Below are 57,671 nucleotides of genomic sequence, written 5' to 3' on the forward strand. Positions count from 1 at the left end.
ACAGATTTCTGACTTTGCCCGGTAACGATAGAGGTATCCAGTCACCGCTGAGCAGTATAAGACGAAGACTGCTTTGATGGTTACCCTCGTTGGTGATGTTTACTGCTCTTTCTATATCAGAACTTTGGATATTTAAATTAGCCAGCGGAGCGGTCTGTGCACCCAGGACTGCTACGGAACGTTCCGATAATAGGGTTGGGTCAGCAGCCATTGGGTTTTCGCCATAGGATACCGATACGCTTGGATTTTGTCTGATATAATTTCTGCTGCTCCATTCTTCCATAGAAGCCATATCATCGTCTGGCTTCAATCCTGCTTCCACCGTGTGAAGCCAGATCTGATTTTCATTTAAATTGAATAACGGTTTTATTTTCTCAAAAGGCATATCTCCGATCGAACACATCCCAATGCCCAACATCTCTCCAACACTATTTAGTGTGGATACCATAATTCCGGTATCAATAAGGGAGTATAAATAACCTTGCGCGCCATATTTCGGCATGGTTGCTTCCGCGTTGTAAATGAAGAAAACAGTAAACGCTGAAGACTGATAAATGGACCTGTTCGTGTAATAGTGCATTTCATCAGTGAATGACTGATTCCCATGAACGAGGCGTACCGTGTAATCCACTGGACTAAAGTAGTACAAGCCCGCCTCCATTCCCGCAACTCTTCCTTCCTTCACATACACAAACACATCTATCGGATATAGCCCTCCCGCAGAAGGATAGTAATACCGAATTTCCTGTCCTTGATCATACTGACCCAGTACTCCCATCAGATCGGAGAACTGTGTCATGGTGACAGGCTGATCCTCCTTAAAGGAACGATGAGAACGTCGCTTGGAGATGAAATCAGGATATTCAACACCACGCTCCAGTGAGACCTCAAGTGTGGTGTTCTCACCGAAATTACGATGCAACTGTATTTTTTTAAATTCCTCGTATGCCTGTGCATCGTATGCCACCTTTTCGTCATACGGATTGCGGAATAACTGCGTCTGCTTCTTGAAAATTTCCGCTGGCTCCATAAGTCCGCTGACCAAAGCACGTTTGCGAATGAGCAGTTCCATGAGCGAATTCACTTCACTAGCAGGTACATTCGGGAAGAAAGAAGCAATCTCGGATTGCCGAATCCCCTTTTGTGCCAGGAAATACAGTTCAGGGAACATACCTGTTGCATATTCAGGGCATTTGAACTCATCCACGTAGATATGCTTTCCATCCATTCGCCACAGCGTGGAGAATGACCAATGGTACACCGATTCTACTGACTCTTTCTCCACAGCCAGTTGGGTTGACGCCTGAATCTCTTCATCACTTGCCCAACGGTAGCTTCGTCCAGCATCGGATTCCAGTCGATCCATGAACATATCCATAATCGCTGGAACCGAATTCCAGATTGTAACCTGATGGCGATCAACGGCCTCTTTCATCATTCGGATATCTCTTTGGTCAGATACAATTACGAGAGCTGCACCCGAGGAAAGTGCACCGAACACGTCATATACGGATAAATCGAAACACATGGAAGATACGCCAAGCATGCGATCCTTCTCATGAACACCGAACTTTCTGTTCATATCCTGAATCGTATTCGTTACAGCCCCATGAGTAATGGCAACACCCTTTGGTCTCCCCGTACTTCCTGAGGTATAGATTACATATGCAATATCATCAGGTGTTCCAGATGGCTCACCTTCGAGTAGAGGATAACCTGAAGCCGAGACCTGATCATAGGCATCCACGTCCAATACAATTTGGCAATCACTATTCTTAAGCATGTAAGCTTGCCGATCTTCAGGATAATCCGGATCAAGTGGTACATATGCCGCACCAGTGCGAAGTATAGCCATTACATTTACAATGGTCTCCATACGGCGCCTTGCTACAACGCCAACTCGATCCCCTCGCCCGATCTCCTGTTCAAGTAAATATCCTGCCAGTTGACCAGATCTTCGGTCCAGCTCCGAATACGTCATCCGCTCATCCTCAAACAACAATGCATCCTGATCTGGATAATGTTTGGCCATACGATCAAACAAATGTTGCAATGTTGTTGGCATGATATTTTCTTCTGATTGGTTATACCTTTCCAAAATGCTGCGATCGACTGAAGGAATGTCAGGCCCCGTAATCGTTTCTCCTACAATTAGGCCATCCAGCAGTGCATTATATTGCGCAAACATCGTTTCGACCACCTGTTGGTCAAACAAGTCATCCACGTAATCCCAGGTTAGCGTTAGCTGCCCTCCCGCATCCGAAGCCTGATGATCCAGATATACCTGCGATGTTTGGCTGACCCCAGTTCGAACCTTTCCAATCAGTCCCTGAGTTGCTTCAGATGTCTCACGTTCATTAAAGATCATACTTGTGAAGACAATTGGCATTACGGTCTTGTTCCCCATTTGATGATGCTTGGAGAGATCACGTATGAATTCGATGCCTTCATAATGCCTGTGCTCCAGCGCCTCCAGTATACTGTTCTGAACATGGCGCACATGACCCATAAAATCGTTCCCCGAAGTCATATCCACATCAATTAAAATCATGGAAGTAAAGTCCCCAATGATATCCTGTATGCTTGGGTGGAATGGATAACGATTGAAAACTGTCAGGTTCAGTGCAATCTTCTGTTGATTGCTCCAGTACGATAAGATCTGGGCATAGGCTGCACAGAGAAGCGCTGAAGGTGTTAGCCCGTGTCCATTAGCAATCTTTTTCAATATCTCCCAACGCTCTGCTTCAAACACTTCATTAAGTCGCTTGAATTTTGGCTCGCTGATCTGTGCAGGATCTGTCTTCAATGGGAGTGCAGGTGCTGCTGGGAACTCCTCTATTCGGGCAAGCCAGTATTGTTTGTCAGCCAGGTACGTATTCGATTTACGGAATTCATTGTAAGCAAGAATATAATCGCGGAATGTAAATGGATTAGGCTCCGGATCAATCTCGGGATGATGATAGAATTTCAGTAGATCATTATTGAAGATCTGTATGCTTGCCCCATCAGCAATGAGCAGATCATATCCAAACAACAGCAGATGTGTATTTTCAGATATTTTTTTCGCACGTATCTCAAATAATGGCCATTGCTCCAATTCAAAAATATGATGAGACATGCGTTCTCTTTCGGCTATGATCACCCGTTCCATCTCGTCAGGACTCAAACCACTGATATCTTCAATATCCATCCGGTATGCCGGTACATGTGGCAGGATTCGTTGCTCTCCGGTAGGCAGGATAATTGCCCGTAACATAGGATGGTGTTCAATCAGCTTGATTAGTGCTTCATTGAAGCGCGTCATCTCCAGTTGAGTTTCGAATTCGAGGTACCCGTGTGTCGAAGTGCCTCCCATTTCAAAAGCCTGACTTCTTCCTGCAACATAAGCCATCTGTACCTCGGTCAGCGGGAATGGTCGGCCTTCAGGATCAGGGCATGGATCATGCTGCGGATAATGAATTGTTCCCACTGACTCTTCATTTTCCACAGAGCTCTCAAGCAAAGCCGCCAGTTCATAAATATCTCTCAGGGCCATAAATTCCTTGAAGCTGAGACGTTGATTGAATTCCTGCCCAATCCGATTCACCAGCTGCACCATTAGAATTGAATTGATCCCCATCTGGAAAAAGCTGTCGTGAGTTCCTATTCCATTTATACCGAATACCGATTCACAGAGTTCAATCAGCTTTTGCTCCGTTGGGCTTTCTGTTCCTGCAAGTGCACTGGACTGTTGTCCAAAGGTTGGTTCCGGTAACGCTTTCCGATCAATCTTTCCATTGGGTGTAAGTGGAAATTCAGGCAACTGGATTAAATGCTGAGGAACCATGTAATCCGGAAGTGCTTTTGCCAAAAGACGCTTCATCTCCAATTCGTCATAGCTGCGCTCCGCTGAGTAATAGGCTACCAGTACCTTTGTCCCTTGCATGTCCACTTTATCTATAACGACAGCCTGCTTCACGCTAGGAACTGTAGATAATCGGCTTTCAATTTCTCCAAGTTCAACCCGATAACCCCTGATTTTCACTTGGGAATCCCGTCTGCCAAGGAATTCAATGTACCCTTCTCTTCGCAAGACTCCAAAATCACCTGTACGGTATAAACGTCCCAATTCCGGATGATTAAAAAATGCATTGTCGGTCCTCACCGGATCATTAAAGTATCCTTGAGCCAATCCTGCTCCACCGATACAGAGCTCACCAATGACATTGACTGGGCTCAGGCAACCCGTGTAGTCAAGCGTATAGAATGTCTGATTCGCAAGTGGTCTTCCATAAGGAATGCTCTTCCAATCAGACTTGACAGTATCAATGGGATAATAGATAGACCAAATGGATGCCTCTGTCGCACCTCCCAAGCTGATAACCTGTGCCGAAGGAAAACGCCCATGTACTTGCTCTGGCAATTTCTTTGGTATCCAGTCCCCACTGAGCAGGATGAGTCTTAATTGTTCATTGGTTTGATCGGTTACGTAATCTGCCATCAGTTGCATAATGGCTGGAACTGAATTCCAGATGGTTACTTTATGCTGTTGTATTGCGTCGTACATGTCATGAATATCACGCTGGTCAGCAATGATCACAAGTGCTGCACCCGTCGCAAGTGCACCGAAAATATCATAGACTGACAGATCAAAGCACATTGAAGAGATACCAAGCATCCGATCTTGATCCGTCACTTCAAACTTCATATTGATATCCCGAATGGTATTCATTGCCGGGCCATGGGCAGTAGCTACCCCTTTTGGAGTTCCCGTGCTGCCAGACGTATAAATAATGTAGGCAAGATCGTCAGGTGCTGCGTTATTTTCCAGTGGCTCTACCGGCAATTCAGCCAGTCCCTCAAACGTATAAAGTTCGGGTAATAACAGCATTTTGCAGTTACTATTTTGTAAAATGTATTGCTGACGATCTTCAGGATAATCGGGGTCAACAGGCACGTATACCGCTCCTGCTTTGAGAATGCCCATGGTATTCACAATTGTCTCCATACCACGTTTGGCTAACAACCCCACCCGGTCTCCCCGTGTTATTCCTTGTTGCGTCAAGTAATGAGCGAGCTGATTGGAACGTTCATCCAGCTGTTGATAAGTCAATTGCTGATTACCGTAAATCAATGCTGTCTGATAAGGAGTCTTGGTCGCCTGCTCCATGAAAGACCCATGCAGTGTAGATATAGGAAATGTTTGTGCTGTTGCATTAAATGCATTCCAGATGGCCTTATCCTGTTCAGGCAAACCTGGTAAAAACTCGATATTCTCTTGCTCACATAGATGAGTAATTATCGCTGTATAATCATCGAACATGGCGGAAAGTGTATCGTAATGAAAAAGATCCTGAATATAGTCCCAGTTAATGGTCAGTCTCCCGTCAGTCTCCATTACCTGATTATCAAGGTAGACTTGGGAGGTCTGACTGATACCCATTTTCAGATCTCCGATATGCTGCCAGCTTCCGATGGCATCCACAAATAATGTGCTGGTATATACAATCGGCATAATGGCGGAAGTACCCGCTTCTCGATGACGGGCCAGTTCTCGAATGAACTCCACGCCGTCATAATGTCGATGTTCCAACATATTGAGCATGCCACTCTGCACGTCTCTTGCTTGTTCCCAAAAAGGCTTGTTTTTTTGTTCGTTAATTTCGAGCAACATGATGGATGTAAAATCACCGATAATTTGATCGGTTTCTTCATGAAATGGAAAGCGGTTGAACGCCGCCAGATTGATGGCAAGTCGATCCTGATTGCTCCAACGTGCCAAAACTCGAGCAAAGGCAGTACATAGAAGCGCGGAAGGTGTTACATTTTTTTGCTGTGCCTTATGCTTTAATTGCTCCCACGGATCTTGTTCTAATATCCAGCTTAGCCGTGAAAATTGCGGTTTCTTGATATGTCTTGGCTCCTGCTTCAGCGGAAGTGCTGGAGCGGAAGGGAATGTGTCCAACTGATCCATCCAGTACTTCTTGTCACGTGCGTACATCTCACCCTTTTTCAGTTCTCCGTATGCCATCATATAATCCTTGAACGAAAACTTGAGTACAGGAAGTTCCTTTTCCGGCTCACGGCAATAATGCACCAGGTCCTCTCCAAGGATCTGGATACTCGCACTATCACAGATCAGCAGATCATAACCAAATAACAGGTAATGCCGTGTATCATCTATTTTAAAAGCTTTGAATTCAAACAGCGGCCATTGGCTCGGCTCAAACACATGATGGGACATTCGATCCCGTTCCGCCTCAATGTGTTTCCACTTTTCCTGCTCATTCAGATTGCACACGTCAACGATTTCCAGTTGATAGTCTGGTACCTGTGGCAATATTCGTTGCATGCCCTCAGGCAATATGACCGCTCGCAGCATTGGATGGCGCTGAATCACTTTTTGCAATGCAGTCTGGAAATGCGTCATGTTCAATTTGGTTTCCAATTCCAGATAATAGTGAGTGGATGTTCCCCCCATTTCAAACCGCTCGTCTCGACCTAACAGATAAGCCATCTGTACTTCTGTCAAAGGGAAGTCCTCATACAGGGTCGCCGGTTCCGGCTCTTGCTGGGGATACTCGGATATCGCTCCAGTTTCCTTGAGTGCACCAATCAGATGAATTGCAAGCTTCGCCAGATTATTACCTTCAAAGAAGGTGTGGTAGTTTAGGTGAACATGGTAGCGTACCCGTATTTCAGTAATAATGCGCATCATTGATATTGAATCAACGCCGAGTTCAAACAAGTTGTCATATACATCTAACCCGGTAAACCCGAGAACATGTCCAACCAGTTGGGCAAGTTCCTTCTCCTTAGTTGTATATATACCGTTATCTCGTCCGTGCAGTTCAACCTTTTGTTCATATTCAGTTCTCGTCAGCTGGTTGTTATGATAATTCAAATGATTACGTTCCTGTTGAATTCGAGCTGTCATGGCTTCCGAAAATTGGATAACCCTTGACGACTCTAACAACGGTAGAAGTTCACTCGCATAATTGGGCTCACCGATCAACACTCGGCGTATACGACGGCTCAATACCATGTCAAAAGCACTGATCGCTTGATGAGTCGCTAACGTCTTGAATGCTGTATCCACATTCAGACCAAATCTGGCAGCCATCCCGGTTTCCTTCCAGGCAGGCCAGTTAATGGTTAGCGTTCGGCCCGACCCATTTGCACGGTAAGACGCAAAGCTATCCAGAAAACAGTTTGCAGCAACATAATCGCTCTGCCCCGGTTCTCCTAACATGGATATGCCAGAAGAAAACATAACGAAGAAATCGAGTGGTTCCTGCGCTGTTACTTGATTCAGAACCCAGGTTCCCTGAACCTTCGGTCTCAGAACCTCTTGGAATGCAGTCTCTTCCTTACGGATAATCAAGCCATCATTGGCAACACCAGCGCTATTAATTACCCCATAGATTTGCCCATATTTTGTTCTCAACCTCTGCACAACCTGAGTCATCTGCTCCAGATCGGAGATGTCTGCACTGATTAATTCAACACTTGATCCTCCGGCTTCAAGCTCCATAATGGTTTTCATTCGTTCAATCATTTCCATGGATATTATCTTTGGATCTTCTTCTTGAATAAGCTTGTCCCACACAGTGCGATCAGGCATCGCCGTACGACTGATTAGTGCCAGACGAATGCAGCGTTCATCAGCCAGATGCTTCGCGAACTGCAAGCCAATTCCGCCTGTTCCACCAGCAATAAGATATAAACCGTTCTCACGAATAGTTACTTCCTCATGACTGGCTTCCAGAATGTTAGCAATATCCAATTCTTCAACGTATGACTGATTATGGCGATACGCCACTTGAAAACGGTTATGGGAGCTATTCAATTCTGCATAGATCGTATCCGCATCGGTATCTGAATCCACATCAATGAATCGGCAGGATATTTCCGGATACTCCTGTTCAATGACTTTTGCGAATCCGTTAAGCGTTGCATTTTCCGGTCGTACCTGACTTTCATACCCCGTAACTGCATTCGCTAGGGAGGATATGAATTGAAGCTGAAGTCCCTCTGTCATATGATGATGTAGAATCGCACGGGTCAAGTAGAATGCACTCTGAATTCCACGGTCCTGGCTTAACTTCAATTGTTCCTCGCTTTGTAAATAATCATCTGAATCATTCTCTGCCAGAGTAAACCCGTGAATAATGCGGGTTAGCCCCTGACCCTTCATATCATCCAATAACTGAATGTAATCACTTTCATAACCACGAATCACATAGTGCGAATCATCATACTTCTCGTAACGATCCCCCCAGGCTACCTGAATGACTCGTGCTTCGAGCTCACGCTCCAATCGGACCGTCAAGGCAGCACTGACTTGATCGTTTCCGCGGAAGAGAAGTACGGCGCCTTTCATTTTTGAGACGACAGAATCTCGAGATACGGGCGTGTATCGTTGCCATACAGCTTGATAAAACATGCCCTCTGCCTGTACCTTTTCCGATCTTCTGTTACGTTTTGGAATGTCGATCCAACATCTGTGCGTCTGAAATGCGTAAGATGGCAAACTGACCTTGAATACATTCTGATTCGCATAAAGCGCTTCCCAGTCAGTATCGCCCCCAGAGACATAGTATGAAGCAGCCTGATGTAACGCATTGATGTCTTGCTGCCCACTGTTCATGAATTCTCCAAGAGCTTGTCCCAGCGATACGCTCATCTCATGCCTGGATGAGAGCGACATTCTGAATTCCTGATCCGCTGCCTCCTCATCTTGAACCAGCTTGTGAAAACCGGTATAGATGTGCGAACCATGTGAAGTACCAAATAGCTGTTTTGAACGCTCCAACTGAGTAAGTTTCTGATGCAAATCGATGTTGCTGTTCATTATGATTGCTACCCGATATGGAAACTTTCCTCTTCCCGTGTTGGCGGTATAACACATATCTTGTAATGTTGGCAGTTCATTTTTTTCAAGAAAATAGATATACTTACTGATCATCTGACGTAGCGATTCCTCAGACTTGGCGGACAACGTCAGAATGGATGGACCTGTTACAGAAGTGTTCGCTTGATGCGCTGCAGTTGCCCGATCAGGTGCTTCCTCAAGTACGAGATGACAGTTGGTTCCCCCAATGCCAAAAGAGCTGATACCACACCGTCTTGGAGTTGTGCCATCCGTGTTCCACTCTCGTAGTGTAGTATTTACGTAAACGGGTGATCCACTGAAGTCAATCGCTCTATTTGGCTTTTCAAAGTTCAAGGTTGGAGGGAGTTTTTTATTTTTCAACGCCAGAATTGCCTTAATTAAGCCAGCAGTTCCAGCTGCTTCGTACAGATGACCGATATTGGTTTTAACCGAACCGATCGCACAAAATTGTTTCTTGGAAGTATATTTCTTAAACGCGTTCTGAATTCCCTTAATCTCAATGGGATCTCCCAATTCTGTCCCCGTACCATGCGGTTCGAAGTACGAGATCGTTTCGGGATCAATGTTACCGTCCTCCCACGCTTTTACAATCAACTCAGCCTGAGTGGATGGGTTTGGTACAGTCAATCCGCCAGAACTTCCATCCTGATTGACGGCCAAACCTTTAATTACCGCATAGATCTGATCACCATCACGCATTGCAGCGTCTAGTGGTTTCAGCAATAAAGCAGTGACTCCTTCGCCCATTCCCGCCCCATTTGCAGAATCATCAAATGTTTTGGTCCGGTAGTCTGGAGATTCCATCCCGATTTTCTCATTCTGATTCTCGCGTGTCATAAGATGAAGTTTCACACCGCCCGCAATTGCCATATCACATTCCTTGTTCCGGATGGCCTGACATGCCATGGCAACAGCTACGAGTGAAGAGGAACACGCTGTATCAACAACAATACTGGGTCCCTTCAGATTCAGAAGATACGAGATTCGATTGGATAATATGGAAGCCAAATTTCCCACGATGGACAGTGCACTTGTCTGCATCGTTTCGGTAATATATCGCATATACATATCTTTGATATTGTTGGAAAAGCCTACATAGACACCTGTATTGGTGCCCGATAATTTGTCGTTACCGTATCCTGCATCCTCCATGGCATCCCATGCCGTCTCCATAAACAAACGCTGATTAACATCCGTTAAACTGGCTTCTTTGGGAGGCAAACGAAAGAATTCATGGTCGAATTGGTCAATATTGTCCAGGTACGCCGCTTCGTAATATTGAATATCTCCCTTAGGAATATCCATATAAGAGAGAATAGCGTCCATATCCGATTTTCGTGTCTTGGGAATGGGACGTATGCAATCTACACCACTCTGGATATTATCCCAGTAGTCATCCAGTGTTTCCATATTGGGCAACTTGGCTGAAATACCGATGATGGCGATATCCTTGACGGGTTTCTTTTCCCCTTCTTTTAGCATTTTCACGATCTGAGCCGCCGTTGTTTTGTTCATCTTCTGGTCCTTGACACTCTCTACCAGGAGCTTCAGAATTTTCTCCACGCTTCACGTCCCCCTACATCTTTTGAAGGTTGATGATTGCTTCATCCAAATCCATTGCTCCACGTTCGATCTCATCGAACAGATTCTCAAGATCTGTATCCCGTTCCTCTTCGAAAGTTTCCTTTTGAGGAGACTGGTGAGGCTTCTGCTTTTCTGTGGTGCTCATATAAGTAGTTAGTCTGGAGATACTTGGATATTCAAACAGATCGGTCAGTATGAGTTTTCCAGGGTAAGTTTTGTCCAATTTCAAGAAAATCTGCTTAATCATAATAGAGTCTGCACCGAGTTCGAAAAAGCTGTCATGTACATTCATCTCTTTAATGCCTAAATATGGTCCAACTATATTCGCAATAGTCCGGTCCATCTCCACGGAAGATTCCAATTTAAGTTCATACTCTTCCGTTGGGATCTGAACAGAAGAAGCGGATTCCTTCTTCATTGATATTTGCTTTGCTCTCTCCGGCATTCTCATCAATTTTTGTAACCTTTGTCCAATGTTGGCATCAAGATGAAAGTGGTAGTTATTCAAAATGTTTAAATAGGGTGAATCCCAGTTCATTTCCCCCACCAGCAAACGGTCGGTCTGTTTTCCCATTATTTCGAACAATCGATCCAATGCCCAATCTTTAGGCATCGCTTTGAATAAGGTGTCAAAATCAAACCCGGCTCTGGAAGCCATGCCTACCTCTTTCCAGGTCGTCCAATTCAGCGTTATCGTACGCATCCCTTTGCGGTTCCGCATCGGGGCATAGGCATCCTGATATGCATTCGCGGCGGCATAAGCAGCCTGTCCAGTAGAACCAAATAACGTAGCGACGGACGAGAACATGACTAGAAAATCCGGCTGATCTTCGGCTGTTAGCTGATCCAGCAGAGGAGTCCCCTTCACTTTCGGAGCCAGCATTGCTGTAAACTCTTCCTCGGTCATCTGGTCAGCATGTTGTGTACTCCCAACGCCTGCTGCATGGATGATGCCACGTATACATCCAAAACGACTTCTTAATTGTTCAATGGCTTGACTTAACTGATCTGCATCGGCAACATCAGCTCCGAGATACATCAACTGTCCGGCCCGTTTCTCCATATCAAGCAACCGAAGAAGCTTACTTTTTAGATCTGGTGAAGTATTTTTCGCATTTAGAATGATGTCCCAATTGTGACGTTTGGGCAGTGCCGTTCTTGCAATCAAAGCCAGATTCATACGTCCAAATGATAACAAGCGTTCAGCAATCTCCATCCCCAGACCACCAAGTCCACCTGTAATAATGTATACGCCGTTTTCTTTCCAGTTCATATCAACATCAGGCATGGAACCCACATCAGCAGGTGCGAATTCAGCTTGGTATGCTTGTCCATTTCTAATCGCCAAAGACTTCTTCTCCAACGGCCCCAAAATGTAACGCATATACTGAGAGGTATCCCAATCTTGGTCAACATCTATACAGAAGCATTCGAGATTCTGAATCTCACGCTGTACCGTATGTCCGAAAGCCAGCATCGCCGAATTCTCCGGATACAGAACTTTCTCGTCACCTGTCACATCATTAGCAAAGCTTGTCACCAAAATCATCTCAACCTGCTCTGCAAAGACGTGTGAGCATGCCTTGGTAAGTCTCCATACAGACATAAGACCTTTATCCAGCCTGTTTTCCTTATTTTCTAAATGGTCAAGTGATGCTAAATGCACGATCCGATAGGGACCTCCAAAGGACACTTCCAGCAAAAGTTTGATATAATCACTCTCGTTATTTCGAATTACATATGTCTGTGCATCCTGTTGAAGGTAAGATGTTCCCAATATCACTTCGATAACTGCTACTCCAGCTTCACGAATTTGGTTCACCAACTGGGTTGCATGTAGCTGTGTATCATTTCGTATTAATAAAACACGTTCAACATTATGGATGCTGGATGAGTTAATCTTGCCGATCTCGCTCCAAGGCTTCCATGACAATGAATAATACATCGCTTCTTCCTCAGTCTGTACCGAATTATCGGGGTTAGTATCAATCCAGCACTTACTCTCCTCAAATGAATATGTGGGCAAGCTCAACTTGTTATAGGTCACATCTGGATAGATTCTTGACCAATTGATCTGAGCACCGCCTTGATAATGTGTGCACAACTCCTCTAGCACGGTTGCTCTATCACATCCTTCGATATGCCAGTTCGAGATAAGTTCTTCTGTAGTGAATAACTGATTTCTTTTCCTAAATGTATCTTGTTCATATTTACCGGTCTTGGGTTCTGTAAGAAAGTCGTTTAAATGCTGCAGCAATTGATCCAACGAACTGACCACCCACACCGCTCGGTGTGCATGATGCTGTCTTCCAGTAGCTGCTGTGCAGCATACATCCCTCACATCGGCCTTCGGGTTCTCATTGATCCACTTCACATATGATTGCACCTGACGGGAGAGATTTCCGGATGATACACTTGAGATCAAAAAGGGATAATGGTCATCGCGCCCCAATTCCACTGATATGTTCGGAGCTTCTTCCAGTACAACATGGCAATTGGTGCCGCTTAACCCAAATGAACTGACTCCACATCTTCGAGGAGTGGCCGCCTCCCACTCCCTTGAAATGACATTGACATAGACTGGTGATGTATCAAATTCAAATTTTGGGTTTGGCTTATTAAAATGAAGTGTAGAGGGAATACGTTTGGATCTGAGTGCCATAATCGCCTTCAGCAGACCCGCTAATCCTGCACTGTCGTACAAATGGCCCACATTGGACTTAACCGATCCTATGGCACAGAATTGTTTTTTGTCCGTAAATCTGCGAAAAGCCGATTTGATTCCTTCCAGTTCAATCGGGTCCCCAATGAGCGTACCTGTCCCATGTGCTTCCAGATAAGAAAGACTCTCTGGATGAATTCCAGCATCACGCCAAGCATGAGTCAGTACTTTTTCATGAGCTACCGCATTGGGCGTTGTGATCCCTGCCGAATACCCATTCTGATTCACAGCTGTGCCTTTTATGACTGCATACACATGATCATGATCCCGCAATGCCTGTTCCACAGGTTTTAGTACAACACTTACTACACCCTCACCCATTCCTGATCCATCCGCATCTTCATCAAAGGTTCTTGTTGTTCCATCACTGGATTCAATACCGATTTTGTAATACTCTTTATCCAGTGGAATCATATTCAGCCTGATCCCTCCAGCGATAGCCATATCACAACTTCCTTCACGTAATGCACGTACTGCCATATCCAGAGCAACCAGCGAAGAGGAGCATGCTGTGTCTACAACCATAGCCGGCCCCGTCAGATTAAGTAGATACGCAATTCTTGCAGGAATGATGGACGAAAGATTACCTACGGTGGCGATTGGTAACATGTCTGGACTTAATTCCTCGACCATCTGTTTGTACTTGTAACCTTCTTGATCTCCGATTACACCCACGTACACCCCAGTTGAACTTCCAGCCAAACGGTCACCACCATAACCTGCATCCTCAACCGCACGCCATACCGTTTGCAAAAACAATCGTTGGACCGGACTCATCAGCTTGGCTTCCTGTGCACTCATACGGAAGAAGGAATAATCAAATTCATCGATTTCGTCCAGATAAGCTCCGTTCAAATAACGTACATGCTCCAATGAACCTTGCTTGTGAAGCAAGTATTGATCCAACTGGCCCTTTCGATGATTGGGCAATTCCCGTATGCAATCAATTCCATAATCAAGCATCTTCCAAAATTCATCCAGCGACTCTCCGGTCGGCAACTTCGCACCGATACCTATAACAGCTATATCATGTCTATTATCCGTTGTTATATCCATTTCAGTAGTAGTGTCCTGGTCATCTTCTTCTTCCCATTGCTCTCTGTCGAACAATTGATCAAGCATGGCCGTCCCCCTATGAAATTTCATTTCAATTCCGGTTGTACCAATAGTTGAAGTCCTCTCACATAATTGGCAATAAGACGTTTCACACGGCTCTGTTTTAATTTACGTCCATTAAAACGACAATTGCACTGCAGAATATCACCTTCGTCAGACACTAGGATAATCAGATCGTAATAGTTCAGTACATCGTCCGATGCCTTGAACAGATGCTGTTCACCATATAAAGGAATAATTGCCCACTCCGTGCTGCTTGTTCTGATCTGGCTCATCTGCTCGACGGGAAACGCTCGATTCGAAGGCATGGTTATGATCTGTTGATGAACATTTTGAAAGAGCTCTTTCATTGTCTTGTATTGATCGAAATTCAATCGTACAGGTGTGATCATTCTCGCTGTACCATAGGATACGTGCATATCAATAGAGGGTTGTTCTGACAACGTATGTAACAAGTAAGCATACATAGCTGATGCCAACACATGAATACTGATCGCTTCGGATTGTGCAACCATTCGCATATCCTGTACCAATGAAGCTGGGAGAGTGAATTGATACGACAAAGCTTCGTAACCTCGATCCGTATGGAAAAAGCCCCGATTCATCCGTACAGGCTCCATTTCCACTCTGTCTTGTCTGATCAGATTCGCCCATGAGACAATAGAGGTATGTGAATACAAGCTGGAAATTGCCATTTTGTCTGGAAATGCATCATCGATTGCCTGATGAATCTGCGTTACTTTTAGCGAATCGAATCCAGCTTCAGCCAGGTTGTCCGTTACTCCGACATTCCTAAGTCCCGCTACGGACTCAACAATCTCAATCAGCTTTTGTTCGATATAATCACGAGCTGGTTGTACTTCTTTGATCTCCTGGATATGGCTTAACATGCTCTGAATGGATTGTTCGATTTCACTAAATTCTCCTGTTTCGTACCGCTCCTGAAGCCTGTAACGTTGAAATTTTCCACTCGTCGTTTTAGGAATTTGCTTAATGGGCAGCACGGACTTGAGTTCAATCCCCATCCGCTGCTGAATATGTGCTTTGGCTTCTCCAACTCTTGCAATAAAAGATGGCAAGTCCTTTTTATACAGCACAAACATTACAACGCTTTCCGATCCTGTAAGTGGATTGGAGACACCACATACAGCGACTTTCCCCAGATCAAACTGCTCCAGTTCCTCCGTCACACGTTCAATATCATGCGGATATACGTTTTGACCATTGATAAAGATAATGTCCTTGGTTCTGCCCGTAATGACTATTGCGCCATCATTCATAAATCCAATATCTCCAGTACGAATCCATCCATCGGCTGTACTTGCTTTTTCCGTAGCTGCTGCATTGTTGTAATAACCGCTTGTTACACTCAATCCTTTAATTTGAATACTGCCCAGCACCAATTCCTCGACCGGCTTATCATAATCATCACATATTCGTACATCACAGTATTGAACCGGCTTGCCTACTTCCACAAAAGAAACAGCATGTTCTGAGCCCGGTTCTACTTCTATGAATGGTTTCCCGGTCTCCAAATATCTTCTGTCCAGTACATAACAAGTCAAATCACCGACGTTACCAAAGGAAACACCAACGGTTGCTTCGGCCAAGCCGTACGCCGTCAGCATTGTATTGGAAGCCAGTCCATAAGGACTCATCGCCTCCAGAAAATTGAAACAAAGTGCCGGAGATATCGGCTCAGCACCGTTCATAATAAAACGTACCGAAGACAAATCGGTTGATGCAAAGGTTAGTGGATTATATGAATCCAGAAAATATTTATAAGCAAAATTTGGAGCATATAGTTGGGTGACACGGTGTTCAGAAGTTTTGGTTAACCATAATGTAGGGTGACGGATGAATAAGGAAGTCGGCATAATAAACTGTTGCAGACCTTGGAAGGTACTTGTAAGGTGAAACGCAATCAGACCCATATCATGGGTCAGGGGTAACCAACTCAAAGAACGGTCATTAGAGGAGATTTGGGTTGCTATATTCATAGCTTGTATATTTATCATGACATTGCGGTGTGTAATTACTACACCCTTGGTTTGTCCTGTAGAACCTGAAGAAAATTGGATAAACGCTATGTCATCCGGCTGGATGCTAGCTTCAATTCCCTCAACAATAGGTTCTTCTCGTACGTTCGAGTTGCCCTGTACTATAAAGATTCGGGCATGCATTTCGCGGACAACCTCTTCCAATCCATTCTTCCGGGCAAACTTGTCCAAGCTTTCCGTGAGATCCTGATCAGCAGCAATAAACGGATGATTCAACGTTTTCCACACATTGTAAAGCTTCATTCTTTGCTCCTGATTTCCGCCTACGGTAATCGGAACCGGTATGATTTTTCCAAGCGTGCAAGCCCAAAAGGTGACAATAAACTCTTCTTCCGAGTTCAGTTGGAAGATCAATTCATTACCCGGCTGCATCCCAAATGCTTGAAGTTCTCCTAATCGGATTTTGGCTGATTGCAGAAGGGATTGGTACGATACAACCTTTTCTTCTTTGCTGCCATTCAGAAAAGTAATACCTCTGTCTGTGACTGAACCAAGGGAGTTAAATAATTGAGCCAAGTTATCCATGCTCATAACTGGAACACACTCCTTGTCAACTAGATTACGTAAGGTTGCAGCTTTTCATTTATAATTCTCGTTGTTTCCTGAATATTATCCTGGATATAGAAGTGTCCTCCATCCAATTTGACAATGTCACATTGTGAACCAGCGTACTTTTTCCATCCGATCAGATCGCTAGATTTCACTCGGGTATCGCTTCTGCCAGTTAACACGGTAATATCACTCTGAACCTTGAAAGGCTTGGGCTGAAAACGATAGAGTTCGACAATCCTGAAATCGGCTCTAAGTACAGGTGCAAATAACGAAAAGAGCTCTTTATTAGTAAAGACCTCATCCGACGTTCCACCCATGTTCTGAATCGTCTCTCTGAACTCTTCGTCTGGCAATGCGTGAATATTCTCATCCTTGAAAATATGTGGTGCACGATTGCCTGAAAGCATCATATGTTCAGGCAATTGTTTCGTTGACTGTGCAAGTCGGTAATATAGTTCGAGCGCCATCCAGCTTCCCATGCTATGTCCGAAAATAGCATAAGGCCCATGAATTAGTGAGGAAACCGTGGGGTAGATATCTTCAATCGCTTCTTCAAAGCTTTCATAGAATGGTTCCCCCACCCGAGCGCCTCTTCCTTTTAATTCGATCGGTATTACGTCAATAAAAGGGCTTAAAGATGATTTCCAGCGATGAAAAATCATGGCTGATCCACCTGCATGAGGCAAACAAAAAAGTTGAATTTTCTTCATTAGCCCTATCATTCCTCGTATTCTTATTTTTATCGTAATTTATCATTTTACGTAAAAAAATACAATATTTTCTGTGTTATTGAATACATTATGTAGATTGAATAGATAGGGGCAAATTTCCCTTGTTGCTTCTGAATTGATTGCGATGTTCGGTCGGGCTTTTGCCCACTTTTTTCTTGTACATTGCACTAAATTGTGTACTAGAACTGTACCCTAACTTCGTTGTAATTTCAGAGATTGGAAGATCCGTCTTGGTTACGTACTCCTGTGCCTTATCCACCCGAATCTGCTGTAGGTACTTCAGTGGCGAAACATTGAAAACCTTAGAAAACAGATTACACAGATACACTGGATTATAACCAACCATATCTGCCAGAAATTGCAGAGTAATTGGCTGCTCATAATTGTTTTGGATATACTTGCATATCATGATCAAGTTCCGTTTGACCGAGTCCTCCCGATCCGTTTCCGGTCGCATCATATTAGCGAGATTCGTCTGATAGTAACTGGAGTATACTTCAAGAAAATCTCTTTCAGCTATTTCGATGTCCTCTCTACTCTCTACCGTTCGGTTCAACAGACTTACAGCAAGATCATAGTGTTTACTACCATTCTCACTTAATATGTGACAGCTTGGCAGTCGCTCAAGCAGATCCGATCCAAAAATAATACCTCTCATTTTCAGAACAGGTTTATCGTAATTTTGCAGTCTTATTTTATTTGCCAGCAGCACAGCCCCTGCCTTAACTTGCACCGTTTTGCTAAACACACTGATTTCCAATGCATCCATAACCTCAAATATGGCAATCTGTCTTCTGAGAGACAAGTCAAATAGATGTTTTTTTTCACGGACGACCATATCATAAGAAACAACAGAACGTAGTTGGAAATCCATTATCGTTAACCTCCTGATTGTTTTTCGGACGGTTTTGACAAGTACGGTGCTATACATTCATTCCTAATCTTGATCTAAGTTGTGTTGAATTTTTTAAGCTGATTACGAATGTAATCCAATAAATCTTTTTTTTCCTCAGGTGGTATCCACTCCGTTAGTCTGGCTGCAGCAATGGGAAGAACCCATCGATGTATCTCGCGAATGCCCATGCCCGAGAGAGACAAGTAATACTCGATATACGCTTTACTCATCCTGCTTTTGATGATCTTCAGCAGAACTTTCATCATCAATGGAGCGCCTTTGGGCAAATTTCCGTATTTTAATAACACTAGCGTCCTTGCCACATCTGCTGCTGGACAGCCCGATGCGCCTGTCATCCAGTCTATGATCCAGGATTCTTTGCCTGTAATCACATTATTGGGATGGAAATCTCCATGACATAGAGATCTGCCTTCCGGCAAACTATGTACATAGTCCATAATCTGTTGCTTCTCAATGTCCGATAGATCACTTGCGTTTGATATATTCTTCTCTAATACAGTCTTATGCTTTTGTTGAATCCGTTCACCCGATTGCTGGTGTATTTGATGATGAAGTGCTGCCATCTGCCTTGCTCTGCGCTCAATGGACCATGGTTTAATAATCATCTCTTCCAAAAGTGTCCTTCCACTGGCCAACTCAAATATGATTCCTTTACGATTATTGATCGTCACCATATCGATTGTTTGTGGGCATTTAACTCCAAGTTCCAAAACGATTCGAGTATTATCAAACTCATGCTGAATCGCTTCCGCAGAGAAATCTTCTCTGAAAAGTTTCAAAATTGAAGTTTCACCATGTCTGAATATTTCCGCTGTCTGTCCCTGCCCAATCCGTTTCAATCCTAATCAACTCCGTATCTTTCCTAAATCAATTATGGTAAAACATCAAAGAACCTAATGATCAAGCCCTTTTTTCATAGCATAATGAATGATCCTGCCTAATGCAAAAAAAGGGCTCTTCCTTAGGTCCTGCAATGCAAAATCTAAACGTTTCGATTCGCGCTATCCTTAACTTTTTCTGCTTTATTTGAACGTCTTATTTCACGGCGGTGTGTTACAACCTCCTGTGTTGCGATTAAAATCTCATGCATCTGAGTCGTGCCTTCGATAATCTCATTGATTCGGGCATCCCGATAATATCTCTCTACGGGATAGTCTCGATGGCAACCATTGGCACCATGAATCTGCACCGCATCACTGGCAACTTTATTCACCATGGTTGAAGCAAAATATTTGGCAGTCCAAGTTTCCATAATGCTCTCTGGATCACCCACATCTCTTAAATATCCTGCTCTGTAACACAGCATCCGTGCCGCTTTCATATTCACTGACATTTCAGTGATCATTTTTTGTATCATTTGATTCTCGCGTATAGCTCTTCCGAATTGGATTCTGGAATTGGCATAATGTACCGATGCATCCAGACATGCCTTGGCTAAACCGACACAGCCACAAGCGATCGTGTATCTTCCATAATCCAGACAAGGTAAAGCAACATGTGATAACCCTGTACCGACTTGACCCAGGAGGTTTTCCTTCGGAATACGACAAGAATCCATTTTCAGTTCAGCAATCATCGATGCTCTCGCTCCAAGTAACCCGCTCATAGGTTCAACGCTGAACCCAATGGAATCTCTCTCCACAATAAACGCTGTCGGCTTGTTCTCACATTGGGCAATAATCAAAAATACGTCTGCAAGCTGCCCCATGGTGATCCATTTTTTATGACCGTTAAGTATGTATTCGTCTCCGTCTAACACGGCCGTTGTTTCAATGCTTTTGGCATCGCTTCCAACACTCGGTTCTGTCAATCCGAATGAACCCAAAGTTGTTCCCGTAGCTAATGCAGGCAACCAGTACTGTCTTTGTTGCTCCGTTCCCCAACGCAAGATCGCTAAACCCACCATCCCCTGAACGGTTAACAAACTTCTGACAGAGGAGCACCCACGTCCAACCTCTTCGTTAAGAATCCCGATAGTGATATTGTCCAGTTCCATCCCACCATATTCTTTTGGCAACATGGAGCCCAGATAACCAGCCTCTGTTATTTTCGCAAGGAGTTCCGGGTGAATTCGTTCTTCGCTGTCATTTAAACTAGCATATGGAATAATCTCGCTGTCTACAAAATCCTTGAATTGTTCCTGCCACATCAATTGCTCCGCATTCAGTTCAACTTTCATCACATATCACTCCTGATTTTGAGGTTATAAGTCCAATAAACGGAATTCGATGCTGTGATTGTCTGATATGAGCTTGTGTCGTCATTTTCCCTTTATGACTCATTGGGAATCTCATAATTGATGCACTTACGCAAACTGTCTTTCAGATGTTGCAATGTTGTGAAGTTCTCCAATTCAAGATACTCATCGTCCATCTCAATATTGAATTCGTTCTCCAAGGCAATGATCAGTTTGATAAATGAAATGGAGTTTAATCCAAGAACTCTTAAATCCTCATCTAACGCACTTACATCCAGCTTTTGTTCAGAAAACATTTCCACGACCTGATAGAAGTGAATATCAAACTGATCATAAGCCACAGGATATTCTTGCAAAAAAGATTCCTCCTCGATGTGAGACATGTAATCTTTGAAAATCCATTTTTGTGACACCATTTCTGTGATCAGAATCTGTTCGAACGTTTGCCTAAGAGTATAGGAATCGGAACAAAAAAAGTCCTACATTTTGTAAATATTCCATATATTCTCTGACTTCGATACTATCATAATCTTCCTGAGTCAAGCAATCACTATTGCCATGTATTCACAAATATTTAATAGGTTTCCACCTTCGAGATGATATCCCTATCTTGCGACAAGGATTCATTCTCTCAAAGGTGCTTTGACATAAATACATCGACCTCATCTTCACTGTCCAATATAAATCCAAATCGTTCATACAATCGCCGAGCAGGGCTTCCCTGCAAAACATTTAACATAACACGTTTCCCCTGAACTTCATCCTGTTCCAGCAGCATGTTCAGTACATGAGTCCCTATTCTCTGGCCTTGATAATCGGGATGTATGTAGAAATGTTCCAATAGATATACCTCAGACTTGGGCTTCAACGCTACACAACCTACCATTGAACCCTCCACTTCAATAATCTGTGTCTGGGCAGGATTGAATGTATTCCGGAAACGTTCACGCACCTTCACATCATCGTACCTTCCCAGTCTCGTTAGATCATCGTATAATACCAAGGCTCGCAAATCAGCGAGTTGCTCTTGGTCTGCCTGTACAGCTTGACGCATTGTTATTGGGTTCATTTGTTGAATTCCTTTCCAGTGGAGACACGTTAGTTTTTGAATGTCATATCGCACTATAGAACACTAAAAATCATACCTTTGGCAGCTCACTTGAGCAATATCGGATTTTAGAATGCACTATATTTTTCAAACCTATTGAACTCCTCAAAAAAAAATAAAAAAGCCCAAAAAGGATGGTGCAGTCTTGCTTATACCAATAAGCGAACCCGCAGCCATCCCTTCTGGGATGTAGATTATTTTAGAAAACTATGAAACATGTGAAGCTTGTGCTGCATGTTGTAATGCTTCCAGACCCAATGCTAGCGCACCACATAGGCCTGCATGCTGGCCCAATCCGGGCTGCACAATATATTGGTCGATATGTTGCGTGATTGGGGCTGCATTTACATAACCATTGAGATTCCGCACTACCTGCTCCCGAATCATAGGAAACAGATGATCTTGCTGCATCACACCACCGCCCAGGATGATCTTCTGCGGCGAATGAAGCAAGATGGCCGTAGTAATCGACTCTGCAATGTAAAAGGATTCGATCTCCCACGCCGGATGATCCGCCGGCAGTTCACTGCCAGGGATCTGCCAACGGGCTTCAATGGCTGGACCTGCTGCCATACCCTCCAGACAATCGCCATGATACGGGCATAATCCGGCAAAGCGGTCGTCTGGATGGCGTCTTGTGCGAATATGTCCACCCTCGGGATGTAACAATCCGTGTACTCTTTTGCCCCCTGCCACAAGTCCGACACCAACTCCTGTGCCAATCGTGTAATATACACAGTTATCCAGCCCTTGCGCCGCACCCCACGTCACTTCACCGAGCGCGGCAGCATTCACATCCGTATCCCATCCAAAAGGAACCGAAAATTCATGCTTCAAGGTTCCAATCACATTACAGTTTCCCCACCCAGGCTTAGGTGTGGTCGTAATATAACCATAGGTGGGACTATCCGGTTGCAGATCAATCGGACCAAAGGAGCCGACCCCTATGGCTTCCACATCTTTATCCCTGAAATAGTCGATCACCTTGGCAAGAGTGGTCTCCGGGTGTTCTGTTGGAAAGCTGACCCGATCTTCAATCTGTCCATGCTCATTACCTACACCACATACAAACTTTGTTCCGCCCGCTTCTATAGCTCCAATACGCATCGTTCTGGGCTCCTTTCCTTCATTACAATTAACCTTTAGCCTTGGTTGATGATATCTCATAGATATGAAGTGAAGAGAAGACCAGATCTGTATTTTCTGCATGAGCAGAGATGCCTTGGCAATCCGCATCCGGATAGATCAGATCCGTGATAACCGCCTGACCATCATTTGCAAATACCTCCACAGATGAATGATCTACAAAGATACGCAAACTTTGATTTCCATCCACTTCTTTTAACTCAGCTGTATGACGGCTCAGGAAAAGTTCATGAAAATTGCCGATGCCCGATCGACTACGATCAACGTACACTTCACTTCGGATCGAGTCTACACCAACGACCGTTTCGTGATCTGCGCCGCTTCTTAGTGCAAAATGGAACGTCTGATCCTGAGCCCACTCTGCATGGATCTCATAGTTCACGAGTTGCAATGCGTTCAACTGCTCACTCACTTGCTGAATCGAAGCATCCTGTAGGGACAATACTGGCGTACGGGCTTGCTCAAGTTCACGTGCAGGACGTTGAATCAATATAACTTCTCCCGCTCTTGTCTCCAGTGTCAACTCCCGGGCAATGGTCATTGCTCCACGGTAATCATTGGTTGGCGTCTGGTTGGCATACATCCAGTTGCTCATCCAGCCGATAATGAGGCGTCTTCCATCTTCCTCAGGAACGTCAGACCAACTAACTCCTGCGTAGTTATCCCGACCATAATCAATCCAGCGAATCGTCTGGGATGCCTCGTCTGGGACAAATGTAGTTCCATCAAAATCTCCGGTAAAATATTGTGTTCTGGAGCCTTCAATAAAAGCAGGATCTGCACCGATGCTAACGAGCATCACCCATTTCTCCTGCCCTGAATCTCCATCTACTGCAAGCGGGAACAGGTCGGGGCATTCCCACACGCCATCGTGTGAACCAATACCGGCTCCAAATTCACTTCCTAGCGTCCAATCCTTCAGATTGGGAGAACGATACAGACATACCGTTTGACCACAAGCGATAATCATAACCCACTCCTTGGTCTGCTCATGCCAGAACACTTTGGGATCACGGAAATCAACAAAGGACTCATGCTTTAATACCGGATTACCCTCGTACTTAGTCCAGGTTCTGCCGTTGTCTTTGCTATACGCCAGACTCTGGGTTTGTATGGCATCTTGGTTTTTAACTTCAAGATGATGGGTGAAAATAGCAACCAATCCTGGCTCACCCTCAAAGAATCCGGTCGTATTATTCCAATCCACTACGGCACTTCCCGAGAATATAGTGCCATTCTCATCGGGGAGTAAAGCTATTGGTAGTTCCTCCCAGGAGATCAGGTCCCTGCTCACTGCATGGCCCCAATGCATGGGGCCCCATGTAGTTCCATGTGGGTGATGCTGATAGAACAAGTGATACTCCCCATTGAAAAACACCATGCCGTTCGGGTCGTTCATCCACTTCTCTTTTGGTGAAAAATGGTATTCATTTCTGTAATCTTGTTTAAGAATTGTCGACATTATGGTTTCTCCTCCGTACTTTTCTTTATTTGTTATTACGGTCATATCCCGCTTGTTTAATCTGTAGCCATTCTTGCAATCCAAGGCGATCCAACTCTTTCAAGTAAGCATCCCATTCCTGATCTATTTTCCCGTTCTGATACCATTCTGTACGCAGACGTAACACGTAGGCGAAGAGATCGGTCTCAATCGTGGACAATCGATCCAGTTCATCAATGGAGAAGAACACACTTGGATATACGTTCTCCGCTTTCATATGCGGAACCATAACCTTGTCGAGAAGTTCCATGCGCCAAGCCGCATCTTCCGGTTTGGTTGTGTATTTGTCATAATAACTGTCGAGAATGGCCAATGGTCCTGCGATACTGGTTTTTTGTCTGAGTTCCACAGGTGCAGATCCTTCCAGTGGAAGATGTTTCAGCATCCCTTTGGCTTCATCGAATTCAAAAATATTTTGCTGACTCTCGTCTCCATAGGTACCCCAGTTGTTCTGCACAGATTGGAGCGGATCGTACAGTTGGTCTACCCACTTCGCTGTAGATTCCAGGTTTTTATTGCTGCTGGTAATGACCATGCGACCACGATCAAGCCCAATCCCGTTTGTTCTTGTGACATTGACCTCTCCGTTAGGCCCGGCAACAGGAGGCAGAACATCATACGTATCATTCATGCCTGTAATGTTAGCCTTATCCCATGTGAAGTACATGCCGTACTTATTATCCTTGCCTTTCGCAAGATACGTGTTCCAATCCTGCTGGTACGATTCGACATCCACGAGGCCTTCCTTAACCAGCTCATGAATGTATTTAACCGCTTCCTTGTAGCCTTCATCAGCTGCCGTGAAGACCACTTTCCCATCATTGGTTACCACGGTATGATCCCAGTTCTCTCCGAGTCCAAATGCCGCAAAGAGAAATGTCAGATCTTCTCCGCCCGGTTTGTTAATGAAAGATAACGGAATTTCGTCGGCCTTACCGTTGCCGTTTGGATCTTGAGTTTTGAACGCGATCAATACTTCTTTCAGTTCTTCGGTTGTCGTTGGCATCTTCAGTCCAAGCTTGTTCAGCCATTCCACATTAATCCAGGGCAAGTTATCCACTGCCTGAATCCGTTGTTTGCCACTTCCGAGTTCTTCAATCCATGGGAATGAGTAAATATGTCCGTCTGGAGCCGTGATCATGCTCTTGTATTCGGGAGCTTCCTCCAGCACCTTTTTCAGATTGGGCATGTGTTGTTCAATCATGTCCTCAAGTGGAATGATCGCCCCGTCCTTCGCCAGTTTCAGGAGATCATAATCCCCGTAACCTGCATCAAAAATGGCATCCGGCAAATCACCGCTGGCAACCGCCAGATTTCTTTTTTCTGCAAACACATCACTCGTATAGTTCTTCCAGTTGATATGCACATTGGTTTTCTCTTCGAGACGCTTGTTAATCAGCTTGTCGTTTGGATCAGCGGGAGCCAGCGGAGAGCTCTGTGTTATAAAATTCAATGTCACCTTGCCATCAGGGGATTGCGCCTCACTTGCCGCGCCGCCTCCACCTCCGCCACAGGCGGTTAAAAAGAGCATTGCAGATAACATGGAAATGGACGCCGTTGTAACGGCTTTTCTGGACTTGTTTACTTTTTTCATAATAATGACCTCCATGAGTTGGATTGGATCAACTTACTGTATCGCAGGCTGTTCACTATTTGAGGGAACCGACCATGACACCTTTTTCGAAATACTTCTGGAAAAACGGGTACATGATGATGAGTGGCAGACTCGAAATGACAATCGCTGAGTATTTAATCATCTCGGAGAGCCGTTTCAGTTCTGCCATCGCGAGCTGATCACTGATCATGCCCGGTGCAGCCTGATTCTGAATCAGAATGGAACGCAGAACGAGCTGTAACGGATGCAGGTTCGGATTATCGAGATAGATCATTGCATCAAAATAGGAATTCCATTGCCCAACGAACGCATAAAGTGCGAGTACAAAAATGATCGGTTTCGACAACGGAATGACGATCTGGAAGAAAATCTTCATCTCAGAGGCGCCATCCACGTTTGCAGCTTCTTTCAGTTCTCGAGGAACTCCTTTGAAAAAGGTTCTGGAGAGAATGATGTTCCAGACGTTAACGGCTCCAGGGATGATGATCGCCCACACCGTATCCAGCATGCCGAGATTACGTATGAGTAGATAAGTAGGGATTAATCCCCCGCCGAAGAACATGGTAATGATAAAGATAATCATGAAAAACCCACGTCCCGCGAGCCTATCATCCGACAATGCATAACCTGCAAATATGGATACAGTCACGGTGATCAGTGCAAAGGAAACCGAGTACAATACCGCATTTGCAAACCCCCGGATCATGGCTGGATTGGACAAAATCATCTGATATCCGTCCAGACTCCAGTCCGATACATTAAAGGACAGTCCACGATTCAGTAACACCGTGGGGTCCATGAATGAGGCGATAACAATATAAATCAGGGGAACAACCACAACCAGTACAGCACAGGTGAGAAAGATAGCATTGAGTGTGAGGATCAACCGATCCATTCCCGTGTGTTTAACAACCATGGATAATACTCCTTTCCTAATAGAGGCCTTCGCCTTCATTCAATTTCTTCACAATCAGGTTCACCGTCACCAGCAAAATCACATTGATAACCGAGTTGAACAATCCAACTGCCGCAGAATAAGCGTAATCTCCAGACTGTAACCCCACCTTGTAGACATACGTGGCAATAATCTCGGAGGAAGGCAGGTTCATGGACGTCTGCATCAGATAGGCCTTCTCAAATCCAATGGACATAATCCCTCCAGCTGCAAGGATAAAGACGATGGCCATAATCGGACGAATCGTTGGAAGGTCAATGTGGCGAATACGCTGAAGGAGATTGGCGCCATCCAGATTAGCCGCATTGTGAAGCTCCGGATCCACATTGGCCAAAGCTGCGACGTATATGATGGAAGCCCAGCCCGCTCCGGTCCAGATATCGGACAAAATGTAGATCCAGCGGAAATATTCCGGTTCAGACATGAACATGATTGGCTGACCTGTAATCCATGTAGCTAATTGATTAATCGGCCCTGTCGGTGAGAGGAAGATGAACAGCATACCCACAACCACAACAACCGAGATGAAATTGGGTGCGTACAGAAACAATTGAATATTTTTCTTGATGCCAGCTTTGCGTACCTGATTCAGCATGAGTGCCAGTAAAATAGGCACCGGGAAACTGAATATCAATCCCAAAAAGCTGAGTTTAAGCGTATTCATTAAAATGATATCGAAATTGGGTGAAGCTATAAATTTCTCAAAATGCTTCAGTCCTACCCAATCACTACCCATGATGCCTTTGATCGGACTGAAATCCTTAAACGCAATGATGGCTCCATACATCGGAATGTACTTGAAGATAAGAGTCAAAATTAAGGCTGGTGCAAGCAACATATATAAAAAGTAATTTTTTTTGAGCTGCTGCAACCTATGACCGCTTGTCGTCCTCACTTTCAGTACCCTTCCTTCGCCCTTTTTGCTGTCGGCTATGTTATCCAACACGATACCCCCGTTCATTCTAGAAGTTGACAATTGTTTTCAGTAAGGGCTTTCAATATTTACAATTGCCTATTTGATAATTTACAATTTATCAGGTTTCAACGGATTTAGTCAATACGTTTTGTAAAAAAATATTTGTGCATTTGATCATTTTATCTTTGCATTAATGTAACTAAAGAGGATTAAATTTGCATATATACAGCACTGAATCGTTAATACCCGCATAGATATTTCTATATCATGACTGTAATAAATCATCATTGTTACACTAGTTAACAAAACTTCTGGAACAATTATGAAAATAGAATTCAACTATCTAAATGTAAATGTAATTGTGCATTTGTAAAACAGAGATTGCTATTTGTCCCGTTCTATTATACATTTGACTTAGAGAAGAATATGGATGACTATTGATGATTAGAGGTGAAGCATTAGATGGCAAAGGAAAAAGTCACGATACAAGACATTGCTGATGCTTTGGGGATCTCCAGGAATACGGCTTCCAAAGCATTAAATGATAGCGGAAACATCCCGGATGAGACCCGAAATCGTGTAATTAAAAAAGCAATTGAACTTAAATATAAACAGTTTGCCTATATGGACAATGAGCATGTTCTAACCAAGGCTCCGGGCAATATCGCCCTGTTAACTGAAAACCTGCCTAATACATCTCACTTTGGTTCGTTGTTAATCAGTGGTTTGGAGAAAAGAATTAGTGCGGAGGGATACAATCTCTCGATTCATATCGTGCGTGAAGACGATCAAGATACACTTACACTTCCCAACAATTTTGATATAGCCAAAGTGGACGGCATCATTTGCATTGAATTATTTGATCTGGAATATACACAATTGATTACCGATCTGGGCATCCCCACCATCTTTATCGATTGCGCTTCCAACATATGTTATCCCGAATTCAAAGCAGATCTGCTACTCATGGAGAATGAACATAGCATCTATCAGTTAACCACAAAATTAATTGAGAGCGGCTACACAAGTGTCGGATTCGTCGGGGATTACAATCACTGCAAGAGCTTTAATGAACGATGGGTTGGATATCAGCGTGCTATGCTGGAGGCGGGGTTGCAGGTCGACCTGTCCCATTGCATCGTAGATAATGATCGCCTGTGTTTCTCCAAGCCAGGATGGTTGAACCAGCGAGTGGCAGAGCTGGCCTCCCTACCTTCCGCTTACGTATGCGCTAATGACTTTATAGCAGTTGATCTAATCAGGGCGTTAAAAGACAGAAATGTCGCTGTGCCACAGGATATTGCGATATGCGGATTCGATAATGCACCCCAATCTCGAATTATTGAGCCAGCATTAACGACGGTTCATATTTATAGCAATGAGATGGGCATTAAGACTGCGGAGATGCTGTTATCCCGGATTAATAGCCCGACACAGCCGTATCAGGTCTCCCACATTGTGACCAAACCCATCATCAGGGAGTCCACACCAGCAATCATGGCCGATCATTCTCAGATGGTTCATAGTTCTGCAAAATAAAAAAAAACGTATGTCTCACGAGTAACAGCTCGTGAAGCATACGTTTTTTTGTGGTTTCGATTGGGTTGGATGAAAACTCTATCCTATCCATCGCGGCCTAAATAAAAATCATCTCGCGATTAGATCTCTTTCAAGATGCCTTTTACAAGTCCGATAAAGGTTGTTTTCACTTGCGCAGCCACTTCAATAACTTCATCATGACTTAACGGCTGATCCAAAATACCACATGCCATGTTGGTCAGACAGGAAATGCCCAGTACCTTCATACCGCCATGAATGGCAACAATGGCTTCAGGTACCGTGGACATCCCCACTGCATCCGCACCCATCGTACGAATCATGCGAATCTCCGCTGGTGTCTCATATGCCGGGCCACTCCACCATGCATAGACACCTTGCTGCAAGCCAACATTCTGCTCTTCTGCAACCTTAAGGGCAATACTGCGCAGTTCACGATTGTATACCTGTGATACGTCTGGGAAACGAACACCCAGTTCGGCGTTATTCGGCCCCATCAACGGGTTATTGCCTACAAGGTTAATATGATCTGTAATGAGCATCAGTTGACCCGGCTCAAAGCTTGTGTTGATGGCTCCGCAGGCATTGGTGATAAGCAATTGCTCGACACCCAGCGCCTTCATGATACGAACGGGGAAAGTCACTTCGTCCAATGTAAAACCTTCATAATAATGAAGGCGGCCTTTCATCGCTACAACCGTTTTGCCCATCAGTTCACCAATAACCAATTCATTGGCATGACCGATAGCCTCCGATTGGGCGAAATACGGAATATCTGTATATGGGATAACGGTCGCATTTTCAATCTCGTCCGCGAGCGCTCCCAGTCCAGAACCCAGAATCATGCCTACGGCAGGTTGGGTATGGATTCGGTTTAATATGTAATCTCTTGCTTCCTGAATATGTGCGGATTGATGCATAATGATATCCTCCTGATGATCTGAATTGAGTTAACAAAAACTGAGTTAATGAGGTGCTACTCATCAAGTGTAATGAACAATGGTCTTGATGTAAATGGAAGCTGTTCTATATACAATAAAAAAACGACCCTATGCTCCAGAATCGTTTAAAAACATGGACATACCCTATTCCAATGTATATTTGTTTCTACTTTTCATGTAATCGATTGTCATAATCAGTAACAGCATGAATGTAGCAAACATCAGTGGTTTGGCAAAAGTACCTTCTTCAAAAATATAATAGGCAGCGACCAAGTTTCCTGCAAATATTAACAGATAATTGCGGGTGCGATCCATCTTCTCAACTCATTTCGGAAAAGAATATTGTTCGAGATTGCCTTTCTTTTACCCTATCATGAACTTCCATAAAAAGCCATATACTTACACACATACAAGCGTGGTGTTCAATCACAAACGAGATAACCGCACTGTATAATCTATATTGACTACAGCAAAAAATCGGCCACATCGTGACCGATTCTCTCCACTTCCCTGATGTTCAGGACATAGGGTTAATGATACGCCAAAATGATTCCTTGGGCTGCAACTGCTGATCAAAAACAAAGGGCCAATTTTTGCGTCCGCGTACCGGGAAATGGTCTAACCAGGTATAATTGTCCGCTACTCCCCAGAACGTCACAGAGGTAATGGATGATTTATACTCACGGAACAAATTAAAGATTTCTTCATATCGACGCTCCTGTAGCTCAGCCATCTCTGAAGTTGGCGCGGTGAGGTCCGTTCGACGATCCTCATGACGAAACACGGACATATCCAGCTCCGTAACATGCAACTGCACATCCAGTGAAGCATAACGCTCAATAGCCATTCGGATCTCCTCAATTGAAGGACCATGAATATTCCAATGCCCCTGCAACCCAATCCCGTGTACAGGCGCTCCCTTGTCCAGCAAAGACCGAACCAGATTGTAGATCTTCTCCCGTTTGACCGGATCCGTCTCATTGTAGTCATTATAGAAAAGAAGAGCATTTGGATCAGCTTCATGAGCCATACTGAACGCTTGCAGCAAATAATCTTCCCCCACCAGCTCTAACCACTTCGTGTCCCGCATGAACAGGTCGGTCTTATCTTCAACAGCTTCATTAACGACATCCCACGCATATATTTGCCCCTTATACCGACCTACTACCGTATCAATATGTTGCTTCAAGCGAGATAATAACAGCTCTCTGGAAGCGGGAGCACCTGAGGTATCCTCAAAGACCCATTTCGATGTTTGATTATGCCAGACCAAAGTATGTCCGCGCACCCCAATCTCTTGGGCAACAGCAAAATCAACAATTTTATCCGCCGCCTCAAATGAATAACGATCCTCTTCCGGGTGAATTTCTTCAAATTTCATCTGATTTTCAGCCGTGATACTATTGAAGTGTTTGGCGATAAATTCCCCTTCGGACTGCAACATTCTGGTATGTACAGCAGCACCTATTTTGAACGTATTAGCGTACGTAGCATGTAGTGATGGAATTTCAGTTGGCATTTACAATTCCTCCCTGCCAGTTTTTATCCATCATATCGTTTGTTGAATACGCTTACAATGAACAAATTATACTTCTTCCCCCTCATATTTAACTATTTATGATCCTCGGCCCTGTTTGCACAACAAAAACACCTCCACGTATGTCCGACTGCTCATCTAAACAGAACATTTCTCGGAAGGTGTTTTGTGATCGGGCTGTTCAATTAAATTCAACTCATATACAAAGAAGATATGAAGCCTTACAGCTTGTCCACCTGTAACAAGGTCACCTGTTTCACTGTGCATGCCGGGTTAATTTGTTCCTCGGACAGAATGTTCAGCTTGATCAGGCTTTTCAGCTTATGGCTGTCTACCTTGGACAACAATCGCCAGATGTCCGGGTCTGGAAGAGAAGCATACAGCTTCTGATCATCGTATTCCTTCCGGTTCTGAAGCACTGTTTTCACGGTGTAACCACCAACCTGCGTCTCATAGACCCCTTGTTCTGCACAATACGCGACAATCTCATCTCGTAGTACAGACAACTGCTGCTCAATATCTTTTTGCTGCTGTTTCAGTTCAAAGTAAGTTTGCACTTTCTGCTCCATATCAATCACGCTCCTCTACTATCATAGGTATGCGAGGATCGCTAGTTTAGGACTGACTGTTTATTTTATTTAAAAAAAGTGGTCTTTCTATTACTTAATCGTATACTGTCGTCATTGTGTATCCCCGTATTACGATTACAGCAGATGTTCATTCAAATACGGATTATGGACAGCCATGCTGTGAACCTTTTCCATTACATCCGGCCCCATGGGGACATCCCCAACGCGCTTTAACAGAATCCAGCGAAGACAAGCTACAGCTTCAAAAACCTGCTCCTCTTCCAGCGTGTACGTATAACTTGCAGAACGTGCAAATTGAGCGCGATACATCTCGCCATAACTTTCCCCATTATAGACGGTGATCAGAAACACAGACCATGCCATATCGTACCTTGGATCACCATACTGCCCATTAGTCCAATCGATGATGGTGTACTGGTCGTCCATCTCAAGAATGTTTCCCAGATTATAATCGCCATGAATCAAGCGATCCTGTCTGATCTGGACCTGCTGAATCAAGTTTGCCAGAAGATCATTTATATCGTCATGTAACTCAATTTGTGGAAAAAAGTATTGAACAAAATCGTACCTGAATATGTATTCTTCATCTTCTTCAGTACCCGCTTCATTCACCGGATAACGATGGACCTCCATTAATCGCTCAGCCAAATGTGTCAGTTTGGTTTGTGTTAATTGGGTACCCGGCTTTCCATCATAGCTCGTTAACAGCACTTGATTCTCTTGCTCGTCTAATCCCCAACCGTAGGGTTTGGAAACACGAATTCCACTTTGATAAAGCTTGGACAATAATCGATATTGTTTGGCGATATCCGGTTTGGAATCCTTGTCCCAGACTTTCAATACGTACGACTGATCTTCCATTTCGATTCTCATCACACTCGCTTCCAGTCCAGGTGGCAAGGGAATGATCTGATACTCCTGTTTAATCACCTGCTGAATACGTTCATCCAGTTCTACCCAATTCACCTGGCTAAGTTGAATCGTCATCGTTCTCCTCCTTCCATGATACACAAGATTAGATTATAATCGTTTATCAAATACCTTCTGCCATTTCTTCTCTTCATATCCGATAGCTATATAAAACCGATGTGCAGATTCCCTTTTTCCGTTACAACGTACCCGAATGTTATCAAAGCCGTTAACCCGAGCCCATTCCTCGCATTCGCTCATGATTATCTTACCAATCCCCATCCCTTGATGAATCCCATCCACAACTAGTCCACCAATCTCGGCAAAAGATGGACTCTCAATGGAATGTCTTCCCTGTACATGGCCCCAGCCTACGACCCTCGAATCAATCTCAGCCACACATACATAATGGTCTGGTAAGGAAGAGAGACGAGTTAATCTCTCCTTGATTTCTTCAGTTGTGCTGACATAACCCAGTTGATGGGATAATTGGCTCATCACTTCGCCATCCTGAATCGTAGCTTTCCTGCAATGAATCATCACTTCTCCTCCGTTCATTCATGTCATGCCGCTCTCTCCCTGTTAGTCAGGTATAATCAGGCCTTTGCCAATGACATTGGCGGATACTGGCTGTTTGCCCAATTCTCTGGCCCATACCGACAGCTGTCCCATATGGTGAATCTCATGGGCGATCACATGTCGCATAACTTCTCCCCATGAATCTGTACTGGCCTTGCCAGCTGAGCGATGATCAATAAAAGCTCTTTTTTCCATACTCGAATCCCATGCTGTAACCAATGCCTCCACATCAGGACGTAACTTGCGATCGAGTCGCCTTACCGCCTCAAGATTCTGGTAGTTTGCAAAATCTTCTGCATCATCCGGTTTGCCCTGAAGCAACTGAAGCCAGCTCCACTCTACATCAATGATATGAAATAATGTTTGTAATATGTTGCCTACTCCGCCCGTGCGAGGCCGAAGCAATTCTTCAAGCGGTACATCTTCACACCAGACATACCATTGCTCACGTACCATCCAGTTATAACGAAAGAAGGTTTCCATCGGTATATTCCCCTTTATCGGCTTTATTTTTCAGAGAGATTTGATCAATTCTGTATTGGCAAAGGTATCCTCCGAATGTTTACACTTACCACTCCGATGACAGAACAACCTTCCGATCGCTGTTATCCCCAAATTTTTTTGATTCATTTTATAATGGGAAACTCCGGAGATAAGCCTATGCTTCCGATGCAGCTTTCTTTCAGAAAGCTTTTAGGCGAACACTTCGCTTCTTCAGGTTTTTTCTGTCCTCTCCGTTTCGTGTAAATATTCTGTTGAATTTATTTAGTTAATTTCTTTTTTATATATAAGATCACATGAATACCTGCATAAATAAACAGGACATTGAACAAATATAGAAGTACATTTAAATAGATGCCAGATATAAACCAGATAGTTCCCTCAGAATTAGCATAATGATAATCCGTAAAAAATCGGAGCGGGAAACCATACTCTGTTCGGAGCGGTCCATCTTCAGTATGTAAAGTTCCAGGAATACATAGGATGGCTAATACAGCAAGCCAGGCTGATAGATTCATTATTCTTTTGTTAATCGTCAATACATCTCCCCCTTATTCAACACTAACGGTATCTTCACCAAAATACGTCCCTTCCAACTTTTGATCCAAAAAGTCTCTTAAGTCCTTTTGATCAAGTATATATTTCGAATCTCTATTAAATCTGCTTTTTGTGGATACAATAATCTGTTTCCGATTGTATTGAATCGTAACTTTAGCGTTATGCTTTAATTTCAAAGCAATTCCCGCACTAATACTTCCTGTGACATCATCTACTGGTATTTTGGCTGTTTCCGGGGCTGCATTCAGCCAGCCGACTATACGGCTAATGTCTTCTTTACTTAACGTAACATTGTCAATGCTAACGTGTGCTCCACCGTCGCCTGTCCTGGTGTACACGACTATGCTCATCTCTGTGTTTATCACTTGATTTCTTGAAATCGGCTTATTTGGATCAGGGTTACTCGTGATTAGAAAATACAGAAACATGATTGCCGCACCTATGAAAAACCAGAATCGCCTACGTTTTCCTAGCATTACAGCGCATTCTCCATATCCACCACGTTGGCAAACAGTCTCAGTACCGTATTGTGATGTGCAATGATCTGCTCTGCTTGAAGCGTCTTTGAATTCCATGTGCTGTGCGCATCTTGAACCAGATTGACCGTGTATCCCAGACTGTACGCTCTGCGGCATGTCGTGTCTACACATACCTCGGTCTGCATTCCCGTAAGGACTAACTCCTTCACGCCATTATCTTGCAATTTCAGATGCAGATCGGTTTTGTGAAACGAATCCGGTGTCTCTTTTTCGATAACAAGGTCACCAGCTATAGGTGCAATGGACGGATGGATGTCCCACCCCTGTGTTCCTCGTTCCAGTGGACTGTCTGGCCCTTCGCAGTGTTGGATATATATGATGGAATGCCCTGCTTCACGGGCCCTGGCAATTAACACCTGGATCTTCTGAAGCAATCGTTCCCCTTGATATACGGGATCTGCTTCATCAAACATCGCTACCTGTACGTCAATGATTAGAAGTGCACAATGCGTTGTCATTTTGCTTTCCTCCTGACAAATCAATTTAATTCAACTCTTTCTTCTTCGTACCTTTAACAAAACTTCCAATCCCATATCGATCAGTACAAATAGAATAGCGGCAAGAACGCCAAATAAGGTCAGAACTAACGTCTCTTTGAAACACAAGATTGCTTCTCCTGCGCCCATGACCAGATAATAAATATACATGCCTAGAACTCCAGCACATGCATAGTCTAATATCCTCGTACTTAGATACAACACATGATTAGGGAATTGTATTCGGCTGAGCAGATAGTCTAACAATATCGATAAAGGTAGCCCGATCAACAGGATCAAGGGAGTCGCGTATATCGGATAAATAAGAATGTAAAAATCAAAACTGTAGGTTTCATTCATCGATATGAGACTTGCCGCCAAAGTAAAACAAATGATGGTTAGAACGGTTGTCATCAGCTTTCTTCCCATGTTCATCTCATCACTCCAATACAGTTATCTCTATTCATTGGATGTGCTCATGCGTCAGATTTTGCCGGCTGCCATCCGATTTCTTGAGACCAACGATGTGCTCTCTGTAATATGCTCCACACCATTGGTCCTTTTCCTTCAACATATTTGGGACGCTGATCTTTATACAATGACATGAGTCTGTGCTTTTCTTCCGCATATTTCAAACAATCTTCTGGGTGCTCCCTTAAATAGTCTCTGAACAGCAAGGTCATCTGTTCGGAGAAACTGCCTGCCTGTCTAACGTGTATATGTATCCTTCTGCTTCCGGGTTCTTCACGAAAGTAACGTTTAGTCTTATCTGGATTTTCTGCTCTGAATACAAATCCGACTGTTTCGATCTCACGTTTGTAGTCCAACAGATTCTCATAATTAGAAACAGATATTTGTATATCTATGATAGGTTTGGCGTCTATTCCAACAATTGAAGTGGACCCAACATGGTCAATCCGCAGAGCCTTTTCTCCTAAAGCTTCTCTTAATTTCGAATTCGTTTCGAGAAACAAATCACGCCATGCCGGGTCATACTTCGCAATTCTCCATTGATCCTCCATACAACTCCTCCTTGGTTATCCAATCAAGCTATATAATTAAATAACACGTTCTTTTGACCTTTTGTTACATTCAGACTATTTTAAAGATTCAATAGAGAGATCATCCGAAGTCATCATTATTTATTCCGAGTTCTATTTGTTTTCTGGATTCAATAATGTATTCGTATACATCATCAATTTCTGCTATTCCTTTTATATTCTCCTTTAGCAGTTCAATAATTAAATGATTATCACTCTCTCGCATCTTTATATCTTCCATATAATTATCGTTATAGTCATTCGTAAAATCTAATTTATTCTTATAAAACCGAAATCTTTCCAACACATAAATTTCTTTAAGATTAATAAATAATGCTATAAAATCCTTAAGGTTTCTGGCCACTAACGTTACTTGATTCCCAAATGCCGTAGGTTGAATAAAGATAATAGGCGCTTCTTCCAAATCACTAATGGATCTGTTGAACGTGAAAAAAGCAAAATGGTCACCATCTGCCCCTGTTCTTCCAAATATGATGGCATCATCTGGCGTACAATAGTATCTATCATCATCATTGTTAAAACTAATATAAAAACCCATATAATCGTCGATGGTTCCAACATGTTGTTCACGTAATTTCTTATCTATTCGAACGATGTCTACTAAGGATTCTGGCATTTTATAATGTACTTGCAAGTTTAAATCACTCTCTTCTATTGGCATTTATTAATATATCTATATTTTGACACAAATTAAAAAAAAGAGAAGGACCCTTAGGCCCTTCCCTTAACTTCTTAATGATAATCACACTTGAAATTTGTAAACTCCGCTGAAGTATCTTGCCCGCTCGCGTATAACCCAATAAGTACGCCTGTAAAACCTCCTGCCACCTCCGAGGATAGGTATCTCGTCTGTGCCGTGCCTAGCAGAATCTCTTCACCATCTGTTTGAAACAGGAAACTGTAGCGATCTTGATTTGAGCGGATCACCAGCGTTGCATGCTGTTTATTTCCCAGATCCACTTCATGTTCTCTCGATTTGATATCACCGATATTTAGACGCTCGACCACCTTATAACCGTCCTGCTGCCCACGAATAGCCACTTCATAATGATGATTCTCATCCATGTAGATCGTGATCCCGGCTTCTCCACTCGTCAGACTAACATCGACAGAAATTGTTGCATTAAAGTCTTTTTGACGTAGCCCGATGAACGTTGGGGATGCCGGAACGTCAAGCGTTACGTCGGTTCCTGTTAGCGTAAGCTTATCTGATTCAAGCTGATAATGCTCTGTATTTGGATGACGAAGATAACACCAGTCGAGGTTCCAGTCTGTATTTTCAAACGTATAATTCTTCTTATCCTGCTGGATCACCGTATCTGGGATACGATTGGTCTCAAAACTTGTCAGTGTTGTGCCTTCATGCCCGGCTGTAAACCATCCGTCTTCATCAAACGTAATCGGAGTCAAGAACACCTCACGACCCAGATGATGGTACGTAGCCCATCTGCCGATCTGTCGGAATCCCAAGTGAAAGAGCCACCAGTTCCCCCGAGCATCCTGAACCAGATCACCATGCCCCACACCCTGGAGCTCATACCCGCCCAGATTGCGATTCGTTAGAACCGGATTGTGCACGTAGGCTTCGAACGGTCCCGAAGAAGAAGTCCCCCGAGCATACGTAACCATATGACCATATTCGGTGCCGCCTTCAGCTGCAAGCAGGTAATAATAACCGTTCATTTTATAGAGATGCGGACTTTCCAGATATCGTCCACCTGTTCCGTTCCATATCGAACGACTTGGGCTAAGTTTGCGACCAGTTTCAATCTCAAGCTCGCACTGAACAATTCCGCCAACGCCTTCATCATCCACCCCGTTACTCATAAACAAGGTTTTTCCATTTTCAAAATACAAATCGGGATCAATCCCGCCTTGATCCACATAAATAGGCTCAGACCATTTTCCGTAAATATCGTCCGTCCAGACATAGAAATTCTGATGCGTCGTATCATTCGTTGTGACCATATAAAAACGCCCCTTATTGTGCCTGATTGTTGGGGCAAATACACCTCCGGAGCTGTTCACCGTCTCGAGCTGAATCTGGCTTTTACGAGTCAGGCAGTGGCCAATTTGCTTCCAATTCAGCAGATCCTTGCTTTCAAAGAGCGGTACGCATGGAAAATATTGAAAAGAACTGCACACCATATAGTATGTATCGTGCACCTTAATCACACTAGGGTCTGGATAAAAACCTTTCACAACAGGGTTATTGTATTTCATTACTCCACTCCATCTCTTATTATAAAATTCACAAATATAAGAATTCAACTTCGTAACAACTACAAAAATTAAACACCATCGGGTGTAAACTTGCAATGAATCTGAATTGCATCTTGGAGTTAATTTTATTAAATTAATATATATGTGATTTTAGAAGATTGAGGATAGGGAGTTGTACAGATGATCAAAGCAAATGGGGAGCCCCAGTTCCTTCCTTTATATGAGGCGCTGGCAAGTGAAGTCAGATGGAGAATCATGGACATGATTGCAGATCGCGAAATGAACGTGAAGGATATTGCCGTAGCATTAGAGCTTAGCCCCTCCATTGTCACGATGCATATTCGCAAACTGGAGGATGCGGGTCTAATTGGCAGCAGACGAGTTCGGATCAACGGAGGGACGCACAAATTATGTTACCTCAAGCAAAATCATATTGAGATCGAGTTGCCATCCCCAAGCCAAACTTCACGAACCAGAGAACAGACGATAGCCGTGGGACACTACACTGCTTTTGATATTCATCCTACTTGTGGGCTAGGGACACTTGAGAAAGAAATCGGCGTATGGGATGATCCCCGTTACTTCCTTGATCCCGAGCGGGTACACGCCGCTATCCTGTGGTTTGGGAAGGGCTATGTTGAATATAAAACACCTAACTTTGTACTACCTGATCAGACAACCGATGCTATCGAAATTTCGATGGAACTGGCGTCTGAAGCTCCGGGATTGCGAGATCATTGGCCTTCCGATATTCGTTTCACCTTCAATGGCGTTTCCCTTGGAACGTGGACAAGCCCTGCCGACTTTGGCAGAGCAGCACGCGGCAAATATACACCAGAATGGTGGCATCGTAATGTGAATCAGTATGGATTATTAAAGACCATTCGTATTGATGGTTCCGGTACCTATATGGATGGTGAGCGGATGTCAGACATTACTCTCGCGGATATTAAGCTTAGCGAACCGTTCTGGACGCTACGTTTCACGGTTGACGAGGAAAGCCCCAACGTAGGGGGATTAACGATCTATGGTGCCGGTTTTGGTAACCATGATCAGGATATTGTTATTCGTGTATTGGGTTAAAGTGGCTAGCTGCGCTGCACAAGAATCCTCCATTTCCTGACCTACAGGAGAGGGAGGCATCCGAAAATGCTGCTCCTCAGCTAATTTTGAAGCACAAGCCTAATCAATCTTTACCTTCGCTCTTTCAACAGGTCCTTAATCTCCCTTAACTCTGATAATATTTCTTTGGTGTGCTGGCTATTTTTGGAGTTATCTATTCCAACTTTCACAACATAAATACCGAGGAACAGATACACCACCAACATAATGATCATTCCCATGTACATCTCTCCTTTCCAAAGTAGCAGCACATTGCTACGAACGTTCACTATCCTCTCTCTCCAACTGTTTGCCATGGAATGCCTTCAAAATAGATGGCAACCTTCATTGTGACTCCTCCTCAGGAATATACATCGTCTGAATCTCCTGCACACCCGGAATAAATCCCAGATTCAGATACACGGACTCCGCATCATTTCCTTGCATCACATACAATCGCAGCACGGGATATTGACCCTTAAGCGCATTCAAAGCTCTCTGTAACATCAGTGTAGCAAGCCCTCTTCCTCTATATTCCGGACGAACACCTATGCTATACACAGCAGCCTGATTATCTTGCAAGCACAAGCGACAATTTGCAATAAGCTGTCCCGTTTCCTTGTCGTATACAAGCGTGGACGCTTGGGTGAGAATTTCATTGGAATAATTAGGGTCATCACTTGGTATAAAATCTGCAAGAGTGGTATGTTTTCTTCGTGTAGCTTCAAGACTTCCTGCAAAACTCTCCAGGTCACATTGAGCAATTTCATCTTCATTCACATATTTTCTATTGCCGGTTTCACTTTCAATAATCTCTGGACTCTTCACGGTTACCCTGCTGTCCCATTCGATTTCAAAATGATCTGTAGGCCGCTGCATCCAGCGACATTTGAACTCCACTGGCCAGAATCCAGCTCTTGCATATAGATCAACTTGGTCTGGAAGAATCTCAAAGGTCAGAATGCGTTTGGTGCGATCCGACCACTGTAATAATTTATGCTTCAGAAGCTTTAATACATCAAAGCACTGCTGGAATGGCGGGATAAAAAACAAATGATACATCCGGTTAGGCTCCATTCTCACGCCACCTATTTTGCTTTCCCCCTTGTAAATCCAGTACGCACTGATCTTGGAAGAACTGAACTCTTCTTCCCTGAAAAATCCGACATAACGCATATCATAATAAACCGTGCAATATAATCCCCATTCGGCAAAATCAGCTTTGCGAATCGAATATTCATCCGACAGATCATATTGAAGAATATCTGTAGACCACTCAGTTAAACTCATATGTAATTCCTCCTCAGTTTTAATTAAATGGCAAGCAATCAAATTATTTTTCTATACGCCACCCCAAGAACATGAATTAACACATGTTGTGCCTCCATACATTCGAAGAAATCCAACATGTCCATAAACAGATTCTCGAAATACGAAGACTACCAAGGAAAACCTCTAATGTCTGCCCTGTTTCTGTATTCTTGAACATACAGTGCTCGCCGTGAACATCAAAATACCAATTTCCCGTTAATTCTTCTTCTCCGTGGATTACATCCGCATTGGTCAGCAAATGGTACGCACCTTCGAGAATTTCCGCCCGATCAGGCTGATCGGTTTCCAATATCAGTTGGTCGATCAATTGCCGCGCGATTCTTGGTACATATCCATCACAGCCAATAATTCTTCCGTGATTTCCTGGGTTATCGCCTTCACACCTTCATATCCTTATCCGGGTATCCAATTTCTGCAATTTCACCTTCGATATCACTTAATTTCAGTTCATCATTTAATTGCTGTAGTAAGACCTCATCGATCGGCTTCATATCAAATACCTGTTCAACCAGATTGATATCCAACGCTATCTCGTAGTAATCCTGTGCCCAATCATGATAATATTTCGCGCCGCCTACCAAAATCTCTAACAGTTCGTATTCATGATCCCCAAGCTCCGTGCCCGTAGCCCACCCTTCCTGATCCGCCACACTCCAGATACAGAACGTCGTCTGATCCATTACAAATGCCGGCTCTACCACAAAAGTATTAAATGCTTCTGGAACGCTTTTTACCACCTCACTCCTATCAACCTTATGCTGAAGTGTATACTCTTTATCAAAGCCTTTAATAATCAGCCCATTCGGACTGAATATTGCAAAATAATGATCGCCTTGCCCATCTCTCATCGATGCCATTTGCTCATTCGTGTCCCACTGGGAATTATACGAGTAATACCTGTACTCCCATTCCGGCATCAAAATGGCATCCAGCATAGCTGCTGCCTTTAGAATCTGTTTGCATTCACTAATGTGAGGAAGTTTATCAATAAAATTAAGATTACCCATCGTGTGATATTGCCTCCTTTACCCTTTCAAATGGAATAATTAGTTGCCCAACTTTCCGGTTAGCAAAGATACGATAACGTATCCAAAAAGTTGAACCGTAAATACAATGGCAACAAACTCAACCATTATGCTGTTCGCTGCATTAAAATCATTCACAAGATCCACGAAGATCTTCCAAGGTCGGGATAATATATCCCACGAATTCCACCGATTAAATCTCCCAATGTAGACCCCTATACTGCTCAATAGCAAAATAACACCGACAACCATCATACTAATGTACTTATTTACTAATTTGTTTAACATGCCGTGGAGCTGAATGATCGAACAAGTCGAGAGCAGCAATCCGATGATCGCTACGGCAAACGTCAGGGTGAGTCCATACCAAAAATCAATATTAACCCAAAATCTAACCTCCCCTTGAGCATCAAAATATCTGAATGAATGCAGAATCTCCGTAAAAAGGTAGGCCGCATTGGGCAGAAAAAAGAGCCATACTCCACACATCAGCCCCATACATATCATGCTCGTTGTGGTTAATTTCTTATTAAATATGTATCTAATGCAGGATGAGATGATGAATGGTACCCATGCCAGGAACATGTCCCAACTTAAAAATCGATACATATTCGTATCTGATTGGGCACGTAAATACATCACAACACCTAAACAACATAAAGTAGCCACGAGCAAAGTAACGATGAATCGGAGATCTTGAACTGGATGTTTGTTATCTTTCATTTCTTTGCTTCTACTTCCTTTTCCTTGATGAATGTTATAAGTTATAAATACTTTTTAAATGCCTTGCTGGATTCTCCGTTGTACCCCAATTTCGTATAAAAGTGATGTGCTTCGTTTCTGGATGATCCGCTCGTAAGAAACACCTTCACACAATTTTTCTGCACACATACATGCTCTATATGTTTCATCAATTCAGATCCATATCCCTTGCTCTGCACATGTTCCGTAATGATAACCCGTTCAACTACGCCGAATGGTCTATTTTCCACCAAAGCATCCAGACAAATATGTAAATGAGCCGTACCGATCACCTGATCACCCAGTTCATACACCAACAAGAAACTGTTTGGGTTATTCCGAACCTCTTCAATCCGTTCTGCCAGTACCTTCGTGTTTAAGTTGTTCGGCAATAATTCTTTATACAGCCTTTCAATAACCGCTGCATCCCTAGCTTCTGCCTCTCTTATCATCAAGCTTACCCTCCCTATTACCTCACTTGAAAACTTAAAATGATATCACCGTTGTCTTCAAACTCTCCCGTGTCCTGAAATCCGCAACGTTTGTACAGCGCATTTGCCGCAATGTTATGTGGAACATGGGATACCCTGATTTGCTGGCAGTCACTTCTCTCTTGCAACATACGAACCACTTCTTGAATAGCAAGTTTGCCGTAACCCTTCCCCTGGTACTTCTCATCAATCATGAAGCGCAGAATCCAGTAATACCCGTCATTGTAGATCTCGTTATCAAATAAAATAAAACCAACCATCTGATCCTCTGCCAAAATGCCGTATGGTTTGGACGTAATCTCCTTCGTCGCATGAATCAATGAATCCGCATTGCTAGCTACCAAATCTAGCTGATCTTCCCGTGGTTTAAGGTGGATGCACTCAAGTTCATTTTCTTTGGTTATAGGTCGTAACGTCACTTGCTCCATACCCACAATCCTCTCTCCTTGCAGCTTATTTACTAGATTTTCTTGATCAATATAATCTCCAAAGGTTGTGTATCCAGCAACAGAGCCCCTGCATCAACATACCCCAGCTTTCGATAGAAATGTTGGGCATGTTCGTCTGATTGCGTTGAAGTCATCACCGTATCAAAGCCTTGTTGCTTCATTAAATTTTCCCAGTGATGTACCACTTTTTTGCCATATCCGCCGTTTCGATAGGGTTCATCAATCCAGATCATATTCATGAAGGGAAGGTTATCCCAAAAGTACCCGTACCTCATCCATCCAACTCTTGATCCCTCGTCCTCGTCCCATAGGATGAATATTTCTTTCTCACTAATCTTCGTTTTCACAAGTGGCTGATGGATATGCCGATCTCTTTCAATGATATAATCGTAGTCAGCTTCAGTTGCATACTCAATCTTCATTTGTAATACTCCCTTCATTAACTACGTCCATCATAACCCAAAATGTGGTATATGCGAACAGTTCTTTCCTCTTTTTCTCCCATGCCAAAAAACCACGGTTTCCCGTGGCTGCACCCGCTCTATTTTCCTCAATCCGCTGTTGATCCGCTGACCAATTGCCCCTTGTACCATACGGCCTGCCGCGCAGATCGCCGCGCAACAGCTTCCGCCGAACAACTCGCATGCACCAATACAAAACTCGCGGTGTCGCCTACCTTCGGCCAGACTTGTTCCCCTTGTGAATCCAGCGGTGTAATACCGCCTGTTACCCATGCCAAAGATTGAGACAAGGACAGTTCGTCGCTATATCCGTACAGTTCTGCGAATCGTCCCGCTTTCTCAAGCATATCCCCATTGCCAAAAGGAGACCAGTGATCCGTCAGGCTGTCTGTGGCCAGCTTCACGTTCACACCCATACGGTGGAGCATGGGAAGAGGCATCATCGTTCTGCCAATGGGCACCGTGGAAGCAATGCTCATCCCAAGCGAGGCCATTCGCTGCGCCATATCTTCTGCTTCCTGCTGCTCTGCGCGGGCGAACCAGAACGCATGACTGACCGTAACTTTACCCTGAAGCCCTGCTGCTTCGGTCAGATTTGCGAGTTCCAACAACGTTTGTTTGCCAGCCTGCCCGCCATCATGCAGATGTATATCAATGCCCGCCTGGTGCTGAACAGCCAGTTCAACCATGGCGTTCAGTGATTTCTCGATCTGTTCGTCCACCGTATGAGGATCAAGTCCGCCCACATGCGTTGCACCTTCCTTCATCGCTTGGCCCATAAGCTCCACTGAATGGGAGCGAAGCAGTCCATGCTGCGGGAAAGCCACAATCTCCGAAGCGATTTTGCCCGAAAATGATTCCAGAGCCTGCCGCGTCGCTTCCAGTCTTTTCAAGCCACTGACGGGTTCAATATTGCAATGACTACGAACATGAGTGGAGCCGTACCCCTGGATCAAGGTCAGAATACTCTCCGCTTGACGCTTGGCATCTGGTAACAACTTGGGCAACAGAACCTTCTCTTCTTCAATACGTTCGAAAATACTGGAGATACGCTTAACGGCTGTCCACGGCCCATCGTAGTAAGTTTTATCCAGATGAATATGTGCCTCCTCGAACGAAGGCAACAGCAGAAGTCCCTTGCCATCTACTTGTGGTAGATCCCTAGATAACGGGTTGTTTCCTTCCACAATCTCCGCGATCACTCCATCTTTAATCCGCAGATGAGCGGGGCTTGTCCGTGTCCCCGTCACCTGTTCTCCCTCCCGAACATAACCCCGCTCCACAGTCACGTTTGTTAACCAATAAGCCTGCTTCATCATGTCATCCCTCTTTTCTTACCCGGCATTACGTCCCCCGGATACAGATTGATCTATGATCCATGGTACCATACGGTTTCACAGGGCAAAAATACGTAAAACGTTGGTGTTCCATATGCGGAACGTTTGTATTACTCTACTTAATACATGTAAAAAAACAGGCACAATACGTGCCTGCCCCGTCCACTCACCTTAATCTTCTTGATTACGCGAGTCTATTAAAAATGAAACCGCGCATGTCCTCCATCGGTCACGCCTTCAATCTGTTCAATATCCAGCAATCTGCGCTTCATCTCTAGGCCTCCACGGAACCCGGTCAGCTTGCGATTAGCCCCGATAATGCGGTGGCAGGGTAGCAGAACCGGAATTGGATTGGCCCCATTTGCAGCCCCAACCGCTCGCACAGCCGATGGTCTTCCAATCGCAGTAGCTATATCACCATAGGTCCGAATTTCACCGTAAGGCACACGCCCTAGCTCTCTCCATACCTCCTGCTGGAAGTTCGTTCCGATCAAGTCCAGTGGGATTGCATCTGTATAAGCCATCGGTTCCCCTGCAAAGTAGGACTGCAGCCAGTCCACCATGCCTGTTTGTTTCAGCGCATGCTCGTTCTCTTCCAGTTCCACGCCAGGTGCAACTTTCTGTAACCAGCCGTTCCAGTCTTCCAGTGTTTCGTTGGGCATGACCACTCGGCACAATCCCTGTTCCGTAGCGAGCAGCACCCATGGACGACCGTCCAACTGCATCGTGGTGTACATCAACTTTTTTCTCATTCGTTTACCGCCCTCTCCCTGGTGGAATGCTTAATGCTAGAACTAGGAGGTAATCTGCTTCTTCACCTTACGTTTCATACTGCGGATCATCTGCTTGCTCTCTGGATCCACGCGATAAGATTCCGTGATTTTCTGAAGTGCCTTATTATACGTAAAATCGTCCAGGGTATTATGGTTCAAATATCGCATAGTCACCTCAGGTTGTTTCACATAAGCCATTGAGATGGCCCAAGCCACTGCCATTTTCACATAATACGCCTCGTGCCTAATCTGATCCAATGCAGATAGAACCTGATCGATATATCGCTCATTCAGATAAAAATTCAACAGCATTACCACACCAAACCGGATTTCATATTCCTGATCAGATCTCAGATACGGCTGCAAGAACGCCCACATGGGCTCCGAATGAACCTTCGTATATTTCAGTCCAGCACAGAAGCTGTCACACACCGACCAGTTGTCAATCTTCGGTACAAATGTTTCAATAGCCTTTAACAGTTCGTCCAGATCAGCCTGTACATGCCCAATGACCATCGCTTGCAACATCACTTCTTCAAAATATTCATCCTCTGCCGTTTTCAGATACGTGCGCCAGTCCCCGGCGGCAAGTTGCTTGGCAATTTTTCGTAAGGCTGGCAGCCTTACACCAAGTACATTCGTGATGTTGGGAATAAGTGCGGCCGAGAATTTTTGATACTCCGGCTCAACCATGCTGAGCAATTGTGTTCTGATATCTACTTCCACTAGCGCATGTCCTCCTTGTCTGTTGCTGTACAACAAGTATATCCTTGAAGTGGCTGTTTGTAAGCCCATATCGAATGTTTGAGCAAGATTACAATATCATTTTGGGACTCTCATTTTTTCTCCATTTGTTTAATTCCCAACCCATTTCGTTTAAAAATATGAAGCTGACCGAATAGAAAGGAGTGTCGATATGAACGGACCTCATACCAAGAAAGATTTCTCCGTGGAGGAGATCACCGAACAACTCGTGCAACATGTACAATCCCGGAACCTTCCCGATTTCTATAAATTGGTGAAAGAACTGCATCCCTACGACCTCTCACTTGTATATAAAAAGTTCCCTGAAGAAGAAACCAATCGGTTTTTGCTCCTGTTCAAACCCGATGCTCTGGCGGATCTCGCCGAGACCTTGAAGCTACACGAACAGATTCAACTGTTTGAACGACTTGGGCCGGAACGAACACTTGAAGTCATGCAGCAGATGGACAAAAGTGATCTGATCCGATTCATGCACGATTTGCCTGCCAAACGCAGAGAAGAATTGCTGTCCAATATGAACCTGGATCACTCTGCCATTATCCGATCCGTGCTTAATTACCCGCCGGAAACGGCAGGACGCATCATGACAGATCAATATCGGACCCTGCTCGCTCATGAGACAGCCAAGGAAGCCTTACGACAATCGCAAGGTACCATGCATATCTCAGCCTCCAGTTATCTCTATGTAACCGATAATGAAGGCAAACTGGTCGGTGTCGTGAGTTATCGATCCCTTGCCCTGGCTGACGATAAGACCCAGGTTGAAGAACTGATGACCCGGCGGGTGATCCATGCAACTGTAGATATGGACCAGGAAGAAGCAGCACAACTTCTACAGCGTTATGAGTTTATTGCACTTCCGGTGGTGGATGAAAATCACAGGTTATGCGGTATCATTCAGATGGATGATGTCATCGATATTATTATGGATGAAGCCAGTGAAGATTTGGCCAAGATGGGGGGCGGCAGCAAGGATATCGACTTTGATACTAAACCACTCGTGGCCGTCAGACGCAGGCTTCCCTGGCTCATCTTGCTTCTATTGATTGGTCTAATCTCGGGAAGTATTGTGGATTTCTTCGAGGATACACTCAATCAGGTTGTGGCATTGGCATTTTTCATGCCGATGATCGCAGGTATGACCGGTAACACAGGAACGCAGTCTCTGGCTGTTGTGGTACGCGGACTGATCGGACGCAAGCTCGACAAAGCCACCGTACTCGCACTGATTGGTCGGGAGATCAAGGTAGGCATAATGATCGGCTTGGTATGTGGATTACTGATCACCGTCATCGCTTATTTCTGGCAAGGGGACTGGTTGCTGGGCGCCATTATTGGGGTATCTCTGTTCCTCACTCTGGTCATTGGTACACTGACCGGTACATGCATCCCGCTTCTGCTTAGTCGTTTCAAAGTCGACCCGGCTGTTGCCTCTGGCCCGTTAATCACCACATTGAATGATATCTTGTCCCTGTTTATCTATTTTGGCATCGCCACACGTTTCCTCGATGCCTTAATGTAACTAAGTCGTGCATACAGCAAAACAGACCTGATCCTGAGATCAAGGTCTGTTTTTTCATTTTACCAAGTGTTACGCTGATCTTTTATTTTTATTATAGATATCAAACGCTACAGCGAGCAGCAGTACCAATCCCTTAATCCCCTGTTGCCAGTCAATACCGAGACCAATCAGGGACATCCCGTTATTCAGCACACCCATAACCAAACCACCGATGATGGCACCAAATACCGTACCTATGCCCCCTGAAGCGGAAGCACCACCGATGAAGCAGGCCGCAATGGCATCCAACTCGAAGTTGGTACCCGCTCTTGGCGTAGCTGCATTCAGACGTGCGGCGAAGATCAACCCGGATACCGCGGCAAGTGTACCCATGTTCACGAAAACCCAGAAGGTTACCTTTTTTGTTTTGACTCCAGACAGGCCTGCGGCCTTCTCATTACCTCCAAGCGCATACACATGCCGTCCCATGACAGTACGATTCATAACGAAGGAGTACACAACGATCAGGACAAACAGCAGGACCAGGATATTTGGAATACCTGCATAACTTGCGAGTACAAACGTAAACAGATTTGTCACAACAGCCACCACAATCAACTTGAGCAAAAATAGTCCCTTTGACACGACCTCGAATCCATATTTTCGCTGGGAACGGCGTTCCCGCAGTTCATTGACAATGTACCAAACGGTGAGCACAAGACCCACAATGATAGACACTAGACCGAAACCTGAGAATTGAATGTCCGCCAAGAAGCCAGAGCTTATTTTCTGGAAACCACCTGGAAAAGGAGAGATCGATTGCCCCTCCAGCACGATCATCGTCAAGCCACGGAACAGCAGCATACCTGCCAGCGTCACGATAAATGCCGGAATCCGCACATAAGCGATCCAGAAGCCTTGCCATGCACCGATCAAAGCACCAACCAGCAAGGAAGCGATGACTGCAAGCCAAGCCGGAAGCTGCCAATCAACCATCATAATCGCGGCAACGGCACCAACAAAGGCTGCAATGGAACCAACAGACAGGTCAATATGCCCGGTAATGATGACCAGCACCATTCCGATCGCCAGCACCAAAATGTAACTGTTCTGCAAAATCAAATTTGTAATATTAATCGGCTTGAGCAACAGCCCGCCTGTAAGTACCTCGAACAAAAGCATAATCACTACCAGGGCAATAATCATGCCGTATTGACGGATATTATTTTTGAACAGTTTTGTTATCATTTCCATGCTTGCCGCCTCCAGACTTGGTCATATATCTCATCAACGTTTCCTGCGATGCTTGCTCCCGGCTGACTTCACCGGTGATTCGTCCGGCATTCATCACATAGATCCGGTCACACAGGCCAAGAACCTCCGGAAGCTCGGATGAGATTACCAGTACGCCCTTGCCTTCAGCAGCAAGCCGATGAATGATCGTATAGATTTCGAATTTCGCTCCCACATCGATACCGCGGGTAGGTTCATCCAGGATAAGAATATCTGGTCCGGCAAAAATCCATTTGCTGAGCACCACTTTTTGCTGGTTGCCTCCACTTAGATTACCGGTCTTCTGCAAAATACTTGGTGCTTTGATGTTCATGCTTTTCTTCATCTTTTCCGCCACCAGTACTTCTTCACGCTCGTTCACTACTGCGTTTCGCGTCAGCTTGCTCAGACCCGTTAAGGAAATATTGCGCTTGATGTCATCCATCAGAATGAGTCCGTATTCCTTGCGGTCTTCTGTCACATAAGCAAACCCATTCTGAATAGCCTCTGTGACGGTATTGTTGTGGATCGGTTTACCATTCTTAATGAGTTGACCCGAAATATTCCGGCCATAGGATTTGCCAAATATACTCATGGCAAGCTCGGTACGCCCAGCGCCCATCAGCCCAGCAATACCTACAATCTCACCACGTCTGATATTCATATCGATCTGATCCAGTACTTTTCGCTCGGCATGATGTTCGTGATATACCGTCCAGTCCTTTACCTCAAGGATAACTTCTCCAATGGTGGCATGACGCTCCGGATAACGGCTAGTGAGATCACGTCCTACCATTCCGCTAATAATCCGGTCCTCCGTCACTTTTTCGTTCTTCATATCCAACGTCTCAATTGTCTTACCGTCCCGTAAAATGGTCACGGAATCGGATACCTTGGATACCTCATTCAGCTTGTGTGAGATCAGGATACAGGCGATGCCCTGTTTCTTGAATTCCAGCATCAATTGCAGCAGATTTTCACTGTCGTCCTCGTTCAGCGCAGCGGTTGGCTCATCCAAAATAAGCAGCCGCACCTTTTTGGAGAGCGCTTTCGCAATTTCGACCAGTTGCTGCTTGCCTACCCCGATGCTGGATACCAACGTGTTTGGATTTTCGCTCAGTCCCACCTTCGAGAGCAGCTCCCGTGTACCTACAAAAGTTTCCTTCCAGTTGACAATTCCTCTGCTCGCACGCTCGTTGCCCAGATATATATTTTCCGCGATTGAAAGGTAGGGAATCAGGGCCAACTCCTGATGGATAATGACAATTCCCAGATCCTCGCTCTGCTTAATATCCTTGAACTCACAATTTTTGCCCTGAAATAAAATGTCGCCTTCATACGTGCCATGTGGATATACACCACTCAGTACCTTCATCAACGTAGATTTACCTGCGCCATTTTCACCACATATGGAATGAATTTCGCCTTCACGGACTTTCAGATTGACATTTTCCAGCGCTTTGACGCCAGGAAAGGTTTTGGTGATGTTTTTCATTTCCAGAATGATTCCGGCCATGGGATGTGCTCCTTTCATTTATTATTTCAGTCCGATTTCTTCCTTCGTGTAATACTGTGTACCAACGATATCCTGCTCCACATTTGTACGGTCCACCGAGATGGGATCCAAGAGATACGCCGGAACAACCTCAATTCCGTTGTTATATGATGTTGTATCATTAACTTCCGCCTGTTTTCCTTGCAAAATACTATTGGCCATCTCTACCGTCTTCTCCGCTAGCTTCCGTGTATCCTTGAACACCGTCTGCGTCTGTTCCCCGGCCACAATGGACTTGATTGAGGCAAGTTCGGCATCCTGTCCTGTAATAACGGGCAGCGGTTTGTTCGAAGTACCGTAACCAATCCCTTTCAAAGATGAAATGATACCAATACTGATTCCATCATAAGGAGACAATACTGCATCCAGATTATCACCCGAGTAATACGCACTCAGCAGGTTATCCATCCGTGACTGGGCCAGTGCTCCGTCCCAGCGCAAGGTCGCAATCTGAGCCATCGTCATCTGCTTGCTGCGCACGACCAGCTTGCCGGAATCGATGTACGGCTTCAGGACAGACATCGCACCGTCGAAGAAGAAATAGGCGTTATTATCATCAGGAGAGCCACCAAACAGCTCAATGTTATACGGTCCTTTTCCATCCTTGAGTCCAAGCTTTTGTTCGATGTAGGAGGCTTGAAGCACACCCACCTTAAAATTGTCGAACGTGGCGTAATAGGTTAAGTATGGCGTATTGCGAATGAGCCGATCATACGAGATCACTTGTATCCCTTCGTCATGCGCTTTCTTTATTACATCCGTTAATGTGTTGCCATCCACGGACGCAATCACCATCACATCCACACCTTTGGTGATCATGTTTTCAATCTGTGAAATCTGATTCTCGACCACGTCCTCAGCATACTGAAGATCGGTTTTGTACCCCTGCTCCTGAAACAGACGGACCATATTCTCCCCGTCTCCCACCCATCGTTCTGATGATTTGGTTGGCATCGATATACCGACATATCCCTTTTCTTTGCTGCCTGGGCCACTCTCTGCCAGATTGCAGGCCGAGAGCATCAAGGTCATCACCAGAAGCCAGATGAGCATTGCTCCTTTTTTCATATGAAGTTCCCCTTTCCTCACGTCATACGGTTCTGAATGAGTTATAAGATAACGCTTACAATACATGTAGTGCATCCTGTTGCTTGCTGTTCCTATCTGAGACTAATGGTAGCATTCGAGATGCCGCAAGGTCTTTGCACGTTTTGAACCTTTTTTATAAAAATTTAACTTTTGATGGAAACGCTTAAAGTATAAGTTTGATCCACGAGATACCATTCCAGAGTCAAAAAAAAGGACATGCTCCACTTCGCTTCACACGAAGTAGAACACATCCATCTCATTTATCACATGTCTAAGTGAATAACTGTAATACGATATTTAATTCGCAGAAGGATGATAGGCTGTCCCCCCGTTCTTTCGATACTGCACTGGTGAAATGCCCATTGTTTTCTTAAATGCAGTGCTGAAATAATGTTGGGTATCATAACCTACACGCTCAGCTATGGTGTGGATCGGCAGTGTTGTTGAATCTAATAACTGTATAGCCTTGCGAATGCGAGCATGCGTGACATGCGTGACAAAGGAATCATTCAGCTCTTTCTTCAGCACACGACTAAGATATACGGCAGATACTTGTAGACGGGAAGCAAGCGATTCCAGGGTCAGTTCCCGCTCGGCATATTCTTCGTGAATAAGTTGTCTTGCCCGGCGAACCAGAGGCGACAACTGTACTTCCCCGAATACCCTTTCACGGCAATGACGGTACGTATCCGGCGTTTCTTCCAGTGTCCCTGCATGTGTCTCCACATGAGCATGAATGGCAATATTCAGGCAAGAACTGATCTGTTGTTCCAGAAGGGACTCTATTTCTTCAGGGGCTTCCTGCCACAGACACATGCCGATCAACCCGCTTACGTCCCGAAACAGGACATGTGGCACGTCCCCCAGCAGTTCACTAATTATATTTTCCACTGCAAACAGAAACAACTGACGATCATTCTCTCTCAGTATCGTCTGACGAGCTTCAGCGGCAGGCCAGCGTACGACCCCGATCTGCACAGGTGGGACGGGGGGCAGCCGCAAAAACACAAGCTGCTCCGTCAGATTCCTCCCTTCAGCCTGCCCCTCCAGCCACTCCAGCATAAATCGCTGGCGAAGCAACGGGATATTACGTTCAATCTGATGAGCTGCCTGTTGTACATATGCCGTCCTCTGGTGCTCTTCAGTAAGTCGCTGATGCAATCGCTCAAGTGCAGCATATAATTGTTCTGCTTGCACAGGTTTTAAAATGTAATCCTCTACGCCAAGACGAACCGCCTCCTGCGCATATGCAAATTCATCATGTCCCGAGATGATCAGGTAACGACAGCCTGGACACTTCTGCTGAAGGGCACGGATTAGTTCGATTCCGTTCAGAAATGGCATATTCATATCAACGAGAACAATATCCACACCCAAATCAGCCGCCCGTTCCAGCGCTTCCTCGCCATCTTCCGCTTCACCAACAACCTCCATCCCGAGAGTTTCCCAGTCAATGGCATCCCGAATCCCCTCACGAATGATCGGTTCATCATCAGCGATGAGCACGCGGTATTTCTTCGCCACATGGCTATCCGGCATAATCTCCATTACTGTAGTTAATGCGGATGTCTCATCTGTTTCAGTGGAAGTTGTCACGGCCGATTTCATGAATTTTCCCATTCACTCTCCTGCCTCTCTTCGTTATTGATTTGCTTGGTTGGTGGGAGCTCTCGCATCAACGGATGAATGATGGTCACACTCGTTCCTTCACCTTCCTGGCTCTCCAGCACAATACCGTATTCATCGCCAAAGGACAGCCGCAGACGGGCCTGCACATTCAACATTCCATAACTTTTGCCTGTCATCCCAGGCGAAGACGCTTCCAAACTTGCCAACGGAGCTTCGAGCAACTGCTGCATCTCGGCAAGCCGTTCGATGGACATGCCTGCTCCATTATCATGAATGGTCAGCAGCAGTCTGTTATGTTCCAATCTGGCCTCCACCCGAATGTGTCCCGGCCCACGCCTGCCCTTGATTCCATGATAGATTGCATTCTCTATCAGGGGCTGAAGCAGCAGCTTTAACACCAAAAGGTCCCGCAGTTCCTCTGGAATATTCAATGTATACTGAAGACGATCGCGGTATCGTGTCTGCTGAATTTGCAGATAACTGGTCATATGTTCAATCTCGGAATGCAGCGGAATGTAATCCTGTCCCTTACTAAGCCCTATGCGAAATAATCGAGATAACGCACCAACCATGCCGGATACATCTTCTGCACCCTCTTTGCGTGCCATCCAATGAATGGTATCCAAGGTATTGTACAAAAAGTGTGGTTTGATATGCTCCTGCAAACTTCGCATTTCAGCGTCGCGCTTCTGCCGCTCCCGCAATTCATTTAGTGATATCAGTTGTCGAATCTGTGCCAGCATTCGGTTATAACTGTTGCCAAGCATGCCAATCTCATCAGCGCGATCGCTCCAGCGGCCTGGTCTGAGATTGCCGGTCTCCGCCCTGCGCATATAGGACATGAGCCGGAAAATGGGCTGAGCAATGGAACGGGAGAACCATAAAGAGGCGCTCAGGCCAAACAGACACACCACAAATACAAAGCTAACCACGTAAAACTGGATTTGGCGTACTTCGGATATCGAGTCTCTTGTGGGAAATACCCCTACTGTTCTCCAACCTGTAAAGGTAGACGACTGATACATGAATAATAATGTTCCACCTTCTGTATCGGCGGTAAATGTTCCACTCTCACCGGAGGGGAACCAGTCTGTGGGAATGTGTTCTATTAGCGGGTGCTCCGGCTTGTATACACTTTGACCTTCTGCATCCGTCACCATCACATAACCGGATTTCCCCAAGGTTACATTACGGGCAGCCTGAGAGACCGACCTTAGTTTAAGATCAATCATAATAACCCCCCGCACACGTCCTGACGCTTCATCCGTTATGGAACGTGCAACCGATACAATCTCATCATTCTTGTACCGTACATGTGTCGTGAGATTACGCTCTTTCGGCTGACCCAATACCATGAAGATGCCCGGATTGGCCGAAGCTTTTTGATACCAATTTTCCTGGATCAGGCTCTGTTCCGCTCGGGGATACATCTCGTTGCTAATATAGTCACCATGTGCATTGACGAGAACAATCCCGGCGATTTCAGGATACAATGTTGTGAACCCCTGCAAGGTTTGTTTGATGCCATATAACCGATTTTGCTCCGTTTCGGCATTGGTGTCCATGTTCATTGGTACGATGCCTTCATCATCATTCGGTGGCATTTTGTCGTCCATAAAAGCATCAATATACGGGTCAAAGGCAATCAGGTAGGTCATGTTTTGCAAATTCTCCATTTTGCTGTTCAGAGCTTCATTCACTTTGCCAATCAGTTGCATGGTATGCCCTTCAACCTGTCGCTCAACTACGCGCTCCACCGTCCAGTTCACAAGCAACCCAAGCCCTACGGAAGGTACAATGGCGAATAACAGAAAAAGCAGCATCAGCTGGTAGCGAAGGGGCATATTACGCAAGCGTAAACGCCGAATCCCGTTCCTGAAAGTGGAGAGAATTGCTCTCCTGCTCCAAGGCCTTGGAATCTTGAAATCTTCCTTGTTATTTGGCATAGTAATCATCCACATCTGAGCGTGTTACCACAGAGATCCCTGTGTCTACCATCACGGGAAGTGGTGCATTTTCACCGGATGAAGAAGGGGCAGGAACCGTTAATTGGTGATGCAGATGGAACAGATATTGGAGTGACCAATATCCCATATTCCAGGTTCCCTGTGCAATTGTAGCTGAGATCGTACCGTTCTTGATCATATCCAATGTAGTCTTGTTTGTATCAAACGAAATAATCTGCAATGGATGTCTGTCCCCGGCAGTTTGAACAGCTTCCCCCGCTCCTGCCCCTCCGGTAGCTTCAGTCACAAAAATTCCCGCCAGCTCGGGATGTTCCTTCATCATTCTGATTGTTTCGTCTCTGGATACCATCGCATCACCGTGTCCGTCTGCAACTTCAACAATCTGCATGGAAGGGTATCTCTCCTTGATCGTATCGCGGAAACCCTTCGTGCGCTCTTCATGATTTTGTTGCCCAGGCAAGGTTAATACCGCGACCTCTCCCTCACGACCCAGCAGTTCAGCCATTTTATCGGCAGCCATTACACCCGACTTGTAATTATCTGTCCCAAGAAAAGAATAGGCCTGGCTATCGGGTGCATCCGCGTCAAATAATACAACAGGGATATCTGCGTCGATTGCCTTGTTAATCGCTGGAACTAACGATTGAGGATCGATTGCAGATATAGCAATGCCTGCGGGTTTACGAGCGATAGCCTGCTCGATCACCATGGTCTGCTC

At 44.7% G+C, this 57,671-nt stretch carries 46 protein-coding genes (2 of these 46 only partly in view); 3 read left to right on the plus strand and 43 right to left on the minus strand.

Going from position 1 to position 57,671, the window contains the following annotated elements; genetic code table 11:
* From MHI55_RS23625 to MHI55_RS23690, 14 genes are all read right to left on the minus strand, one after another.
* Positions 1-10,438: the 5' portion of an amino acid adenylation domain-containing protein gene (locus MHI55_RS23625; protein ID WP_340387214.1), read on the minus strand. 1,505 nt of this gene lie to the left of the window's left edge; 10,438 of the gene's 11,943 nt are visible here — the first part of the coding sequence; the start codon lies at positions 10,436-10,438; its stop codon lies beyond the left edge, outside the window.
* A 13-nt stretch (positions 10,439-10,451) separates the two neighbouring features.
* Entirely contained in the window at positions 10,452-14,303 is a 3,852-nt protein-coding gene (locus MHI55_RS23630) for an SDR family NAD(P)-dependent oxidoreductase (protein WP_340387216.1), read from the minus strand.
* A gap of 20 nt (positions 14,304-14,323) precedes the next feature.
* Entirely contained in the window at positions 14,324-16,888 is a 2,565-nt protein-coding gene (locus MHI55_RS23635) for a non-ribosomal peptide synthetase (protein ID WP_340387218.1), read from the minus strand.
* Positions 16,889-16,911: 23 nt separating this feature from the next.
* On the minus strand, positions 16,912-17,619 hold the full coding sequence (locus MHI55_RS23640) for a thioesterase domain-containing protein (protein WP_047843975.1): 708 nt from the start codon (positions 17,617-17,619) through the stop codon (positions 16,912-16,914).
* 88 nt (positions 17,620-17,707) lie between these two features.
* Positions 17,708-18,514, minus strand: a complete 807-nt coding sequence (locus MHI55_RS23645; RefSeq protein ID WP_339186109.1) for an AraC family transcriptional regulator — start codon at positions 18,512-18,514, stop codon at positions 17,708-17,710.
* A 74-nt stretch (positions 18,515-18,588) separates the two neighbouring features.
* Positions 18,589-19,395 carry an aminoglycoside phosphotransferase family protein gene (locus tag MHI55_RS23650; RefSeq protein ID WP_340387220.1) on the minus strand — a complete coding sequence of 269 codons (807 nt, stop codon included), beginning with the start codon at positions 19,393-19,395 and terminating at the stop codon, positions 18,589-18,591.
* A gap of 143 nt (positions 19,396-19,538) precedes the next feature.
* A complete protein-coding gene (locus tag MHI55_RS23655; protein ID WP_340387222.1) occupies positions 19,539-20,735 on the minus strand; it encodes an acyl-CoA dehydrogenase family protein in 1,197 nt (398 codons plus the stop codon).
* Between the two features lie 92 nt (positions 20,736-20,827).
* A complete protein-coding gene (locus MHI55_RS23660; protein ID WP_076252870.1) occupies positions 20,828-21,109 on the minus strand; it encodes a phosphopantetheine-binding protein in 282 nt (93 codons plus the stop codon).
* Positions 21,110-21,384: 275 nt separating this feature from the next.
* Positions 21,385-21,822: a GNAT family N-acetyltransferase gene (locus MHI55_RS23665; RefSeq protein ID WP_340387224.1), complete on the minus strand. Its 438-nt coding sequence runs from the start codon at positions 21,820-21,822 to the stop codon at positions 21,385-21,387.
* A gap of 246 nt (positions 21,823-22,068) precedes the next feature.
* Complete coding sequence (locus MHI55_RS23670; protein WP_340387226.1) at positions 22,069-22,968, minus strand: ROK family protein; 900 nt, start codon at positions 22,966-22,968, stop codon at positions 22,069-22,071.
* Between the two features lie 28 nt (positions 22,969-22,996).
* Entirely contained in the window at positions 22,997-24,469 is a 1,473-nt protein-coding gene (locus MHI55_RS23675; RefSeq protein WP_076329105.1) for a glycoside hydrolase family 32 protein, read from the minus strand.
* A gap of 25 nt (positions 24,470-24,494) precedes the next feature.
* Positions 24,495-26,102 (minus strand): ABC transporter substrate-binding protein, encoded by a 1,608-nt coding sequence (locus tag MHI55_RS23680; RefSeq protein WP_143781475.1) that lies wholly within the window; start codon positions 26,100-26,102, stop codon positions 24,495-24,497.
* A 55-nt stretch (positions 26,103-26,157) separates the two neighbouring features.
* Positions 26,158-27,039, minus strand: a complete 882-nt coding sequence (locus MHI55_RS23685) for a carbohydrate ABC transporter permease (protein ID WP_036617174.1) — start codon at positions 27,037-27,039, stop codon at positions 26,158-26,160.
* A gap of 16 nt (positions 27,040-27,055) precedes the next feature.
* On the minus strand, positions 27,056-27,916 hold the full coding sequence (locus MHI55_RS23690; RefSeq protein ID WP_223200008.1) for an ABC transporter permease subunit: 861 nt from the start codon (positions 27,914-27,916) through the stop codon (positions 27,056-27,058).
* 540 nt (positions 27,917-28,456) lie between these two features.
* Between MHI55_RS23690 and MHI55_RS23695 the strand changes: the two genes are divergently transcribed.
* On the plus strand, positions 28,457-29,533 hold the full coding sequence (locus MHI55_RS23695; RefSeq protein ID WP_340387229.1) for a LacI family DNA-binding transcriptional regulator: 1,077 nt from the start codon (positions 28,457-28,459) through the stop codon (positions 29,531-29,533).
* 119 nt (positions 29,534-29,652) lie between these two features.
* On the opposite strand, the gene MHI55_RS23700 is transcribed toward MHI55_RS23695, so the two are convergent.
* The 13 genes from MHI55_RS23700 to MHI55_RS23760 form a co-directional block, all read right to left on the minus strand.
* Positions 29,653-30,471: a purine-nucleoside phosphorylase gene (locus tag MHI55_RS23700; protein WP_340387231.1), complete on the minus strand. Its 819-nt coding sequence runs from the start codon at positions 30,469-30,471 to the stop codon at positions 29,653-29,655.
* Positions 30,472-30,636: 165 nt separating this feature from the next.
* Positions 30,637-30,807 (minus strand): hypothetical protein, encoded by a 171-nt coding sequence (locus MHI55_RS23705; RefSeq protein ID WP_017686928.1) that lies wholly within the window; start codon positions 30,805-30,807, stop codon positions 30,637-30,639.
* Positions 30,808-31,009: 202 nt separating this feature from the next.
* Entirely contained in the window at positions 31,010-32,011 is a 1,002-nt protein-coding gene (locus MHI55_RS23710) for an endo-1,4-beta-xylanase (RefSeq protein WP_340387233.1), read from the minus strand.
* Between the two features lie 239 nt (positions 32,012-32,250).
* Complete coding sequence (locus MHI55_RS23715; protein ID WP_081746078.1) at positions 32,251-32,598, minus strand: hypothetical protein; 348 nt, start codon at positions 32,596-32,598, stop codon at positions 32,251-32,253.
* Between the two features lie 135 nt (positions 32,599-32,733).
* Positions 32,734-33,606: an aminoglycoside phosphotransferase family protein gene (locus tag MHI55_RS23720; protein WP_340387234.1), complete on the minus strand. Its 873-nt coding sequence runs from the start codon at positions 33,604-33,606 to the stop codon at positions 32,734-32,736.
* A 33-nt stretch (positions 33,607-33,639) separates the two neighbouring features.
* The gene (locus MHI55_RS23725; RefSeq protein ID WP_340387236.1) at positions 33,640-34,068 is read right to left on the minus strand and encodes a GNAT family N-acetyltransferase; all 429 of its coding nucleotides are present in this window, start codon (positions 34,066-34,068) and stop codon (positions 33,640-33,642) included.
* Between the two features lie 42 nt (positions 34,069-34,110).
* Positions 34,111-34,590, minus strand: coding sequence for a DinB family protein (locus MHI55_RS23730; RefSeq protein WP_340387238.1), 480 nt, complete (start codon positions 34,588-34,590; stop codon positions 34,111-34,113).
* 569 nt (positions 34,591-35,159) lie between these two features.
* A complete protein-coding gene (locus MHI55_RS23735; RefSeq protein ID WP_076252877.1) occupies positions 35,160-35,642 on the minus strand; it encodes a hypothetical protein in 483 nt (160 codons plus the stop codon).
* A complete protein-coding gene (locus tag MHI55_RS23740) occupies positions 35,642-36,163 on the minus strand; it encodes a cysteine hydrolase family protein (protein WP_076252878.1) in 522 nt (173 codons plus the stop codon). Before MHI55_RS23740 ends, MHI55_RS23735 begins: the two co-directional genes overlap by 1 nt.
* A gap of 30 nt (positions 36,164-36,193) precedes the next feature.
* Complete coding sequence (locus tag MHI55_RS23745; RefSeq protein WP_340387240.1) at positions 36,194-36,616, minus strand: hypothetical protein; 423 nt, start codon at positions 36,614-36,616, stop codon at positions 36,194-36,196.
* A gap of 41 nt (positions 36,617-36,657) precedes the next feature.
* Positions 36,658-37,203, minus strand: a complete 546-nt coding sequence (locus MHI55_RS23750; protein WP_340387242.1) for a GrpB family protein — start codon at positions 37,201-37,203, stop codon at positions 36,658-36,660.
* A gap of 100 nt (positions 37,204-37,303) precedes the next feature.
* Positions 37,304-37,903, minus strand: a complete 600-nt coding sequence (locus MHI55_RS23755) for a hypothetical protein (protein ID WP_143760333.1) — start codon at positions 37,901-37,903, stop codon at positions 37,304-37,306.
* Between the two features lie 71 nt (positions 37,904-37,974).
* A complete protein-coding gene (locus tag MHI55_RS23760) occupies positions 37,975-39,465 on the minus strand; it encodes a glycoside hydrolase family 43 protein (protein ID WP_340387244.1) in 1,491 nt (496 codons plus the stop codon).
* 180 nt (positions 39,466-39,645) lie between these two features.
* Here MHI55_RS23760 and MHI55_RS23765 point away from each other — a divergent pair, with 180 nt between their 5' ends.
* Positions 39,646-40,548 carry an ArsR family transcriptional regulator gene (locus MHI55_RS23765; RefSeq protein WP_340387246.1) on the plus strand — a complete coding sequence of 301 codons (903 nt, stop codon included), beginning with the start codon at positions 39,646-39,648 and terminating at the stop codon, positions 40,546-40,548.
* Positions 40,549-40,658: 110 nt separating this feature from the next.
* Here the strand turns inward: MHI55_RS23765 and MHI55_RS23770 are convergent, their stop codons facing one another.
* From MHI55_RS23770 to MHI55_RS23815, 10 genes are all read right to left on the minus strand, one after another.
* Positions 40,659-40,808 carry a hypothetical protein gene (locus MHI55_RS23770; RefSeq protein ID WP_167483655.1) on the minus strand — a complete coding sequence of 50 codons (150 nt, stop codon included), beginning with the start codon at positions 40,806-40,808 and terminating at the stop codon, positions 40,659-40,661.
* 103 nt (positions 40,809-40,911) lie between these two features.
* A complete protein-coding gene (locus tag MHI55_RS23775) occupies positions 40,912-41,856 on the minus strand; it encodes a GNAT family N-acetyltransferase (RefSeq protein WP_340387248.1) in 945 nt (314 codons plus the stop codon).
* A 419-nt stretch (positions 41,857-42,275) separates the two neighbouring features.
* Positions 42,276-42,905, minus strand: a complete 630-nt coding sequence (locus MHI55_RS23780) for a hypothetical protein (protein WP_340387250.1) — start codon at positions 42,903-42,905, stop codon at positions 42,276-42,278.
* 39 nt (positions 42,906-42,944) lie between these two features.
* Positions 42,945-43,646, minus strand: coding sequence for a DUF1361 domain-containing protein (locus tag MHI55_RS23785; protein WP_340387252.1), 702 nt, complete (start codon positions 43,644-43,646; stop codon positions 42,945-42,947).
* A 41-nt stretch (positions 43,647-43,687) separates the two neighbouring features.
* Positions 43,688-44,116, minus strand: a complete 429-nt coding sequence (locus MHI55_RS23790) for a GNAT family N-acetyltransferase (protein ID WP_207765597.1) — start codon at positions 44,114-44,116, stop codon at positions 43,688-43,690.
* Positions 44,117-44,133: 17 nt separating this feature from the next.
* The gene (locus MHI55_RS23795; protein ID WP_243391457.1) at positions 44,134-44,583 is read right to left on the minus strand and encodes a GNAT family N-acetyltransferase; all 450 of its coding nucleotides are present in this window, start codon (positions 44,581-44,583) and stop codon (positions 44,134-44,136) included.
* 32 nt (positions 44,584-44,615) lie between these two features.
* Entirely contained in the window at positions 44,616-45,026 is a 411-nt protein-coding gene (locus MHI55_RS23800) for a GNAT family N-acetyltransferase (RefSeq protein WP_047843998.1), read from the minus strand.
* A gap of 128 nt (positions 45,027-45,154) precedes the next feature.
* On the minus strand, positions 45,155-46,381 hold the full coding sequence (locus MHI55_RS23805) for an amidohydrolase (protein WP_340390637.1): 1,227 nt from the start codon (positions 46,379-46,381) through the stop codon (positions 45,155-45,157).
* 218 nt (positions 46,382-46,599) lie between these two features.
* Complete coding sequence (locus MHI55_RS23810) at positions 46,600-47,154, minus strand: methylated-DNA--[protein]-cysteine S-methyltransferase (protein WP_315938494.1); 555 nt, start codon at positions 47,152-47,154, stop codon at positions 46,600-46,602.
* A 42-nt stretch (positions 47,155-47,196) separates the two neighbouring features.
* Positions 47,197-47,901: a DNA alkylation repair protein gene (locus tag MHI55_RS23815; RefSeq protein ID WP_036674451.1), complete on the minus strand. Its 705-nt coding sequence runs from the start codon at positions 47,899-47,901 to the stop codon at positions 47,197-47,199.
* A gap of 190 nt (positions 47,902-48,091) precedes the next feature.
* Here MHI55_RS23815 and mgtE point away from each other — a divergent pair, with 190 nt between their 5' ends.
* Positions 48,092-49,462 (plus strand): magnesium transporter, encoded by a 1,371-nt coding sequence (gene mgtE, locus MHI55_RS23820; protein ID WP_051447459.1) that lies wholly within the window; start codon positions 48,092-48,094, stop codon positions 49,460-49,462.
* A gap of 69 nt (positions 49,463-49,531) precedes the next feature.
* On the opposite strand, the gene mmsB is transcribed toward mgtE, so the two are convergent.
* The 6 genes from mmsB to MHI55_RS23850 all read right to left on the minus strand — a co-directional run.
* Complete coding sequence (gene mmsB / locus MHI55_RS23825; RefSeq protein ID WP_036617110.1) at positions 49,532-50,695, minus strand: multiple monosaccharide ABC transporter permease; 1,164 nt, start codon at positions 50,693-50,695, stop codon at positions 49,532-49,534.
* Complete coding sequence (gene mmsA / locus MHI55_RS23830) at positions 50,664-52,229, minus strand: multiple monosaccharide ABC transporter ATP-binding protein (protein WP_076252889.1); 1,566 nt, start codon at positions 52,227-52,229, stop codon at positions 50,664-50,666. The genes mmsB and mmsA overlap by 32 nt, the downstream gene beginning before the upstream one ends.
* A gap of 21 nt (positions 52,230-52,250) precedes the next feature.
* Positions 52,251-53,336: a multiple monosaccharide ABC transporter substrate-binding protein gene (chvE, locus tag MHI55_RS23835; RefSeq protein WP_076252890.1), complete on the minus strand. Its 1,086-nt coding sequence runs from the start codon at positions 53,334-53,336 to the stop codon at positions 52,251-52,253.
* A 318-nt stretch (positions 53,337-53,654) separates the two neighbouring features.
* Positions 53,655-54,905: a response regulator gene (locus MHI55_RS23840; RefSeq protein WP_340390639.1), complete on the minus strand. Its 1,251-nt coding sequence runs from the start codon at positions 54,903-54,905 to the stop codon at positions 53,655-53,657.
* Positions 54,906-54,961: 56 nt separating this feature from the next.
* Positions 54,962-56,830 carry a sensor histidine kinase gene (locus MHI55_RS23845; RefSeq protein ID WP_076252996.1) on the minus strand — a complete coding sequence of 623 codons (1,869 nt, stop codon included), beginning with the start codon at positions 56,828-56,830 and terminating at the stop codon, positions 54,962-54,964.
* A 91-nt stretch (positions 56,831-56,921) separates the two neighbouring features.
* A protein-coding gene (locus MHI55_RS23850; RefSeq protein ID WP_076252891.1) for a substrate-binding domain-containing protein crosses the window boundary here: on the minus strand, positions 56,922-57,671 show its 3' portion. It continues 258 nt past the right edge of the window; the window shows 750 of its 1,008 coding nt (coding positions 259-1,008); the start codon falls outside the window, past its right edge; its stop codon occupies positions 56,922-56,924.

Source organism: Paenibacillus sp. FSL E2-0151 (assembly GCF_037993015.1).
Taxonomy (GTDB): domain Bacteria; phylum Bacillota; class Bacilli; order Paenibacillales; family Paenibacillaceae; genus Paenibacillus; species Paenibacillus amylolyticus.

Coding starts and splice junctions, on each gene's coding strand:
- MHI55_RS23670 (WP_340387226.1), bottom strand. CDS start 22,968: ATGCGTATTGGAGCTATAGAAGCGGGCGGAACAAAGTTTGTATGTGGT.
- MHI55_RS23665 (WP_340387224.1), bottom strand. CDS start 21,822: ATGAACCCAATAACAATGCGTCAAGCTGTACAGGCAGACCAAGAGCAA.
- MHI55_RS23695 (WP_340387229.1), top strand. CDS start 28,457: ATGGCAAAGGAAAAAGTCACGATACAAGACATTGCTGATGCTTTGGGG.
- MHI55_RS23800 (WP_047843998.1), bottom strand. CDS start 45,026: ATGAAGATTGAGTATGCAACTGAAGCTGACTACGATTATATCATTGAA.
- MHI55_RS23740 (WP_076252878.1), bottom strand. CDS start 36,163: ATGACAACGCATTGTGCACTTCTAATCATTGACGTACAGGTAGCGATG.
- MHI55_RS23705 (WP_017686928.1), bottom strand. CDS start 30,807: ATGGATCGCACCCGCAATTATCTGTTAATATTTGCAGGAAACTTGGTC.
- mmsB (WP_036617110.1), bottom strand. CDS start 50,695: ATGGAAATGATAACAAAACTGTTCAAAAATAATATCCGTCAATACGGC.
- MHI55_RS23785 (WP_340387252.1), bottom strand. CDS start 43,646: ATGAAAGATAACAAACATCCAGTTCAAGATCTCCGATTCATCGTTACT.
- MHI55_RS23725 (WP_340387236.1), bottom strand. CDS start 34,068: ATGATTCATTGCAGGAAAGCTACGATTCAGGATGGCGAAGTGATGAGC.
- MHI55_RS23645 (WP_339186109.1), bottom strand. CDS start 18,514: ATGGATTTCCAACTACGTTCTGTTGTTTCTTATGATATGGTCGTCCGT.
- MHI55_RS23795 (WP_243391457.1), bottom strand. CDS start 44,583: ATGGAGCAAGTGACGTTACGACCTATAACCAAAGAAAATGAACTTGAG.
- mgtE (WP_051447459.1), top strand. CDS start 48,092: ATGAACGGACCTCATACCAAGAAAGATTTCTCCGTGGAGGAGATCACC.
- mmsA (WP_076252889.1), bottom strand. CDS start 52,229: ATGGCCGGAATCATTCTGGAAATGAAAAACATCACCAAAACCTTTCCT.
- MHI55_RS23635 (WP_340387218.1), bottom strand. CDS start 16,888: ATGAGCATGGATAACTTGGCTCAATTATTTAACTCCCTTGGTTCAGTC.
- MHI55_RS23710 (WP_340387233.1), bottom strand. CDS start 32,011: ATGCCAACTGAAATTCCATCACTACATGCTACGTACGCTAATACGTTC.
- MHI55_RS23655 (WP_340387222.1), bottom strand. CDS start 20,735: ATGAAAGTTGAACTGAATGCGGAGCAATTGATGTGGCAGGAACAATTC.
- MHI55_RS23760 (WP_340387244.1), bottom strand. CDS start 39,465: ATGAAATACAATAACCCTGTTGTGAAAGGTTTTTATCCAGACCCTAGT.
- chvE (WP_076252890.1), bottom strand. CDS start 53,336: ATGAAAAAAGGAGCAATGCTCATCTGGCTTCTGGTGATGACCTTGATG.
- MHI55_RS23675 (WP_076329105.1), bottom strand. CDS start 24,469: ATGTCGACAATTCTTAAACAAGATTACAGAAATGAATACCATTTTTCA.
- MHI55_RS23700 (WP_340387231.1), bottom strand. CDS start 30,471: ATGCATCAATCCGCACATATTCAGGAAGCAAGAGATTACATATTAAAC.
- MHI55_RS23780 (WP_340387250.1), bottom strand. CDS start 42,905: ATGGGTAATCTTAATTTTATTGATAAACTTCCTCACATTAGTGAATGC.
- MHI55_RS23765 (WP_340387246.1), top strand. CDS start 39,646: ATGATCAAAGCAAATGGGGAGCCCCAGTTCCTTCCTTTATATGAGGCG.
- MHI55_RS23715 (WP_081746078.1), bottom strand. CDS start 32,598: ATGGAGCAGAAAGTGCAAACTTACTTTGAACTGAAACAGCAGCAAAAA.
- MHI55_RS23840 (WP_340390639.1), bottom strand. CDS start 54,905: ATGGAGATTATGCCGGATAGCCATGTGGCGAAGAAATACCGCGTGCTC.
- MHI55_RS23775 (WP_340387248.1), bottom strand. CDS start 41,856: ATGAGTTTAACTGAGTGGTCTACAGATATTCTTCAATATGATCTGTCG.
- MHI55_RS23680 (WP_143781475.1), bottom strand. CDS start 26,102: ATGAAAAAAGTAAACAAGTCCAGAAAAGCCGTTACAACGGCGTCCATT.
- MHI55_RS23690 (WP_223200008.1), bottom strand. CDS start 27,916: ATGTTGCTTGCACCAGCCTTAATTTTGACTCTTATCTTCAAGTACATT.
- MHI55_RS23810 (WP_315938494.1), bottom strand. CDS start 47,154: ATGAGAAAAAAGTTGATGTACACCACGATGCAGTTGGACGGTCGTCCA.
- MHI55_RS23790 (WP_207765597.1), bottom strand. CDS start 44,116: ATGATAAGAGAGGCAGAAGCTAGGGATGCAGCGGTTATTGAAAGGCTG.
- MHI55_RS23735 (WP_076252877.1), bottom strand. CDS start 35,642: ATGCTAGGAAAACGTAGGCGATTCTGGTTTTTCATAGGTGCGGCAATC.
- MHI55_RS23730 (WP_340387238.1), bottom strand. CDS start 34,590: ATGGAAACCTTCTTTCGTTATAACTGGATGGTACGTGAGCAATGGTAT.
- MHI55_RS23750 (WP_340387242.1), bottom strand. CDS start 37,203: ATGGAGGATCAATGGAGAATTGCGAAGTATGACCCGGCATGGCGTGAT.
- MHI55_RS23720 (WP_340387234.1), bottom strand. CDS start 33,606: ATGACGATTCAACTTAGCCAGGTGAATTGGGTAGAACTGGATGAACGT.
- MHI55_RS23630 (WP_340387216.1), bottom strand. CDS start 14,303: ATGCTTGATCAATTGTTCGACAGAGAGCAATGGGAAGAAGAAGATGAC.
- MHI55_RS23685 (WP_036617174.1), bottom strand. CDS start 27,039: ATGGTTGTTAAACACACGGGAATGGATCGGTTGATCCTCACACTCAAT.
- MHI55_RS23845 (WP_076252996.1), bottom strand. CDS start 56,830: ATGCCCCTTCGCTACCAGCTGATGCTGCTTTTTCTGTTATTCGCCATT.
- MHI55_RS23745 (WP_340387240.1), bottom strand. CDS start 36,616: ATGAACATGGGAAGAAAGCTGATGACAACCGTTCTAACCATCATTTGT.
- MHI55_RS23755 (WP_143760333.1), bottom strand. CDS start 37,903: ATGCCAATAGAAGAGAGTGATTTAAACTTGCAAGTACATTATAAAATG.
- MHI55_RS23640 (WP_047843975.1), bottom strand. CDS start 17,619: ATGAAGAAAATTCAACTTTTTTGTTTGCCTCATGCAGGTGGATCAGCC.
- MHI55_RS23770 (WP_167483655.1), bottom strand. CDS start 40,808: ATGGGAATGATCATTATGTTGGTGGTGTATCTGTTCCTCGGTATTTAT.
- MHI55_RS23805 (WP_340390637.1), bottom strand. CDS start 46,381: ATGAAGCAGGCTTATTGGTTAACAAACGTGACTGTGGAGCGGGGTTAT.